Annotated in this window: 42 protein-coding genes, 1 tRNA gene and 1 pseudogene (1 of these 44 running past the window's edge); 31 read left to right on the top strand and 13 right to left on the bottom strand. The window is 58.8% G+C overall.

Annotation, left to right across the window (positions count from 1 at the left end; translation table 11 throughout):
* Positions 1-195: 195 nt before the first annotated feature.
* Together KUL77_RS10620 and KUL77_RS10625 are read right to left on the bottom strand one after the other, a co-directional pair.
* Positions 196-1,209 (bottom strand): hypothetical protein, encoded by a 1,014-nt coding sequence (locus KUL77_RS10620; protein WP_297146818.1) that lies wholly within the window; start codon positions 1,207-1,209, stop codon positions 196-198.
* Between the two features lie 76 nt (positions 1,210-1,285).
* Positions 1,286-2,584 carry a M20/M25/M40 family metallo-hydrolase gene (locus KUL77_RS10625; protein WP_297146819.1) on the bottom strand — a complete coding sequence of 433 codons (1,299 nt, stop codon included), beginning with the start codon at positions 2,582-2,584 and terminating at the stop codon, positions 1,286-1,288.
* A 109-nt stretch (positions 2,585-2,693) separates the two neighbouring features.
* Here KUL77_RS10625 and KUL77_RS10630 point away from each other — a divergent pair, with 109 nt between their 5' ends.
* The gene (locus KUL77_RS10630; RefSeq protein WP_297146822.1) at positions 2,694-5,036 is read left to right on the top strand and encodes a triple tyrosine motif-containing protein; all 2,343 of its coding nucleotides are present in this window, start codon (positions 2,694-2,696) and stop codon (positions 5,034-5,036) included.
* Here KUL77_RS10630 and KUL77_RS10635 read toward each other — a convergent pair.
* A complete protein-coding gene (locus KUL77_RS10635; protein ID WP_297146824.1) occupies positions 5,019-6,113 on the bottom strand; it encodes an ATP-binding protein in 1,095 nt (364 codons plus the stop codon). The two genes, KUL77_RS10630 and KUL77_RS10635, sit on opposite strands and share 18 nt — an antisense overlap.
* 159 nt (positions 6,114-6,272) lie before the next feature.
* Between KUL77_RS10635 and KUL77_RS10640 the strand changes: the two genes are divergently transcribed.
* The 4 genes from KUL77_RS10640 to KUL77_RS10655 all read left to right on the top strand — a co-directional run bounded on the left by KUL77_RS10640 (position 6,273) and on the right by KUL77_RS10655 (position 19,782).
* Positions 6,273-6,989, top strand: coding sequence for a response regulator transcription factor (locus tag KUL77_RS10640; RefSeq protein WP_297146826.1), 717 nt, complete (start codon positions 6,273-6,275; stop codon positions 6,987-6,989).
* Between the two features lie 175 nt (positions 6,990-7,164).
* Positions 7,165-7,734 carry a DUF3617 family protein gene (locus tag KUL77_RS10645; RefSeq protein ID WP_297146829.1) on the top strand — a complete coding sequence of 190 codons (570 nt, stop codon included), beginning with the start codon at positions 7,165-7,167 and terminating at the stop codon, positions 7,732-7,734.
* Between the two features lie 10 nt (positions 7,735-7,744).
* Complete coding sequence (locus tag KUL77_RS10650) at positions 7,745-16,081, top strand: Ig-like domain-containing protein (RefSeq protein WP_297146831.1); 8,337 nt, start codon at positions 7,745-7,747, stop codon at positions 16,079-16,081.
* 23 nt (positions 16,082-16,104) lie between these two features.
* Positions 16,105-19,782 (top strand): hypothetical protein, encoded by a 3,678-nt coding sequence (locus KUL77_RS10655; protein ID WP_297146833.1) that lies wholly within the window; start codon positions 16,105-16,107, stop codon positions 19,780-19,782.
* A 90-nt stretch (positions 19,783-19,872) separates the two neighbouring features.
* On the opposite strand, the gene KUL77_RS10660 is transcribed toward KUL77_RS10655, so the two are convergent.
* Positions 19,873-20,262, bottom strand: coding sequence for a hypothetical protein (locus tag KUL77_RS10660; protein ID WP_297146836.1), 390 nt, complete (start codon positions 20,260-20,262; stop codon positions 19,873-19,875).
* A gap of 163 nt (positions 20,263-20,425) precedes the next feature.
* On the opposite strand from KUL77_RS10660, the gene clpB reads away from it, so the two are divergent.
* Entirely contained in the window at positions 20,426-23,008 is a 2,583-nt protein-coding gene (clpB, locus tag KUL77_RS10665) for an ATP-dependent chaperone ClpB (RefSeq protein ID WP_297146839.1), read from the top strand.
* A 166-nt stretch (positions 23,009-23,174) separates the two neighbouring features.
* Here clpB and KUL77_RS10670 read toward each other — a convergent pair whose 3' ends face one another.
* Entirely contained in the window at positions 23,175-24,446 is a 1,272-nt protein-coding gene (locus tag KUL77_RS10670; protein ID WP_297146842.1) for an O-acetylhomoserine aminocarboxypropyltransferase/cysteine synthase family protein, read from the bottom strand.
* A 196-nt stretch (positions 24,447-24,642) separates the two neighbouring features.
* Here KUL77_RS10670 and KUL77_RS10675 point away from each other — a divergent pair, with 196 nt between their 5' ends.
* On the top strand, positions 24,643-26,922 hold the full coding sequence (locus tag KUL77_RS10675; RefSeq protein ID WP_297146845.1) for a bifunctional diguanylate cyclase/phosphodiesterase: 2,280 nt from the start codon (positions 24,643-24,645) through the stop codon (positions 26,920-26,922).
* On the opposite strand, the gene ybaL is transcribed toward KUL77_RS10675, so the two are convergent.
* Both ybaL and KUL77_RS10685 read right to left on the bottom strand, forming a co-directional pair.
* Entirely contained in the window at positions 26,919-28,589 is a 1,671-nt protein-coding gene (ybaL, locus tag KUL77_RS10680) for a YbaL family putative K(+) efflux transporter (RefSeq protein WP_297146847.1), read from the bottom strand. The two genes, KUL77_RS10675 and ybaL, sit on opposite strands and share 4 nt — an antisense overlap.
* A gap of 113 nt (positions 28,590-28,702) precedes the next feature.
* Positions 28,703-31,096 carry a TonB-dependent receptor gene (locus KUL77_RS10685; RefSeq protein WP_297146850.1) on the bottom strand — a complete coding sequence of 798 codons (2,394 nt, stop codon included), beginning with the start codon at positions 31,094-31,096 and terminating at the stop codon, positions 28,703-28,705.
* A 165-nt stretch (positions 31,097-31,261) separates the two neighbouring features.
* Here KUL77_RS10685 and KUL77_RS10690 point away from each other — a divergent pair, with 165 nt between their 5' ends.
* The 6 genes from KUL77_RS10690 to KUL77_RS10715 all read left to right on the top strand — a co-directional run bounded on the left by KUL77_RS10690 (position 31,262) and on the right by KUL77_RS10715 (position 37,771).
* Complete coding sequence (locus KUL77_RS10690; RefSeq protein ID WP_297146851.1) at positions 31,262-33,121, top strand: ATP-binding cassette domain-containing protein; 1,860 nt, start codon at positions 31,262-31,264, stop codon at positions 33,119-33,121.
* A gap of 40 nt (positions 33,122-33,161) precedes the next feature.
* On the top strand, positions 33,162-34,361 hold the full coding sequence (locus KUL77_RS10695) for a cation:proton antiporter (RefSeq protein ID WP_297146854.1): 1,200 nt from the start codon (positions 33,162-33,164) through the stop codon (positions 34,359-34,361).
* Between the two features lie 21 nt (positions 34,362-34,382).
* Entirely contained in the window at positions 34,383-34,658 is a 276-nt protein-coding gene (locus KUL77_RS10700; protein ID WP_297146857.1) for a zinc ribbon domain-containing protein, read from the top strand.
* 87 nt (positions 34,659-34,745) lie between these two features.
* Positions 34,746-36,506, top strand: coding sequence for an aspartate--tRNA ligase (gene aspS, locus KUL77_RS10705; RefSeq protein WP_297146860.1), 1,761 nt, complete (start codon positions 34,746-34,748; stop codon positions 36,504-36,506).
* Positions 36,507-36,626: 120 nt separating this feature from the next.
* Positions 36,627-37,148, top strand: coding sequence for a GNAT family N-acetyltransferase (locus KUL77_RS10710; protein ID WP_297146863.1), 522 nt, complete (start codon positions 36,627-36,629; stop codon positions 37,146-37,148).
* Positions 37,148-37,771, top strand: a complete 624-nt coding sequence (locus KUL77_RS10715; protein ID WP_297146866.1) for an alpha/beta fold hydrolase — start codon at positions 37,148-37,150, stop codon at positions 37,769-37,771. Before KUL77_RS10710 ends, KUL77_RS10715 begins: the two co-directional genes overlap by 1 nt.
* Positions 37,772-37,777: 6 nt before the next feature.
* Here the strand turns inward: KUL77_RS10715 and KUL77_RS10720 are convergent, their stop codons facing one another.
* Complete coding sequence (locus KUL77_RS10720; protein ID WP_297146869.1) at positions 37,778-38,911, bottom strand: metallophosphoesterase; 1,134 nt, start codon at positions 38,909-38,911, stop codon at positions 37,778-37,780.
* A gap of 97 nt (positions 38,912-39,008) precedes the next feature.
* Between KUL77_RS10720 and KUL77_RS10725 the strand changes: the two genes are divergently transcribed.
* Genes KUL77_RS10725 through KUL77_RS10740 form a run of 4 tightly spaced genes read left to right on the top strand, consistent with a single transcriptional unit; the run spans position 39,009 to position 42,836 of the window.
* On the top strand, positions 39,009-39,728 hold the full coding sequence (locus tag KUL77_RS10725) for a YebC/PmpR family DNA-binding transcriptional regulator (RefSeq protein ID WP_297146872.1): 720 nt from the start codon (positions 39,009-39,011) through the stop codon (positions 39,726-39,728).
* 52 nt (positions 39,729-39,780) lie between these two features.
* Entirely contained in the window at positions 39,781-40,332 is a 552-nt protein-coding gene (gene ruvC, locus KUL77_RS10730; protein ID WP_297146948.1) for a crossover junction endodeoxyribonuclease RuvC, read from the top strand.
* A complete protein-coding gene (ruvA, locus tag KUL77_RS10735) occupies positions 40,329-40,916 on the top strand; it encodes a Holliday junction branch migration protein RuvA (protein WP_297146875.1) in 588 nt (195 codons plus the stop codon). Before ruvC ends, ruvA begins: the two co-directional genes overlap by 4 nt.
* A 9-nt stretch (positions 40,917-40,925) precedes the next feature.
* Positions 40,926-42,836: a potassium transporter Kup gene (locus tag KUL77_RS10740; RefSeq protein ID WP_297146877.1), complete on the top strand. Its 1,911-nt coding sequence runs from the start codon at positions 40,926-40,928 to the stop codon at positions 42,834-42,836.
* On the opposite strand, the gene KUL77_RS10745 is transcribed toward KUL77_RS10740, so the two are convergent.
* Positions 42,833-44,608: a sensor domain-containing diguanylate cyclase gene (locus KUL77_RS10745; protein WP_297146881.1), complete on the bottom strand. Its 1,776-nt coding sequence runs from the start codon at positions 44,606-44,608 to the stop codon at positions 42,833-42,835. The genes KUL77_RS10740 and KUL77_RS10745 overlap by 4 nt on opposite strands.
* 135 nt (positions 44,609-44,743) lie before the next feature.
* On the opposite strand from KUL77_RS10745, the gene ruvB reads away from it, so the two are divergent.
* The 11 genes from ruvB (at position 44,744) to KUL77_RS10800 (ending at position 52,631) form a co-directional block, all read left to right on the top strand.
* Positions 44,744-45,778 (top strand): Holliday junction branch migration DNA helicase RuvB, encoded by a 1,035-nt coding sequence (gene ruvB, locus KUL77_RS10750; protein WP_297146951.1) that lies wholly within the window; start codon positions 44,744-44,746, stop codon positions 45,776-45,778.
* A complete protein-coding gene (ybgC, locus tag KUL77_RS10755; protein WP_297146884.1) occupies positions 45,771-46,187 on the top strand; it encodes a tol-pal system-associated acyl-CoA thioesterase in 417 nt (138 codons plus the stop codon). Before ruvB ends, ybgC begins: the two co-directional genes overlap by 8 nt.
* On the top strand, positions 46,187-46,975 hold the full coding sequence (tolQ, locus tag KUL77_RS10760) for a protein TolQ (RefSeq protein WP_297146887.1): 789 nt from the start codon (positions 46,187-46,189) through the stop codon (positions 46,973-46,975). The genes ybgC and tolQ overlap by 1 nt, the downstream gene beginning before the upstream one ends.
* Positions 46,976-46,980: 5 nt before the next feature.
* The gene (tolR, locus tag KUL77_RS10765) at positions 46,981-47,430 is read left to right on the top strand and encodes a protein TolR (RefSeq protein WP_297146888.1); all 450 of its coding nucleotides are present in this window, start codon (positions 46,981-46,983) and stop codon (positions 47,428-47,430) included.
* Positions 47,431-47,440: 10 nt separating this feature from the next.
* Positions 47,441-48,325 carry a cell envelope integrity protein TolA gene (locus KUL77_RS10770; protein WP_297146891.1) on the top strand — a complete coding sequence of 295 codons (885 nt, stop codon included), beginning with the start codon at positions 47,441-47,443 and terminating at the stop codon, positions 48,323-48,325.
* 107 nt (positions 48,326-48,432) lie between these two features.
* Positions 48,433-49,743 (top strand): Tol-Pal system beta propeller repeat protein TolB, encoded by a 1,311-nt coding sequence (gene tolB, locus KUL77_RS10775; RefSeq protein WP_297146894.1) that lies wholly within the window; start codon positions 48,433-48,435, stop codon positions 49,741-49,743.
* 79 nt (positions 49,744-49,822) lie between these two features.
* A complete protein-coding gene (gene pal, locus KUL77_RS10780) occupies positions 49,823-50,350 on the top strand; it encodes a peptidoglycan-associated lipoprotein Pal (RefSeq protein WP_297146897.1) in 528 nt (175 codons plus the stop codon).
* The gene (ybgF, locus tag KUL77_RS10785; RefSeq protein ID WP_297146900.1) at positions 50,350-51,129 is read left to right on the top strand and encodes a tol-pal system protein YbgF; all 780 of its coding nucleotides are present in this window, start codon (positions 50,350-50,352) and stop codon (positions 51,127-51,129) included. The genes pal and ybgF overlap by 1 nt, the downstream gene beginning before the upstream one ends.
* A gap of 9 nt (positions 51,130-51,138) precedes the next feature.
* On the top strand, positions 51,139-51,825 hold the full coding sequence (gene queE, locus KUL77_RS10790) for a 7-carboxy-7-deazaguanine synthase QueE (RefSeq protein ID WP_297146903.1): 687 nt from the start codon (positions 51,139-51,141) through the stop codon (positions 51,823-51,825).
* On the top strand, positions 51,822-52,517 hold the full coding sequence (gene queC / locus KUL77_RS10795; RefSeq protein WP_297146907.1) for a 7-cyano-7-deazaguanine synthase QueC: 696 nt from the start codon (positions 51,822-51,824) through the stop codon (positions 52,515-52,517). Before queE ends, queC begins: the two co-directional genes overlap by 4 nt.
* A 38-nt stretch (positions 52,518-52,555) precedes the next feature.
* Positions 52,556-52,631: transfer RNA gene (locus tag KUL77_RS10800), tRNA-Lys, on the top strand.
* A 14-nt stretch (positions 52,632-52,645) separates the two neighbouring features.
* Here the strand turns inward: KUL77_RS10800 and aroB are convergent.
* Positions 52,646-53,737 carry a 3-dehydroquinate synthase gene (gene aroB, locus KUL77_RS10805; protein ID WP_297146910.1) on the bottom strand — a complete coding sequence of 364 codons (1,092 nt, stop codon included), beginning with the start codon at positions 53,735-53,737 and terminating at the stop codon, positions 52,646-52,648.
* A complete protein-coding gene (locus KUL77_RS10810) occupies positions 53,734-54,267 on the bottom strand; it encodes a shikimate kinase (protein WP_297146912.1) in 534 nt (177 codons plus the stop codon). Before KUL77_RS10810 ends, aroB begins: the two co-directional genes overlap by 4 nt.
* Before the next feature lie 37 nt (positions 54,268-54,304).
* Here KUL77_RS10810 and pdxH point away from each other — a divergent pair.
* Positions 54,305-54,919 (top strand): annotated as a pseudogene (pdxH, locus tag KUL77_RS10815) (pyridoxamine 5'-phosphate oxidase); the annotation flags it as partial.
* A gap of 3 nt (positions 54,920-54,922) precedes the next feature.
* Here the strand turns inward: pdxH and proC are convergent.
* A complete protein-coding gene (gene proC, locus KUL77_RS10820; protein WP_297146915.1) occupies positions 54,923-55,741 on the bottom strand; it encodes a pyrroline-5-carboxylate reductase in 819 nt (272 codons plus the stop codon).
* A complete protein-coding gene (locus tag KUL77_RS10825; RefSeq protein WP_297146918.1) occupies positions 55,738-56,439 on the bottom strand; it encodes a YggS family pyridoxal phosphate-dependent enzyme in 702 nt (233 codons plus the stop codon). The genes proC and KUL77_RS10825 overlap by 4 nt, the downstream gene beginning before the upstream one ends.
* A 126-nt stretch (positions 56,440-56,565) precedes the next feature.
* On the opposite strand from KUL77_RS10825, the gene KUL77_RS10830 reads away from it, so the two are divergent.
* The gene (locus KUL77_RS10830) at positions 56,566-57,603 is read left to right on the top strand and encodes a type IV pilus twitching motility protein PilT (protein ID WP_297146921.1); all 1,038 of its coding nucleotides are present in this window, start codon (positions 56,566-56,568) and stop codon (positions 57,601-57,603) included.
* Between the two features lie 15 nt (positions 57,604-57,618).
* A protein-coding gene (locus KUL77_RS10835) for a PilT/PilU family type 4a pilus ATPase (RefSeq protein ID WP_297146924.1) crosses the window boundary here: on the top strand, positions 57,619-57,671 show its beginning. The gene runs 1,078 nt beyond the window's last position; only the first 53 of its 1,131 coding nucleotides appear in the window; the start codon lies at positions 57,619-57,621; the stop codon falls past the right edge of the window.

Below are 57,671 nucleotides of genomic sequence, written 5' to 3' on the forward strand. Positions count from 1 at the left end.
TGCTGCCCACCTGCGGCTGCGCTGGTGATGGTGTCGTGCAGCTTTGTCAGCACACGGTGCGCGGACGTGCTGCCATCACCCCGTTGGCCGTAGCTGTTATTCCCCATGCCCCAAAGTTGGTGGTGATGGGTGATGAAAAGGCTGTGCATATCGCCAGCGGAAATCAGCTTAACTGGCATGGCAGACCTCATTGCATCATTGCTTTGCTGGCCAAATAGCATCAACGCAACGCGCTTGCCCTCGCTGCAGTGTGACGCTTTCCACCAGTTGCGCGCTTTGGCCGCAAAAGGCAGGTGGGTAATAGCCCGCTGTTTCAAGGCGGTAGGTGCCGCCGCTGCGCACGATGCGCATCTGCGAGTCGTAATCTTCACCTTCCCATTCAACGTGGGTCACGTCTTTGTCTTGGCGGACTACGGCATTATCGTCAAAGCCTGCGGATGCGCTGCAGCTGAGCTTGCTGGGCATTACGGTAAGCAGGTCAAATTTGCGAATGCTACCGTCAATATTGGGGACGATCCATAACCGTACATAGCCTTGCGGGCTTTCCTGTTTGCACTCGATCGACTCAGGTACTAGCCCATACATGGGGTCATCTGTTTCTTCGGCGTCTAAGGTTTCCTCTAAACGGAAACTGCCATTGGCATCTGTCACCACCAGCGCGCCATCTTTGAACGCAACCTGCGCTGTGTCTTCATCGCCGCTGGAATACGGTAGCCGCGTGATGGAAATGCCACCATCACCGAGATTGCCAATCACCAGCGAACCGCCGCGTTCTTGCGCGAGATTGATCACGAAGATGTGGCCATCGCACACTTGTGCTGCTTTCAAAATATCGTCCTGATCGACAACGACGGCATCAAGTAGTGCTTGGCCCTGATCGAATTCAATTTGCCCAGAACGGGTATGCGCGCCTAGGCGAACATTAAAGTGCATTTGGTAGGGAACAAAAGGCTCGCTATTTGTGCCTTCTTCATCGTCATTTGAGGCTCGCGCGTAATTGTCGCTGAAGGTGAATTCGCGCTCGCCCTTCATCGACCAGTCGTGTAATGAAAGACAGGTACCGGCGCCAAAGAGCGATAGCGTGCTGGCAGAGGGCGCTGCCTGCACAGGTGCGGCGGTTGCTGCGGCTGCGGGTGGCGGTTCAGGCTTGCAGCCACCAAACGCTACGATTGCGAGCAGACATAGGAATAGGCGAAATGGAGTGCGCATGGAATATCCTGCGATGGATATTCACCTATACGCGGGCGTGTGCATATTCCGGACATGACGCTTCGCGGGCCCGCAGTTAGCGCGGGCTTTGCGAGAGGCGGTAGATCATGAGCGCTGCGCGTTTGGCTTGGCGCGGAAGTGCGGTAAGGTCGATGTATTCACCCGCTTCGTGGCTATTGCCACCGGAGGCACCCAGCCCAATCAGCCCATCCACGTCGGTGGCGACAAATGAAATATCGCCCGCACCGCGGCGTAAGGGATCAATCTCGCCCATCTCTGCAAGGCCAAGATCGCGGTTGATGCCGTTGAGCTGCGCCAATAGGGCGCGGTTGCCGGCGGTGGGGGCCATGGGCGGGTAGTGTTCTTCAATCAAAATTTCGGCAGAGGTGCGTGGCAGGTGACGCGCCACAATCTCTTGCATCTTGGTTTTAACGCGTGTGGTTTGCTCGGGCGTGAGCGTGCGGAAGTCGCCACGCGCAATGGCAATAGGCGGCACGATATTGTCTTTGCCGCTGGATTGAATGCGCGAGCGGCTAGCGTCTAGCGTGGCCTGTTCGCCACCACCCAACAGCCCGACATTAAACGTGAGGTTGGGTTCGGGCAGTTCATTGCGAAAGGTGTTCAAAATACGCGCCAGTTCAAACGCCGCGCCATCGCCCATTGCTTCGGAAAAAATACCGGAGCTATGCCCGGTTTCGCCGTGCACGGTGAGTGTCCACACGTTCGACGAACGCCGTGCCACTGCGCCCATTTCGCGGCCGTCCTGATGGGAGAGATTTTCAAAATCGAGCGCAGCATCGGCGCGTTTACCCGCGGCAATCAGGTCGGCACGGGCCAGTGCAACGGGCGTGCCTACTTCTTCTTCATCACCAGTGAGCACGACTTCAATATCCGCATCACGCAGTGCGCCCGCATCGTGCAGGGCGCGCAGCGCCGCAAGAATCACAACAACACCGCCCTTGTCATCGCCCACGCCGGGGCCATAAGCGCGGTTTCCTTCAATACGGAATTCGGTAAATGGATTATCCGGCTCAAAGACCGTATCTAAGTGGCCAATCAGCAGGACGCGCTTGCCCTGCCCGTTACCCTTGTGTGTGGCGATGAGGTGCCCCGCGCGGCCAGTGGCCTGCATCGGCTTCCATTCCACCTTAAACCCAAGGGCTTCAAACTCGGGGCGCAACATATCGGCCACCGCTTTAACGCCTGCAAGGTTGAATGTGCCGCTGTTTTGTTCCACCAGCTTCTGCAGCAAGGCCACTTGAGTGTGTTGCCCGGCATCCACGCCTGCGCTAATGCGTTGTTCAATCGGGCTGATGCCCGCATGAGCCGTCAGTGTGAGCAATAAAGAGCAGGCAAGGATGGTGAGTTTGGGCATGAGCGTATGTTGAAGCCAGAAAACAGCACCATAGCGAAATGTGGATGGGGCAGAAAGGGCCATTCGTATGGTTAGAATCAACAAGTAAACGGGAACCAGGAACGCAGGGATGGGGAAAGTGTTGTGGATGCTGGGGCGGGCTTTACTATGGGGCTGTCTGCTGATGGCCTTGCCTGCTAGTGCGGAGCGCCCTGCGCTCGCATTATCAGAGGCCCCCGTTCTACGCCACTATGGTGTGGCAGATGGTGTACCGCAGGTAACCGTTAATGGGTTGTTGCGCACACAAGATGGGTTTCTTTGGGTGAGCACCTTCGGCGGCTTGGCCCGTTTTGATGGACAGACATTTCGCGTGCTTCGCTCGGATGAAGTCGGGCCCGTTAGTCGACGCATTACCGCGCTGCATGAGGACGCATTGCATCAACTTTGGGTAGGAACCGAGGACGCGGGGCTGGGTGTGTATCGCGAAGGAACATTTCGCACACTGGATATTTGCGAAAAGCGCTGCATCGTGTTTCGGCTGTTCTCGCCGAATGCGCGCGAAGTCTGGGCGATGACTGCAAAGGGCGTTTTTCGTATTGATGCGAAAACATTTCGAACAATCGGCTCGATCCCTATCAATGGGCAATACTCTTTGAGTGCGCGCGTTGCAGGCCAGACTTTATTGGGTGGATTGTCGGGCCTGCAGCAATGGGATAACGGTGCGCTCAAACCATTGGCATTGCCCGATGGACGGCGGCGGGTACACGCGATGGTGGCGCAAGAAGGCATTGTTTGGATGTTGTTGGATGGCGCCTTTTTGTATCGCTACACCGCTAGCAATAGGCAGTGGGAGGCGATTAAAACGCTGCAGGAACGCGAGACACATCTGCTAGAAGATGGCGCTGGGCGCGTGTATCTCGCCGATGCGCGTAATGGCACACGCAGGCTCTTAAACGATGGGCGCGAAGAAACTGTGCCGGGCGCAGAAAAACTCTATGCCATAAGCCTGTTGGTCGATTCGGAAGAAACGCTTTGGATCGGCACGCCGAACGATGGTTTATGGGCCGTGCGCCCCGCGCGCGTAGGCGTACTGCGCTCCGCCGTCGAGCCCGCTGCACCTGGGCGGGTACTTGCCGCAGATGGGCGCGGTGGCATTTGGTTGGCGATGTCTTGCATTTCGCTCTGGCATTTAGATGCCGCAGGTACGCAAACCGAATGGCCGGTCGCTGCGGCGCTAGGTGATGGTTGCATTCATAGCTTGCTGTACGAAAAAGAATCGAATGCCTTATGGATTGGTACGTCGGGTGGCGTGCTGGCGCGCTTGCAGCAAGGGCGCGTGGAGCGTGTTGCGGTTTGGCCGCAGGCGGGGCAGGTGGGTGTTTGGAAGGAGGGTAGCGCGTACTGGGTGGCGAATGCGCAGTTCGTCGGGCGTATGCACCTTGCAGCCGATGGCAGCGTGCAGCGTATCGAAAAAATCCCTGCGCTGGCCGGTATGGAAGTCAAACGCATTACTGCTGCGCGTACGGGCGGCGTGTGGGTGGCGGGGGATCGCGGTGCGTTCCGAATAGACGGCGGCAATATCGCACAGCGCTGGACGCCAGCGCAGCACAAAGGCTTGCGTTTTCTCCGCGCACTCTATGAAGACACGGCTGGCGTGCTGTGGCTTGGTAGCTATGGCAATGGTCTATTTCGAATTGAGCACGGAGACGTGCAGCAATTCACCGAGGCCAATGGGCTGGTGGACGATACCGTTTCCTGCATCTTGCCGGATGATCGCGGGCCACTATGGTTGGCCGGTAATCGCGGGATCAACGTGTTGATGGATCGGCACATTGGCGCAGCAGGCCCTGTGATGCGCAGCCTGACTGAAAAAGACGGCTTGATCACGTCCGAGTTCAACGGCAGCACGGTGCCGCCTTGCGTCGATGACGGTCGCAGCCATCTCTGGTTTGCCATGATGACGGGGTTTGCGCGTGTGTCGCCGATGCAGCTGGATTGGAGCCGAGGGCGCGTGCCTACGGCCTATATTGAGCAAGCCAGTGCGGCGGGGCCGCTTCTGCACCTTTCAGGGTGGAATGAATTGTCAGCCAATACCAATATGCTTTCGGTCCGTTACGGCGCAATTTTTCTTCTAGGGTTAGATCAGGTGCGCTTTCGTTACCGCATTGTGGGGGCGGTGGAGCGCTCCAACGATTGGGTCAATGTCGGGGTCAATCGCAGCGTATTATTCTCGGAACTTCCTTGGGGGTACTTCACCTTTGAAGTGCAGGCGCGCGAACTGGGAGGTGCATGGTCACCCTCGGCCCAATTACAGTTATATCGCCCACAGCCTTGGTATAAGCACCAGTGGGCGTGGTGGGCATTAAGCCTTGCCTGTTTGGTGGCGCTATTGCTGATGCGTGCGCACGAAGAAGACGCTGATGCGGAATTACTCTCGCGCCTGCGTAAGCCAGAATCAGGCCAAGGGCATTGACGCAGGCGCTGCCTGCAAAGGCAGCTGCACAAGAAAGCGCGTGCCTTCTCCAAGTGTACTTGCAACGGCAATTTGCCCGTTTGCATCGGTCATGATGCGGTTCACCATGGCAAGGCCAATCCCCGTGCCACCATGCGTCGGCTTAGTGGTGAAGAAGGGTTCAAAAATTTGCTGAGCCACCTCCGCCGACATGCCGCAACCCGTATCGTGAATTTGCAGCTGCACCTCATTTTCAGTGAGGCGCGTTTCAATACGGAAGACGCCCTCGTGCGCAATCGCATCTCCAGCATTTTTTGCCAGATTCAAAATACTGGCCTCAAACTCGGCGGGGTCGATGTTGACCCAAGCAGGCTGCGCGCAGAGCACCATACGAATATCAATACGTTCACCCAGCATATGGGCCAGCATGGGCTGTAGTTCATTGAGAAGGGTGTTGATATCCACCACTTCACGCGCGGGTGATGTGGCGCGCGCCAGTGTCATGAGTTTCCCCGTAAGTTGTTTGCCACGGCGGGTGGCAACGGTAATGCCGCGCATGCGTTCTTGCAAATGCTCGGCATCATTGCGTTCGGTGGCATAGCCCAAAATTACGCTAAGCAGGTTGTTGAAGTCGTGGGCCACGTTTCCGGCCAATTTACCCAGTGCATCCATGCGCTGCGAATGCACAAGCTGCGCCTGCGAGTGTTCCTTATGTTGAATTTCTTTTTCTAACTGGCGGCAGAGTAAGGCGAGGTCTTGGCTGCGGCGACGGTTGGCGTCTAATTGCACAAGCAAACGGTCTAATACCAGCGCCATGATGAGCCCTTCCATAGAGGGCTGCAGCAAACTGGCGAACGCTGTTTTGAGCGTGATCTCATGTTGCTGATCGACCCAAGTACCAAGCAGCAAGATGCCGAAACAGATAAACGCGCTGACCCAAAGCCCGCGACGGCCAAGCAAAAGCGCCGAAAAAAGCAGTGGCACAATACCCAGCAGAACGCTTTGCTGCGCAGCCAGCCCGTAGTAATAGTGGCTAAGCGCAAGCAGGCTTAAGCCGGTGGCGACGAATGCAATGGCGAGCTGGCGAGACAGTGGCATAGCGGAAGTATCGCGCGCCTGCCCGCGCTGTGCAGCAGCGAGGGGTGCGCCAAGAGTCTGTGCGAAAGACGGGCGGCGGAAGGCAGAGCATAAACGGCAAAGGAAAAGAGTGACTTTTGTCATAGAATGGAGCGGTGAATCACTCTGTCTCGGGTTGGCATGCCTTTAGATAGCAATGGACTGTTCGTCTTAGTGGTGGAAGATGACGATGAACTGCGTGAACGGATTCTCGTCCCCGGCCTGCTGCGGCAAGGGTTTGATGCGGTTGGCGTGAATAGCGCGCTGGGCCTGTATCGAGCGCTGAGCTTGCGGTCTTGCGGCCTGTTTGTGGTAGATATTGGGCTGCCCGATGAAAGCGGGTTTGAGGTGGTGCGTCACTTGCGGAAGCTGGGTGATGTGGGCGTGGTCATGCTCACCGGGCGGTCTGACCCGGGCGATCAAATTCGCGGATTGGAAGAAGGTGCCGACGCCTATTTGGCCAAGCCCGTGGACGTGGCCGTTTTAGCCGCCACCCTGCGCAGCGTGGCGCGCCGCCTTGTGCCTGAAGTTGCGCCCGTAGCTGCAGCGCCTACCGCCGTCATTCAAACCGAGCGCTGGCAATTAACCCAGCAAGGCTGGCTGCTGGTCTCTCCGTCAGGGGAAAGCATCAAACTGTCGGCCAACGAACGCCTGTTGCTCACGGTTGTGATGGACGCGGCGGGTGTCACCGTGGAAAAAGAACGCATCTTGCAGCAGCTCTGCGGCGCAGAGCACGACTTCGACCCGCACCGCCTAGAAATGCTGGTGCACCGGCTGCGGCGCAAAGTGCAAACCGTTACCGGAGACGAGCTGCCGCTACTCACCGTGCGCGGGACGGGATATTTGTTTTTGGCGTAATTTAAATCGCGTATTCATGTAAATCACCGTTACTCACTAAATATTGCATCTTTTGTGAATAAACCGTGATTGATTCCGCATTTATCAAAATTTTATACTGTCAGCCAATCTTAAAAGTGTGATGTGCGTGGGAACTAGGGGCGCGGGGTTGAAAACGGAAATCTCAAAAAGATGGGTGGCCAGCGCTGCCTGTCGTTCCGTGCTGCTTGCGCTGCTGTTTGTTTCTGGTGCTGTGGTTGCAAAGCAGCCGGTGGTTAAGCCAAGCGCCGATCGTGCCAACCTGCCGATGCGCAAGGCTGGGCTTTGGGAAGTGACGATTCAAGGACATGCGGCACCGGGCGCGCGCGGTGTGCGGCAGTCGGCGCAAACAGTTTTGCAATGTACAGATGCCAAAGCCGAACGGGTGATGCTGCTTTCTATCTTGCCCACGCAGGAGAATTGCGGCGCTTTCAATGTGGCGAGCAGCAAGAAGGGCAGCTATGACATCGCTGGGGCATGCAAAGTGCATGACCAGCGCGTGGTGTTGAATATGCAGTTGCGGGGCGATTTAAACGCGATGTATGGCGGGACATACAGCGCGGAATACCCGGGTGCTGCAATGGCCAAGGTAGGGCCAGTTGGGTTTCAGGGGCGCTGGCTGGGGGCGTGTAAGCCGGGGCAACGCCCGGGCGACATGGTGCTGCCGAACGGTGCCAAAGTGAATGTGGTTGATGACGTCGAGCGTGCCGAAGGGCACGCCCATTAAGGATATGTCCATGAAGGTTTCTTTCTCGTCTACGGTTGGTGCAAGCTGGGGTACGCGCATTGCGCAGGCTCTGCGAGGCTTGCACACGGCTATTCGTGGCCACTTTGGTGTTGCTGCCGCTGCGGCGTTGTTGCTGGCCGCGCCAATGGCGCAGGCACAGGTCCAGAACGGCGGGTTTGAAACCGGGGATTTCTCCAGTTGGACGTTGCGCGATTACAACCGCAGCAACTCGACGATCCCGGTCACGAGCAGTTCGCAGCTGGGGCTGACCGCGACGGGCACGGTCTCGAACGGCGGCAATGGCGCCGGCTTCCGCAGCGCGGTGCTGACCACCCCGGGGACGGCGGCCAATACCGGTGGCGTGGTGACGTATCCGTTCTCCGGGAGCGCGTCGGCGCTGATCGGTGGCAATGGCGGCCTCAAGGGCGCCTCGATCGAACAGGTGGCCACCATGGCCCTGTCCGACGTCGATCCGGTGGATGGCAAGGTGCATATCCGCTTCGCGATGGCGCCTGTGCTGAACAACCCGGGCCATCCGGCGAACCAGCAGCCCTTTTTCTATGTCGAGGTGATCAACCAGACCAAGGGCAACAGCACGCTCTTCAATACCTTCAACTATTCGAACCAGCCGGGCATTCCCTGGCAGAGCGTCGGTAGCTACCAGTTCACCAATTGGCAGGGGTTCGATATTTCCCCCGGCAATGGCTTGCTGGACGTGGGCGATCAGGTCTTGCTGAAGATCTACGTCTCCAACTGCGCCCAGGGTGCAGCGGCCCATACTGGGCAAGTCTACGTTGACGTGTTCGGCTCCAAGATGCCGGGTCTGAGTGTCTATGCCACCGGGCCGGCGATCACCAAGCCCAGCGAACAGGTCACCTACACCTACAACTACATCAACAACAGTGGCGTGCTCGCCATCGATACGTGGGTGCGCCTGGCTGCGCCGATTACCGAGGACGGGCTGCACCTCACCTTCGTGCCGGGCTCTTATCCCGCAAGCTGTACTGGGGTTCATGCGGGTACCTCGCCGCGTGCGGATTACATCGATTGCCCTGTGGGTAACCTGAACGATGGCGACGGCGGCAATTTCCAGGTCAGCTTCACGGTTCCGGCCGGTGCAGCCACCACGTCACCCAATAACGTCGTCAACAATGGCGACTATGACATTCGTGCGAACACGGTCAGCCCATTCATTGGGCCACTGGTTAAGACCATCATTCTGCCAAGCGCCACGCCGACGGTGGATCTGGGTATTACCGTCAGCAACGGTGGCGTGCCGTCCTATGCGGTGGGTGGGGCCGTTACTTACACGGTAACCGTTACCAATAACGGCCCAATCGACGTGACAGGGGCCAGTATCACACAAACACTGAGCGGTGTAAGTGGAACAGCGGCGTGGGTCTGTGCGCCTGCCGGTGGCAGCAGTGCGACCTGTGGGGCAGCCAGCGGCGCGGGAGCCATTGCCACAACAGGTAATCTGCCCGTGGGGCAAAGCTTGATCTACACCGTTACGGGGATCGCTGCCACGGCAGCCGGTACGAACGTAGTGACCGTGGTCAATGTTGCGCCACCGGTAGGTACATCGGACAACGTCGCCTCGAACAATACCGATGGCTTGAGCACGCCGGTCAGTGCGGAACAGCACACTTTGACGGTCAATACCACCGGCGCGGGCACCGGGCGCGTCAATGCGGTTCCCACCAGTTTGGCCTGTGCCTCGCCCGGCGGAGCGCCTTGCAACAGCCAGCTTCTCGGCAAGGACCAAGAGGCCTATCTGACGGCGGTGGCCGATCCGGGTTCGATCTTCAAAAACTGGACTGGCGACTGCACCACCATCACCGGCAACCAGTGCTATGTGAAGATGGGTACGGTCGATCTTTCCGTCACGGCGGTGTTCGCCAAGGTGTGGACGGTGACGCCTTCCATCGTGGGCGGCACCATTACTCCCAATACACCGCAGATCGTGGAAGACGGTCAGGGCGCCAGCTTCACCATCACCCCCGGTACGCCGGGCCAGGTGCCGGTGATCACCACGCCCGGCGGCGCGAACACCTGCCCAGGCACGCTGACAGGTCCCGTTGGCGGCAACTACACCTACAGCGTCAGCCCAGTCACCGCAGACTGTGCGTTTAACGTCACTTTTGCTACGCCTGCACCGAAGCTTGAAATTACCAAAAGTGGCCCTGCAACGGCTCATCAAGGTATCGCTTACGATTACACCCTAACCGTGACCAATAGCGGGACGGCGGTAACGAGTGCTCCTGCCACGGTGACCGATACGCTGGCGGCTGCATTAATTGTGAACAGTGCCTCTAGCGGCTGCGTTATCGCCGCGCAGTTGGTGACCTGTACTGTACCTGCCGGTTTGTCGCATGTAGCGCCTGCAAACACGGCAACGTTCACGATCAATGTCACGCCAAACCCTGCCGAGGTGGCTGGGCCGGTGGTTAACAGGGCCTCGATCAGCGGCGGTGGTGATCCGCTGTGCCCAGCCGGTACGCCTTGCGACAGTAACCCTGTCACAACGACGGTGCAGGCCTTGAGCATTGATCCCGTAAATGATTCGGCACAAACACCGTATGGCACGCCGGTTACAACAATAGTCGGTGCCAACGACACTGCCACCAATGGTACGGTTGGCGCTATTACCAGCAAGACCGATGGCAGCAATGGCACGGTAACCTGCACAGGTACCGGTGCGGCGGCGTCTTGCACCTATACGCCTAATACGGGCTTTACCGGTACGGACTCTTACACCTATACCATTTGCCTTGAAGCGCCTTATGCGTCGATCTGCAAGACCGCAACGGTTGATGTAGTCGTTGGGCCGAATGCAGTCAACGACAGCACCAGTACGGTGCAAAACACCCCTGTAACCGACACGGTGGTGACAAACGATACCTATCCTGCTGGGTCCACGTTCGGTGCGGTGACTACGCCCCCGGGTGGATCGGTCGTCGTCAATCCGGATGGCAGCTATACGTTTACACCTGATACCGGTTTCACCGGGACGACCACATTCGACTATCAGGTGTGCTTGCCCGCGCCCAACGGATCTGTGTGCGATGTCGCCACGGTCACCGTGACGGTGGCTGCGCCGCCGAGCATTTCGGTGGTGAAGTCCGTGCTGGCAGGCGGGCCGTACAGCGTCGGCAACATCATTAACTACAGCTTCTTGGTGACCAATACCGGTGGCGTGCAGCTCACAGGCGTCGTTGTGAATGATGCGTTGTTAGACGCCCCAGCGGTGTGTGTGGCCACCACGCTGGCTCCAGGCGCAAGCACCACCTGCACAGGTGGCCATACAGTCACCGCAGCAGAGGTGGCCGCAGGTTATGTGCACAACAGCGCCACGGCCAGCGGCACCCCGCCGACTATTCCTGGCAATCCTGCGCCCGGCCCGGTAACCAGCACGCCGAGCACAACGGATACTGCAACCACGCAAAACCCGGCGATGACGATGGTGAAGTCAGTAACATCCACCGGCCCGTATGCGGCAGGTGATGTGATTGCCTACGCCTTCCTCGTGACCAATACGGGGAATACCAACCTGAGCGGTATTGCGATTACCGACGCTCTGCTGGATGCTCCAGCCGTGTGTCCTGTGACCACGCTGGCGCCGGGTGCTAACACTACCTGTACGGGTAACCATACGGTGACCGCCGCAGACGTGGCTGCAGGTTATGTGCACAACAGCGCCACGGCCAGCGGTAACCCTCCGACTGTGCCGGGTAACCCGCCGCCAGCAGCGATCACCACGCCGCCGAGCACGGTGGATACGCCGACAGTACAAAACCCGGCGATGACGTTGGTGAAATCGGTGACCTCGGCCGGCCCGTATGCGGCAGGCAACGTGATTGCTTATGCCTTCCTCGTAACTAATACGGGGAATACCAACCTGAGCGGTATTGCGATCACCGACGCGCTGCTGGATGCCCCAGCGGTGTGCCCGGTCACCACGCTGGCTCCGGGTGCAAGCACCACCTGCACCGGTGGCCATACAGTCACCGCCGCAGAGGTGGCCGCAGGTTATGTGCAAAATACGGCCACTGCATCGGGCACACCGCCGACCGTGCCGGGTAATCCGCCGCCTGCACCGATCACTACGCCACCGAGCACGGTTATTACTCCGAGCGCGCAAAACCCACAGATGACCATAGTGAAGTCAGTCACTTCAACTGGGCCGTATGTGATGGGTGATGTGATCAGCTATGCCTTCCTTGTAACCAATACGGGTGATGTGACGCTGACCAGCGTTGCAGTAAACGACGCTCTGCTGAATGCCCCAGCGGTGTGCCCGGTCACCACGCTGGCTCCGGGTGCAAGCACCACCTGTACCGGCAGCCACACCGTAACCGCGGCAGAGGTGGCGGTAGGTTATGTGCATAACAGCGCCACTGCTACCGGCACTCCGCCGACCGTACCGGGTGGTCCTGCACCGACACCGATCACCACGCCGCCGAGCAGTGTGGATACAGCCACCGTGCAGAACCCTGCGATGACGGTGGTGAAGTCGGTGACCTCGTCCGGCCCGTATGCGGCAGGTGATGTGATTGCCTACGCCTTCTTTGTGACCAATGCGGGTAACGTCATCCTGAGTGGGATCGTGGTCAATGACGCCCTCCTTGATGCTCCTGCGACCTGCCCGGCCACCACGCTGGCTCCGGGTGCAAGTACCACCTGTACCGGTCAGCACACCGTGACTGCGGCAGACGTGGCCGTAGGCTTTGTGCATAACAGCGCCACTGCAACCGGTAATCCGCCGACTGTCCCGGGCAACCCACCGCCCGCGCCGATCACCACACCACCGAGCAGCGTGGACACAGCCACCGTGCAGAACCCTGCGATGGCGGTGGTGAAGTCGGTGACCTCGACCGGCCCGTATGCGGCGGGCGATGTGATTGACTATGCCTTCCTTGTGAGCAACACGGGTAACGTCACTCTAAGTGGGATCGTGGTCAACGATGTCCTGTTGGATGCCCCAGCGGTGTGCCCGGTCTCCACGTTGGCGCCGGGTGCAAGCACCACCTGCACTGGTAGCCATACCGTGACTGCGGCTGACGTTGCGGCGGGCTATGTGCATAACAGCGCCACTGCTACCGGCACTCCGCCGACCGTGCCGGGCAACCCGCCATCCGCACCGATCACCACGCCGCCGAGCACGGTGGATACACCGACGGCTCAAAATTCGGCAATGACCCTAGTGAAGTCGGTCACATCCTCCGGCCCGTATGCGGCAGGCGATGTGATTACCTATGCCTTCCTTGTCACCAACACGGGTAACGTCACCCTAAGCGGGATTGTGGTCAATGACGCCTTGCTGGACGCTGCGGCCGTGTGTCCGGCGACCACGCTGGCTCCGGGGGCAAGCACCACCTGCACCGGTAGCCACACCGTAACTGCGGCAGACGTTGCGGCGGGCTATGTGCATAACAGCGCAACGGCTAGCGGCACGCCGCCAGCCGTTCCGGGCAATCCGCCGCCCGCGCCGATCACCACGCCGCCAAGCACGGTGGACACGGCAACGGTGCAGAACTCCGCAATGACGATGGTGAAATCGGTGACCTCGACCGGCCCGTATGCGGCAGGTGATGTGATTGTCTACGCCTTCCTTGTGACCAATACGGGGAACACCAACCTGAGCGGTATTACGATCACCGACGCGCTGCTGGATGCCCCAGCGGTGTGCCCGGTAGCCACGCTGGTCCCGGGTGCTAGCACCACCTGCACCGGCAATTACACCGTAACTGCGGCAGACGTTGCGGCGGGCTATGTGCATAACAGCGCAACGGCCAGTGGCACACCGCCAACCGTGCCGGGTAACCCGCCACCTGCGCCGATCACCACGCCGCCGAGCACGGTGGACACGGCAACGGTGCAGACCCCCGCAATGACGGTTGCGAAGTCTGTGACTTCAGTAGGGCCGTACACGGCCGGCAGCATCATTACCTATGCGTTCCTTGTCACCAACACGGGTAACGTCACCCTGAGCGGGATCGTGGTCAATGACGCCCTGCTGGATGCCTCAGCAGTGTGCCCTGTGACCACACTGGCCCCAGGCGCAAGCACTACTTGCACCGGTAGCCATACCGTGACCGCGACTGATGTGGAAGCGGGCAATGTACACAACGTGGCAACCGCAACGGGTACGCCGCCGACAGTGCCGGGTGGCTCGACACCTGATCCGGTGACGAGTGATCCGAGCGAAGTGGATACCGCGATTGCGCAGCATCCGTCGATCTCGGCAGTGAAAACCGCAACACTAACCGTGGATAACGCTACCCCGGGTGCGGCCAATATCGGTGACGTGATTACTTACGCCATCGTGGTGACCAATACGGGTGATGTGACGCTGAATAACTTGAGTGTTGCTGACACGATGGATGGCTATCCCACCACTTCGCTGACCTGTGCCCCGCTGAGCTTGGCGCCTGGTGCAAGTGCGGTATGTGATAGCTATACGCATACGGTCACGGTGGCAGATGCAAATCGCCCGAGTGGGAACCTGAATAACCGTGTCGATGCAACGGCTTGGACGGTTGCGGGCGGTGGCAGCGGCGGTGTGTCGTTCAGTGTGGCCGCAATGGGGAATGCTGTTGTTCTGGTGGAACCCGATCCGGTACAGATCCGTCTGGTGAAGACGGCCACCCCAAGCAAAGTGAAGGTGGGTGATCTGGTGCGTTACACCTTGACGTTGCAAAACACAGGCACGACGCCTTTGGTCAATGGTCGCGTCATGGATACACCGCCTGCTGGTTTCACCTATGTGGCCGGTTCGCTGGCGGTCAACGACCAAGACGGTGTTGGGCAGCTACTGAGCACCTACCCGCTGAGCGTCAGTCAGGTCGACGTGCAGGCAGGTCAAAGCGCAACGATCACCTATCTGCTGCGCGTGGGTGCTGGCGTTCGCGCTGGTGTTCATACCAACAGTGCGTTGATCAATGATGACGGCGGCGAGCGCGTCTCGAACGTGGCCACTGCTGATGTCGAGTTGACCGCTGATGCGCTGCTAGACGAATCGTTGATCGTCGGTACGGTGTTTGATGACCGCGATAGTGATGGTTGGCAAGACAGCGCTGCGCTGAGCAAGGTGCAGGTGCAAGGCGGCTTCTCGCCAAGTGCCTATGTTGCAGGCTCGACGACGGTGGACCGTGGTCAAGGTGCGCAGCCGGAAGCGGATGCAAGTGCGCCGATGCTGCATGGAATTGCAGTGGGTGCTCTACATGGACGTGATTCGGATGCGGATCTTGCAAGCAACCATCGCGTGGTGATCAGTCAAACCTTGAGTGCATTGGATTTCACCGATGACTTCGTACTGACCAGTGCTGAAGGCGTTACGTTGCGCATGGATGCGGACGGCAAGACAACGCTCTCTGCCGAAGGCAAGGCGGCCAAGGGGCTGACCTCTGCCATACCGGCCGTGACCCGCAAGATCAGCCAGGTAGCCAACGGCTATCAGGTGGATTTCATCATCGAAAACCAAGGTGTCGATGAGCGCGGTATCCCGGGCGTGCGTATTGCAACAGTGGAAGGTCTGCTGGTTGAAACCGACCAGTACGGCCGCTACCACTTAACCGGTATCGACGGCGGACGCTGGGAGCGCGGGCGCAACTTCATCATGAAGGTGGACCCCGCCACGCTGCCACCGGGTACGAGCTTCACTACGGAAAATCCGAAGCTGCGCCGCGTGACCCCTGGCCTACCGGTACGCTTCGACTTTGGCGTGAAGTTGCCCAATGGCGTCATCGAAGGCGGTAAGCACGATGTTGAAATGGAGCTGGGTGAAGTGTTGTTTGCGCCTGAAAGTGCGGTGCTGCGTGACGCCTATCTGCCGGTGATCGACAAGATGGCCGAACAGGTGCGCGCCAACGGTGCGGGCGAGGTGGTGATTTCGGCGAACGGTGCTACCCAAGCACTGGCGATGGATCGTGCCAAGGCCGTGCGTGAGGCACTGGTGGCCAAGCTGGATAACGACCTAGCGAAAGCCACAACGGTGACGCTGCGCGCCGATCTTGCCGACCCCAGCAGTACGCTGGTGCGCTTGGGTGAATCACCGGTGCTTGGAACGATCTTGTTCGATACCGACAAGTCCACCATCAAGCCTGAGTTTGTAGCCGTGATCGATAAGATCGCCGCCGACATCGAAGCCCTTGGTGGTGGTGTTGTGGGGGTCACCGGACATGCAGATCGCCGTGGTTCCGACGCGTACAACCTCAAACTTGGTCTGCGCCGTGCAAAGGCGGTGTATGAGGCCATTGCCGCCAAGCTCAGCCCAGAAACCAAGGCCAAGCTGCGGGTAGAAATCAACGATGATCCATCGGCCTCGGTCGGCCTGAAGAGCCGCTGAGGAGAAGGCCAATGAAGATGAAGATGAAACTTCTAGACTGTGCCCTGATGGGCATCCTCGCTACGCTGGCCTCGCAAGGGGCCCTAGCGCAGGAGCAGCAGGCAGAACAAGAGAAAGACGCAGGCAGTGTCTCGTGCGCGGAAGCTAGCTGTGCAGATGCCAATGGCGCGGTCTTGATGCAGGTGCGCACACGCGGCAAGCGTGTACCTGCAACGGCGAATGCGGCTGAAACCACCGAGGCGCTGCAGCCAGATCGACGCGTCACGGTTGAAACCGAGCAGGGCGGCAAGGCTGTTGCACTTGGTAAGTGGTCGGTGCAGCTGCCTAATGGCGGCGTGATTTGGGCCACTGAAGACCCCAACTTAGGACAGCCACAGCTCGACGTGTCGGCAAGCTCGGTTGCTGCGTTTGATGGCAGCCGTATCGTTCGTCCGGTGCAGTTTTATAGCTACAACAACTACAGCGCGTTTATTCAGCGCGCTGAGGTGCTGGTGTTCAAAGCCAGCGACGCCGATCTTGTTACGCCATTAGCCAAAATTCCGCTAGATGTCGCGGCGGTTTCAAATGCGGAATGGGACGGCACGCTACCGGCTGACTTCAAAGCAAAAGCAGGCGATGAGCTGATCTACATCGTGCGCGCATATGGTGAAAACGGCGCGTTCGATGAAACCATGCCGCGTAAAATTCAACTGGTACTGCCAGACGAAGCCGATCGTGCTGGGCAAATGCTGCGTAATTCCACCGAACGTAAACTTGGGGAGAGCCTGAGTACGGGTGAAGCTGAGTCGCGTAGCTTGGTTGAAGGTGTCTTCGGCAACAGCAGTCTGCGCATTCAGAATATCCCGATTTATGGTTCCAAGATCCGCCTGCAAGGGCGCAACCTGCCGGATAACTCCAGCGTCAAGATCAACGGCCGTAGCTTCCCGCTTGATATGGAGCGCAAGCTGGTTGCCGAGTTCTTAGAACCAGTCGGCCAACATCAATTCAATATCGAAGTGAGCGGGGCGGGCATTGCAACGCCGATCAAGCGCACGATTGATGTCGATGTCACCGGTAAATATATGTTTGCCGTTGCGCTGGCGGATTTGACGTTGTCGAACGGGAGTGTTTCCGGTTCGATCGAACCGCTGGCGGGCGATGAGCATTTCGATAAAGACCTTACTGCCGATGGGCGTCTGGCCTTTTATTTGAAGGGCAAGATCAAAGGCAAGTATCTGGTTACCGCGCAGGCGGATACCCGTGAACGCGAGGTTGAAGACCTGTTCAAAGGCTTCTGGAAAGCCGACCCGCAGGACATCTTCCGCCGCCTAGACCCGGACCAGTACTACCCAGTATATGGTGATGACTCCAATACCTACCGCGATGTAGACACGATGGGGCGTCTGTATGTGCGCGTGGACTGGGATAAGAGCCAAGCGCTGTGGGGGAACTTTAATACCGGTATTACCGGCACTGAGTATGGCCAGTATTCGCGCTCGCTGTATGGTGGCGCGCTCAGCTGGCGTAGCCGTGCCAGTACCGCGCAAGGCGACGCGCGCAGTGAATTGAAGCTGTTTGGTTCAGAAGCGCAAACCGCACCTGGGCACAGCGAATTCCTCGGTACTGGTGGTAGCCTGTATTATCTGAAGCACACCGACGTGTTGCCGGGTTCCGAGCGTGTGGTGTTGGAAGTGCGTGACCCTACAACGGGCCGCACAGAAGCGCGTGTTGAGCTACTCGACGGCGCGGATTACCAGATCGATGATATGCAGGGGCGCATTATTCTGACGCGGCCGCTGTCGTTGATCACGCGTGAGAACATGCCCACGTTGACCCGCGATACACCACTCGATGGTCTGCTGCAGGTCTTGTTGGTGGATTACGAATACGTGCCGCAGGGTTTTAATGCGGATGAAGTCACCGCTGGGTTCCGTGGCAAGCAATGGTTTGGCGACCACTTTGCGATTGGCGGTACCTATGTGGATGAAAACCGTGCGGGCGACGACTACACGCTGGCGGGTGTGGATATCACCTTGCAAGCCGGTCGCGGGACTTATTTGAAATTAGAGCAAAGCCATACCGAGGCGACGTCTGCGCCGGTATTCTTCTCCAACAACGGCGGTCTCACCTTCACCCAAATCAACCCGGTGCTTGGGGCGCGTAAAGGCGACGCTCGCGCCGTTGAAGCACGGGCGAACTTCAAAGAACTTGGTTGGACCGAGTTGGATTGGACGGCGGGCGCATGGTGGCGGCAGGTGGATGCCGGTTACTCGATCTCGCGTTTTGACCTTGGCCAAAACATTGAAGAAGTGGGGGCCGAGGTCAGTGGCCAGTTCACACCGAACGTCAGTCTCTACAGCCGCTTCTCGCGCGCCGATCGTGGGCTAGAACGCCTTGAGCAAGGGCAGGTGACGGTTGAGTGGCATATCACCGATTTCGACAACCTAAGCGCTGAGCTGCGGCAGGTAGATGAGCGGCGCTTTAGCGGTAACGCAACGGGCCTGCTGGCGGCATTGCAGTACAAGCACCGCTTTGGCTCAGCGTTAGAGCTTTATGGCACCGCGCAAAAAACGCTGGATAACGATAGCGGCAACTACGCCGACAACGACGCGATCACGCTGGGTGCGAAATACTTGTTTGGTGATCTATCCAGCGTCAATGCCGAAGTGACCCACGGCGACCGTGGCGATGCGGCCTTGATCGGTGCGGAGTACAAGCTCAACCCAACACATTCGCTGTATACCAATTACGCACACAGTACGGATCGCAGCCCGTATGACCCGCTGTTCAATAATCGACGTGATAACGGTTGGACGGTGGGGCAGCGCTGGCGTTTGTCTAACCAGGTCAATCTGTATAGCGAAAGCCAGTGGTTGAAGGCACCGAATCAGTCGGGCTTGGCACACACCTTCGGCATGGATTTCTATCCGGCGCTAGGGTGGAATGTGGGCTTTAGCCTGCAGAAAGCCGACCTCGATACCACCGTAGGCAATGTCGATCGTCGTGCGGTGAGCGTTAATGGTGGGCGTACGTCAAACGCAACGCAGTGGCAGAGCAAGGTGGAATATCGCCGCGACACGGGCGCAGAACAGCGCACGCAGTGGGTAACCACCAATACTCTGACGCATAAGCTGAGCGAGAGCTTTCGCATTGCGGCGCGGTTGAATTATTCACGCACCGAAGATGATTTACTCGCAGCGGCGGGAGCGAAGTTTACCGAGAGCAACTTTGGTTTTGCTTGGCGCCCGTGGAATAGTGAGCGTGTTGCGCTGTTTGGGCGCTATACCTATCTGTATGACGTCTCCGCGCTGCCGCAGGTGGGGATCACCGTGGCGAACTACGATCAGCGCAGCCAAGTGCTATCGCTTGAAGGCGTGTACAAGGCCGATTCACGTTGGGAGTACGCGGGCAAGCTGGCGCGGCGCACGGGTGAAGTGCGCATGGGGCGCTTAACTGGCGCTTGGGCTGACTCCACCGCAAACTTCGCCGCAGGTCAGCTGCGTTACGATGTGGGCGGGCAGTGGCATGCACTAGGTGAGCTGCGTTGGCTGGGTGTGAGCCAGGGCGGCGACCGTTCGGGCGTGCTGGTGGGTTTAGATCGCGATATCGGACGCAATTTCCGCATCGGTGTGGGCTATAACTTCACCGACTTCAGTGACAATCTGACCAATTTCGATTACGACCACCGCGGTTTCTTCTTGAATATCACGGGGCGTTATTGATCCGTACCTAACGCTGAGTGTTCTACGAAAAGGCCACCGTGAAGGTGGCTTTTTCGTGACCGGTTTGGATCTAGATGGGGGACGTCGTCTCTAGCGGATAGTGTCATCGAGAGGGATGACACCATCGAGCTTGCAGACAATCCGGTTGGTTGGATGATGCAATACGCGGATCACCGTGCTGTTGCCAAACCTGCCAAGTGCCTCCTTGGGCACTTCTGTATCAACCGGAACTTTGGTGTGCCCGCCAGAGGGGACGGAGTTGTCGATCAGCACCCATAGCCGCACGGGCACCATATCGGTGGCCGTGGGCGGCCCCAGCGCCTGCACGGACTTCACCACGGCTCTAGCTGAGACCCATGGGCGAGATGTGTCGTTGGCGTCGCGTTTGCGTATTCTGCTGCCATACCACATCAGTAGGCCGATTCCGGCGAATGTTGCGAAGAAAAGTAGCAGGCCGATAGGGATTGGAAAGTTCATCATGCCACCTCGGAGCGGGTATCTAAATGCTTGATGGTTGCTTGGTATTACGTCAGGTTGGGCAAAAACTGGACAGGGAAACGCGGGGAGGCCACGTGTCTGGGGCTTGGAAGTTCCAGATTTGCCCTCATCTTTAATCCAGTTCTCGATCTTCTGAGGTTTCGCTATGCGTATGGATAAATTGACTTCGCGCTTTCAAGAAGCTTTAAGCGATGCGCAGTCGCTGGCCGTGGGGCGTGATCATAATTTGATTGAACCGGCCCATCTGCTGCTGGCGCTGATCGACCAGCGTGGCGGTGGTAGCCGTCCGTTGTTGGCGCAGGCGGGGATCAATGTACCAACGCTGCGTGAGCGGTTGATCGAGCAACTCGACAAACTTCCTAAAGTGTCCGGGCAAGCAGGCAATGTGCAAATGGGTAACGACCTTGCACGCATGCTCAATGTCACCGATAAACTTGCGCAGCAGCGCGGTGATGCCTATATCGCGAGCGAACTTTTTCTACTGGCGGCGTTGGAAGATAGTGGCGCTCTTGGCAAGGCTCTGAAGGCCGCAGGTGGTGACACGCAGCGGCTGGAAGCCGCCGTTGAAAAATTGCGTGGGGGTGAAAAAGTGACCGATGAAAACGCAGAGGAAGCGCGGCAGGCGCTGGAAAAGTACACGATCGACCTGACGGCACGTGCCGAAAACGGCAAGCTTGACCCGGTGGTAGGGCGCGATGAAGAAATCCGCCGCACCGTACAGGTTCTGCAGCGGCGCACCAAAAATAATCCGGTGTTAATCGGTGAGCCTGGCGTGGGTAAAACCGCTATTGCCGAAGGGCTGGCGCAGCGCATCGTGAATAACGAGGTGCCAGAAGGCCTGCGCGGCAAGCGCTTGCTCAGTCTCGATATGGGCGCGCTGATTGCGGGCGCAAAGTTTCGTGGTGAGTTTGAAGAACGCCTCAAAGCGGTGCTGAATGATCTGGCTAAAAATGAAGGCCAAATTATTTTGTTTATCGACGAACTGCACACCATGGTGGGTGCGGGCAAGGCCGAAGGCGCGATGGATGCAGGCAATATGCTCAAACCTGCGCTGGCGCGCGGCGAGCTGCATTGTATTGGCGCGACCACGCTGGACGAATACCGCAAGTACATTGAAAAAGACGCGGCGCTAGAACGGCGCTTTCAAAAAGTCTTTGTTGGTGAGCCTTCGGTGGAAGACACTATCGCTATCTTGCGTGGCCTGAAAGAGCGCTATGCGCTGCATCACGGCGTGGAGATCACCGACCCTGCGATTGTGGCAGCGGCGACGCTGTCGAACCGCTATATCGCCGACCGCCAACTGCCGGATAAAGCCATCGATCTGATGGACGAAGCCGCGTCACGCATCCGCATGGAAATTGATTCCAAGCCGGAAGAGATGGATCGGAAAGAACGCCGTCTTATCCAGCTAAAAATTCAGCGCGAAGCATTGAAGAAAGAAAAAGATGCCGAGTCCAAGCAGCGTCTTGCCGATTTAGAAAGCGAAATCACGGAACTTGAGCGCGACTACAGCGATTTGGAAGAAATCTGGAAGGCCGAAAAAGCCACGCTGCAGGGTGCAACTAAAGTAAAAGAGCAAATCGAGGTTGCTCGTTTGGAGCTGGAGGCCGCACAGCGCAAGCAGGATTACGCCAAAATGAGCGAGATCCAATACGGGCGTATTCCCGCACTAGAGAAACAGCTGCAGGCCGCGCAAGAGGCTGAAACCAAAGGCTTTACGTTGTTGCAGGATAAAGTAACCGCCGAAGAAATTGCGCAAGTGGTGGCGCGTTGGACCGGTATTCCGGTGAGTAAGATGCTGGAAGGCGAGCGCGAAAAATTGCTGCAAATGGAAGACCAGCTGCACACCCGTGTGGTGGGGCAGGAAGAGGCAATTAAAGTCGTAAGTGATGCGGTGCGTCGTTCGCGCGCGGGGCTAAGTGACCCGAACCGCCCCAGTGGCTCGTTCCTGTTTTTAGGCCCTACCGGCGTGGGTAAAACGGAGTTGTGCAAAGCACTGGCTGAATTTCTATTCGACTCTGCCGACGCCATGGTGCGTATCGACATGAGCGAGTTTATGGAGAAGCACGCGGTGAGCCGTATGATCGGTGCGCCTCCGGGCTATGTGGGTTATGAAGAAGGCGGTTATCTCACCGAGGCCGTGCGCCGTCGTCCGTACAGTGTGATCTTGCTGGACGAGGTGGAGAAAGCACATCCCGACGTGTTCAATATCCTGCTGCAAGTGCTCGACGATGGCCGACTCACCGATGGCCAAGGTCGCACAGTAGATTTTCGCAATACCGTGATCGTGATGACCTCCAATCTCGGCAGCCATCAAATTCAAGAGCTGGCCGGAGATGATTCGCCGGAAGCCTATCTACAAATGAAGGCGGCCGTGATGGGCGTAGTGCAGGTGCATTTCCGCCCTGAGTTCATCAATCGCTTGGATGATCTAGTGGTGTTTCATCCACTCAATCAAGCGCAGATTAAGCAAATTGCGCGCATCCAGTTGCGCAGCTTAGAAAAGCGTTTGGCCGAACGTGGCATTCGCATTGAACTCTCGGACGCCGCGTTTGATCTACTGGGTAGTGCGGGCTTTGATCCGGTGTATGGCGCGCGCCCGCTCAAACGCGCGATCCAACAGCAGGTGGAAAACCCACTGGCGTCCAAAATTTTGGCAGGTGCGTTTTCCAGCGGTGATGTGGTGAAGGTGGATGCAGACGGTGGCAAGCTGGTGTTTGCCACATGATGCGCGTCTTTTCACACACCTGCTCAAATACCGAAATCGTTATTGGTATGTGACCCGCGTTCGCCCAAAGTGTTGGTGGAATGGTGGCCGAAGCCGGTAATTGTACCGGCGCGGCAGTCGTGGGTGACCGATATGATTCAGCGCGCCGGTGGCGAAAATCCGTTGCTTAAACCGCGTCCAGTGCTTGGTCGATATCGGCGATTAAGTCGTCGATATGCTCAATGCCAACGCATAGACGCACCAGATCTTTAGTGACGCCAGCGGTTTTGAGTTCTTCATCATCCAGCTGACGGTGGGTGGTTGAGGCTGGGTGGCAGGCCAGCGATTTGGCATCGCCGATATTCACCAAACGCTTCACCACTTGCAGCTTGTCCATAAAGCGCGCGCAGGCGGCTACATCGCCTTTAATGCCAAAGGTAAATAGTGATGAGGGAATGCCACCGTCCATATACTTCTGACTGAGCGCGTGCTCGCTGTCGCCTTCCAGCCCACCAAAATGCACCCAGCCAACCTTCGGATGGTGTTTGAGGTGTTTCGCCAATGCCAAGGCATTTTGGCAGTGCCGCTCCATGCGCAGGGCTAATGTTTCCACCCCCTGCAAAATAAGGAACGCGTTGAACGGTGACAGTGCGCCGCCGGTGTTGCGCAGTGCCACGGTGCGTGCACGCGCAATGTAAGCTGCAGGGCCGAAGGCTTCGGTATACACCACACCATGATAGGCCGGTTCAGGCGTATAGAATTGCTTGAAGCGTGGGTTGCCCTGCCATTGGAATTTTCCGGAATCCACAATAATGCCGCCAATGGAATTGCCGTGGCCGCCAAGGTATTTGGTCATTGCGTGCACGATGATGTCGGCGCCGTGTTCGATCGGGCGGCATAGGATCGGCGTAGGTGCGGTGTTGTCCACCACCAGAGGCAGGCCGTGATCGTGCGCCACCTTGGCCAAGGCGGCAATGTCCACCACATTACCCGCTGGGTTGCCGACGGATTCGCAGTAGATCGCGCGGGTGTTTTCATCAATCGCGGCCGCAAACGCGGCAGGGTCACGGCCATCCACTAGGCGCGCTTCCACGCCTTGAGCTTTCAGCGTGTGTTTGAAGAATGTGTAGGTGCCGCCGTACACCTGACTGGTGGCTACGATGTTGTCGCCCGCTTCCACCAAGGTTTGAATGGCCGCTGTAATCGCCGCCATACCAGACGCAAACGCCAGCGCCGCTACGCCGCCTTCGAGCTGGGCGATACGCTGTTCTAGTACGTCGGTGGTGGGGTTCATGATGCGCGTGTAGATATTGCCCGGCACCTTTAGGTCAAACAGATCCGCGCCGTGCTGGGTGTCGTCAAAGGTGAAGCTGGTGGTTTGATAAATTGGTACAACGACGGAGCGGGTGGTGGGATCGCTGGTAAAGCCGCCGTGGATGGCAATAGTTTCGCGTTTCATGGGTAAAGCTCCTAGCCAACTCTTGGCAATGTAACGTGGAATAAGCGAAGGATATGTGTCGGTGGACGTGCTTTATGGCTATATCCATATGCACGGATGCCGTTTGTGTCTCTAGGTTTGCGGGTAACCGATCTTTGCGTAGCCGAGTTTCGTGCCAGAATGCGTGTTAGAAGGGGGTAGGGGGGCGTCTAGCCGCATGTTTGATTCACGCGCGTTTCCCACGTCATGGCTGCAGAGTCGCTACGACTTGATCGTTGGCTTGGGGGCGCTCTGCGTGTTGTTGCAGCAAATTACGGTGGACTACCAAAGCCAGCTTTCTGGCTTAACTATCAAAGGCTCCTTGATCCATCTGCATATGGCCCTGTTGTTTGCGGTGGCCATGCTGGCGCGCGAGCGTCGTATCTTTACGCTGGTGATGATCATCACCGCCGCCGCGTGGATACTTCCACGCTTCATAAGAGATGGGGCCGATGATTTCTTGATGCTCACATGGAGCGTTGTGATGTGGGCGCTGTCGTGGGCGTGGATATTGTGGTGCGCCCATTTGGCAGGCTGGCCGCGCGCTTCGGGAGACAATCACTTTACCCGGCGTGATCTCGTGCCGTTTGCGTTCTATGGGCTATTTTTATATCCGCTAGGGGCGGCGCTATTAAGCAGCAGCATCGTGTTATTAACCAGCCCTGCGCAGGCGCTGAACTCGGCGTTTCAAGCGTTTTTTGCGAAACAGTTTGGCGTTACTGTGTTGGTGCTTCCATTGGTTGTGGCTTGGGGTGAGCGTGGCCGTCAGCGCTGGCAAAAACCGCTGCAATCGCACGATATCGGCATCTTTGTACTGCTGCTACTCGGCTTGGCACTGAGCCTGTGGGCGACATGGCGTATTCGCGGCGGGTTTGGCATTCAGGCTGGTGGTTTCAGCAGTGTGGTGATGGATTACCGCTTCGCCCTACTCGCAGCACTGCTGTGGTGTGTACTGCGCCTGCCGACTACGGTGGCGATGGTGTTCCTCAGCCTTACATTATTTGCATTGGTGAATGCCAGTGCGGGTGCGGCATCGCAATCGAATACGATGCTGGGCTTTATCAATATGGTGCACATCACATTAGAAACCAGCGTGCTGCTGATGACGATGTGCTACTTGTGGGTGCTTAGCAGGGATCGTAGAGAGTTATCGAGGCGTCTGGCCGCAGAAACGCTACGCGATACCGTGACAGGTTTGCCTAACCTCAAGGCGCTAAGGCGCTATGCCAATGAGCAGCCATTGCAGCGTCACGAGCTTGGGTATCTGCTGCTTGATCAAACCGACACATTGCTAGGTAGTTTCGGGCTAGAAGCGCAGGCGGCTGCGATGCGAACAGTGGCCGCGCAATTGAAGTCGTTGGTGCGTGTGTATTACGTGGGGGCTGGGCATTTTGTTCTACTGCCACATGCCAAAGCAGGTGATGATGTTTGGGATCGCCTTGTGGCGCAGGTCGAGCAGACCGAGCTGCGTGTTGGGGGGCAGACGGTACGGCTGCTGCCCTATTTGGGTGTGGCCGCGCTTCCAGATGGTGCAACGCCGGTGGATACTGCGCTTCTATCTGCATCATCATTGGCCTATGAAGCGCGCCACTTTAGCGAGGTTCGGCCGCGCTACAGCACACAAGACGATGGCTTGGTGCGTGAAGATCGCCGGCAGCAGTTACAAGATGCCGCTGAAGCCTTGGCTTGTTTACGAAACGAACGGGTAGAGTTGTATTTTCAGCCTATTCGGCACTCGAATCACACAGAGACCGCTCGCCGCAGTGTAACGGGCGAAGTGCTGTGCCGACTGCGTAATGAACACGGTGAGCTCTTATCACCGGCGCGGTTCATTCCTGCCATTGAGCAATCGGGGCGCGGCACCGAACTGGATCTGGCGGTGCTGCGGGCATTATTTGCTTTGCTGCGTCGTTATCCGCGTGCGCTTCCGCACTGCCGTCATGTTGCGGTGAATCTAACCGGGCAAAGCTTGGCATCGACTAGTTTTCAGGTAGAGCTCCGCACATTGTTGGCCGACTCGCCACTGCCGCTTTCAGCGCTGTGTTTTGAAATAACCGAGACAGCAGCAATTTCGAGCACGAGCGCAGCCAATCAATTGCTCGAAGACCTGCGTGGCAAGGGCTGCCGTATTGCGATCGACGATTTTGGTGTGGGCATGCAGAGCTTCTCGCGGTTGAAAGAATTGCCGGTTGATATCATCAAGATTGACGGTTCTTTTGTGCGTAATGTCACCCAGCGCGGGCGCGATTACGCGCTGGTGCAAGCCTCGGTTGCCGTGGCAAAAGCATTCGGTACGGAAACCGTTGCGGAGTACGTGGAAAACGAAGCAACGGCAAATTGCCTGCGTGGGATGGGTGTGGATTGGTTGCAGAGCTATCTGTATTCACCACCGGTACCGTTCGTGCAGGTGTTGGCAGGTGCTTCTGAGCGTTCTGGAATGGTGGCAAGTATCCATTAGCGGCGTGCGCGATACGGCGGTGTGGCCATCACCATTTCGGTGAGTGAATACGCGAGCTCACGTTCGGCAAGTACAGCGGCGTCGGCGCCGTGTTCCAGTAGATGCTTCACCTGTGTCTCGCTATGCGCACGCGCCAATACGCTGATCGTCGGGTTGATTGCTTTTAACCGTTCGATAGTTTCACCTGCTTCCAGCGCTTGAGGCATTGCGAAGACGGCAAGTTTGGCGCGCTGTGGTGCAGCCTCTAGCATGACACGCTCGTTGGCGACGTTGCCGCGTACCGTTGTGAGGCCGCTGTCTCGTGCGGCTTTGACGCGGTCTGCATCGCTTTCCACAACAACCACAGGGACGCCGCGCGCTTGCAGCAGGTGCGCCAACTGGCGCCCGACGCGGCCATAGCCAACAACGATGGTGTGATCGCTGCAGGTAACGGGGTCAGAGTCAGGCTCTGCTTCACGTTTGGCAATAATCTTGGCATCTTGCTTGGCCTGCCAGCGGTCTAGAACCATAAACAGGACGGGATTGAGCATGATCGTAATGAGCGCACCCGCCAAGACGAGATCGTGTCCATCTTTCGGCAGGATATTGAGCGACAGCCCCAGCCCGGCAATGATGAAGGCAAATTCACCGATCTGCGCCAAACTGGTGGAGATCGTTAGTGCAGTGGTGTTGGGATGGCCGAATAATCGCACGATGGCATAAGCTGCGATCGATTTCCCAAATAAAATAATCAGCGTGGTGGCGAGCAGCTGCAAGGGATGGTTGACCACGATGCTGGGGTCAAACAGCATGCCGACGGAGACGAAGAACAGCACCGCAAACGCATCGCGCATGGGGAGTGAATCATTCGCAGCTTGATGGCTGAACTCAGATTCGTTAAGTAGCATGCCAGCGAAGAACGCGCCCAGTGCAAAGCTAACGCCGAATAGTTCGGCGGAAGTGAACGCGACGCCCATTGCAATAGAGAGTACGGCTAGGGTAAATAATTCGCGTGACCCCGTCCCGGCAATGCGCTCGAGTACCCACGGGATGGCCTTGCGACCAATGATGAGCATGAACGCGACAAAGGCCGCCACTTTTCCGAAGGTCAGCGCCAGTGCTTTGATGACTGTCGTACTGCTTACAGATTCAGCATTGCCGCCAAGCGCACCTGCGAGTGCGGGAATGAGAACAAGGGCTACGACGCAGGCGAGGTCTTCAACGATCAGCCAGCCCACCGCAATTTTCCCGCGACGAGTGTCCAGTAGGCGGCGCTCTTCCATTGCTCGCAGAAGTACAACGGTGCTGGCGGTGGCCAGTGAGAACCCAAAAATGATCCCTTCAATATGTCGCCATCCCATGAGCTCGGCCAATCCCCAGCCCAATAACGTCGCAACGGCGGTTTGAGCGATGGCTCCGGGAATCGCAATGTTTTTAACCGACATCAAATCGCGTAGGGAAAAGTGCAGCCCAACGCCGAACATCAGCAAGATCACACCGATCTCAGCTAGCTGCGGAGCAAGCTCAGGGTCACCAACAAAGCCTGGCGTGTATGGGCCGGCAACAATCCCTGCGACCAAATACCCGACTAGCGGTGATAGTCGCAAGCGATTGGCAAGAGCACCAAACGCAAATGCAAGCACAAAACCGTAGACGAGGATGGCAATGAGGGAGGTGTGATGGGGCATGGAGGCCTTACGCTTGGGCTGGTTGGATCATCGTATGGGAATCATGCGCTCGTTGAGCAAAAACGCCTCGGGGTGAGCCGAGGCGTTGGAGGTGCAGGATAGCCTTATTTACATTACCACTTGAAGCTCACGCGACCATAGTAGTACGCGCCGTTAAAGCCAAATGGAGACTGCAGACTGTAAGGCATCATGCCAAACGTGGAGTTCGGGTAGATGGTCTTTTCTGGATATTGATCCAGCGCGTTGTCGGCACCTACCGTGATTGCCCAACCCGCCGCCGGGCGGAAGCTGGCAGAGACATCCAGCGTCCACTTCGCGCCGAAGACTTGGTCTTGTGCCGGGTTGCTGGCGTGGCGGGTGGTGAACTCACCGTAGCGGGTGGCGCCGACGTTGAAGTCCCAACGATCCAGCGTCCACGCGGCGGTGAAGGCGAGCTTGTCGCGCGGGAAGCCTTCTTCAATACGGCCACGCTCATCGCGGCCCATACGCTCCAAATTGGCTCCAAGGGCATCGAGTGCCGCCGGGTTGGGGGCGATACGGGTCACATCGGTCTTGTTGTAGTTGTAGCTCGCCGTGAGGTTGAGGTTGCTGGCCTGCAGCGGCACGTTCCACGTACCCACGATATCAACGCCCTGCGTGCGGGTGTCGATGGCGTTATTGAAGTAACGCACGCTGGTGACGCCGGTGATGCCAAGGCTAGCCAACAGTGCCTGCGCTGCCGCGTTGTTGGTGATGTTCATATTCGACGACAGCACGATGCGGTCATCGATATTGATTTGATACGCATCTACGGTGATATACACGCGTTCTGCGGGTTGCAGCACAAGGCCTAAGCTGTACGACAGCGAAGTTTCTGCCTGTAGCGGATCAGCACCCAGCGCTTGTGCCGCTGCGCCTGCGGCCGGGAAGGTACCTGCCTCGGTGGCCACACCATTGTTGATGTTGGTGGTGACCGCTTGATAATGCTGCTGCGCCAACGACGGTGCACGGAAACCACTAGAGACGGTACCACGCAGGGCGACGGTATCGGTGAACGCATAGCGGCCAGATAGCTTGCCGGAGAATTGGTTGCCGAAGTCCGAGTAGTCTTCGTAACGGCCAGCAATACCGCCGGAGAATTTATCGGTGAGGTCGGCTTCTAGCCCAGCGTAGAGCGCGTAGTTGTGGCGATCGTAGCTACCGGCGTTGCGCGGTGTAAAGCCCGCAAAGCCCTGCGCACCCGAGCCAAAATACGAGTTGGGTTCACCCGCGCCTTGCTTCCACGTTTCTTGACGATATTCCGCGCCTACCGAGAACGTGGCGGGGTATTCCAGCCCAATATTGACGGGCTTGGAGAAGTCGGCGTTGAACACCTGTTGGGTGTATTCCAGCGAGCCGTCGTAGAAGCTGGTGGGGCTGGTGGCACCTAGCGCGTAGTTGATGGTGTTCTGGGTGCGGAAATCCAGCGTGTTATTGCCGTAGTCGTAGCTGATGTCCCAGCTCCAATCACCTGCGCTGGTGCCCTTTGCGCCCAGCACGAAGCTGCGATCACGCGAGTATTGGTTGATTTCCGGAACATAACCATTCGGATAGATCTGCGCCAGCAGCGCGCCTTGGCCTCTGTGGTTTTTGGAGCGATAGAACGCGAACGAATCAATGTCGCGATTGCTGCCAATGAACGTGGCATAGAGCTGCGCGTTATCGGCAATTTTGAAACTGGCGTTGGCCGATAACGCGGTGGCATCGACATTGGGGTCGCCCAGAATAAATGCCTTTTCGCCCACGCCGGGGAAGTTGTCGGTATTCGGTGCGCTGCCTTGGTAAGCACCCGAGCGGTTGGTGATGTCTTGGTGGCCTACCTGCGCCGCAAGGTGCACGCTGCCCGCATCGCCACCGAAGGACAGGCCTGCATCACCCGCTAGCTGCCATTGCGCACCGTCGCCTGCGTCGTATTGGCCCGCGCTTGCGGCAATGCTGCCGCCGCTGCCGGAGCCCTTCAGCACAAGGTTGACCACGCCAGCAATCGCGTCTGAGCCGTATTGTGCGGAAGCGCCGTCGCGCAGCACTTCTACGCGTTCAATCGCGTTGACGGGAATGGTATTGAGGTCCACCGCCGACGAGCCACGGCCAATGGTGCCGTTGACGTTAACCAACGCGGAAATGTGCTGGCGTTTGCCATTGACCAAGATCAACACTTGATCCGGTGCAAGCCCGCGCAGCTGCGCGGGGCGCACGCCGCTGGTGCCATCGGCCATCGCCGGGCGCGGGAAGTTGAGCGAAGGCAGGGCGCGCGCCAGCGCAGTGGCCAGCTCAGTGGTGCCAGTGGCTTCGAGGACGTCTGGGGTAATGATGTCGATCGGCGACTGTGATTCGGCCACGGTGCGGTCGGCCACGCGGGTGCCGGTCACAATAAGCGTATCCAGTGTGCGGGCTTCTTTATCCGCCGGCTTGTCGGCTTGTTGGGCAAGCACGTGGGGGCTGGCGAGTAGCGCGGCGAGAGCAAAAGCCAGTGGGGAGAGCTTGGGCATCGCGTTATCCTCTTGTTTTAGTAATGATTTTCACTATATTTAACACGAAGTTAACTGCATAACAATCGCTGGAAAGGCATGGCAACATGCGTTACGGTATGTTCTTTGTGCGAATCAGCCATCATTTGGACGTGGTTCGAGCGCTTGCCGTAGAATGCACGCCTCATGATTTCCTTCCGCAATTTCGCCCTCCGCCGCGGCGAACGTCTCCTGCTGTCCAATGTCGATCTGGCGCTGCACGCCGGTTATCGCGTGGGCGTGATCGGCCGCAATGGCGCCGGCAAGTCTTCCTTGTTCGCCGCGCTGATGGGCGAAGTCGAGCCCGACAAGGGCGACATTGATTTGCCCGGCAAGGCGCGCATCGCCAGCGTCGCTCAGGAAACCCCGCACCTGCCCGATCCCGCCATCGACTTCGTGTTGTCCGGCGACGCCGCCGTGCACGCGGCGATCCAGATGGAGGCCAATGCCTTCGCCGCCGAGGACTGGGAAGCGGTGGCCGAGGCCCACCAGAAACTGGAAGAGGTGAACGGCTACGACGGCACCGCCCGCGCCGGCCGCCTGCTGCACGGGCTGGGCTTCCCTGCCGAAGTGCATGAAAAAGCCGTCGCCGATTTCTCCGGCGGCTGGCGGGTGCGGCTGAACGTGGCGCGCGCGCTGATGACGCCGTCGGATCTGCTGCTGCTGGACGAACCCACCAACCACTTGGATTTGGATGCGGTGGTGTGGCTGGAGGAATGGCTGAAGCGCTACGACGGCACCCTGTTGGTGATTTCGCACGACCGCGAATTCCTCGACAACGTCACCACCCACATCCTGCACCTGCACGACGGCACCGCCAAGCTGTACGTCGGCAACTACACCGCGTTCGAGCGCCAGCGCGCCGAGCACCTGCGCCAGCAGCAGATCGCGCACGACAAGGAACAGGCCGAGCGCGCCCACCTGCAGAGCTTCATCGACCGCTTCAAGGCCAAGGCCAGCAAGGCGCGCCAGGCACAGAGCCGCATGAAGCGGCTGGCCAAGCTGTCCGGCACCGAGGCGGTGCGGGTCGAACGCGGCATCAGCATCCAGCTGCCGGCGCCGCTGCGGCTGCCGAACTCGTTGCTGTCGCTGCGCGATGCCGACTGCGGCTACGGCGCGGATGCCACCATCCTGCGCAGCGTCGGCTTCGGGCTGGAAGCCGGCGACCGCATCGGTCTGCTCGGCGTCAACGGCGCCGGTAAATCGACCCTGGTGAAAACGTTGGTGGGCGAGCTGGCGCCGCTGTCCGGCGAGCGCATGGCGCATCCGGACCTGCGCATCGGCTATTTCGCCCAGCACACGGTGGAGTCACTGGTGGCCGGTACCTCGCCGATCGACCACCTGAAGGAGCTTGCGCCGAACACCGCCACCCAGGAGTTCCGCAATTTCCTTGGCGGCTGGCAGTTCCCCGGCGATCGCGCGTTCGAAGTGATCGACAATTTCTCCGGTGGCGAGAAGGCGCGGCTGGCGCTGGCGCTGCTGGCCTGGAACAAGCCCAACCTGCTGCTGCTGGATGAGCCCACCAACCACCTCGATCTGGAAATGCGCGAGGCGCTGGCCGAGGCGCTGTCCGATTTCGATGGTGCGATCGTGATGGTTAGCCACGACCGTCATTTGATCGGCTTGGTTTGCGATGAGTACTGGCGCGTGCACGACGGCGTCGTTGAGCCGTTCGATGGTGATCTCGACGACTACGCCGCTTGGTTGCGTTCGCGCCCAGGTAGCGACAACCCCAAGACCCCTGTGCCGAAGAAAGCGTTGGAAGTCGAAAAGCCCGCACCCGCGCCTACTGTGGTCAAGCCCAAAATCAATCCGCACAAGCTGCAGAAGGCAGAAGAGCGCGTTGCGCGGCTGGAAGGCAAGTTGGCGGAGTACAATACGCAGATGACTGATCCAGCGGTGTACTCCGACGCCGGCAAGGTGGCCGATCTTGGTCGCCAACAGTTGCAGTTGCGCACGGAGCTGGAACAGGCAGAAGCGGAATTGTTGGCGCTGTACGAAGGCTAAAAGCTCGCCTATGTGGGGCAGGTTCGAGTAGGCTGCACCGATGAGCCGAGAACTCGTCTATCTGTTGCTGATTTTTGGTCTCCTAGTGATTCCGCGTGCGCTGCAGCGGTTCAATATTCCTGCACCCATTACCTGCCTGCTCTTTGGCTTGGTGGCGATGTTGGGGCTAGGGGGCAAGGTGCATGACCCTGTCATTACGATGCTGTCGATGCTGGGGATTTCCTCGCTATTTTTATTTGCTGGGTTAGAGGTGGATCTGCGCGTGCTGCGCAAACACCTGCATCCACTTGTAGTTCACCTGCTGATTCGCCTTTTTAATTTGATCTGGGTGGGCTATGCCGGGTGGTATTTCTTTGGCCTTGGTTGGCAGGCGGCGGCGCTCTTGGCGTTGGCGTTGCTAACACCTTCAACCGGTTTTATTTTAGATACGTTGGAGCGCTTGGGGTTGAGCGAGCACGAGCGGTTTTGGGTGACCAATAAAGCCATTGCCGGGGAACTGTTGGCGCTGGTGGCGCTGTTCTTCGTGCTGCAAGCAGGAGATCCGTTGCTGCTGGTTGTTTCATCTGCGGAAATGCTGGCGCTGATGACACTGCTGCCACTGCTCTACCTTGCGTTTGGTCGCTGGGTGGTGCCACACGCGCCGGGATCGGAGTTCTCACTACTGGTGATGGTGGGGTTTGTGGCGGCGTTTGTGACGTACAAGCTTGGCGTGTATTACTTGGTCGGGGCGTTTATCGCGGGGCTTGTTGCGCGCTTATTGCGCGAGCGTCTTCCGAAGATGGCGTCAGAAACCAATATCCATGCGTTGCGGCTGTTTGCCACGTTTTTCGTGCCGTTTTATTTCTTCCATGCGGGCACACAAATTTCACGTGATGCACTTAGTCTGAAAGCGCTCGGGCTTGGGTTGCTGCTCACTCTGATCATGGTGCCGCTGCGCCTTGGCATGGAATGGTTGCAGCGCCGTGTGCTGTTTCCGCAGGAGCAAAAGCAGAGTACGTTCCGCGTCTCGCTCGCAATGACCCCAACACTGGTATTCACGCTGGTGCTGGCAGAGATCATGCATTCCCGTTTTGGGGTGTCTGGGGTGCTGGCCGGGGCGCTAGTGCTTTACACCACGCTCAATACGCTGCTGCCGTCGTTTGTGTTGCGCGTTCCGTTTGATGTGGCCGATGCGGGCGATGCGCATACTGAAAAGGGGCATATTGAAAACGCTGAAACCGCCCCCAAATTGCAACCATAGCGCTCACTTATTCGTACTGCCATGCCGATTTACGCTTTCGCCTGCACTGCTTGTGGGCATCATTTCGATCGCTTGCAAAAGCTCGCTGCGGCCGACCCGGACACGTGCCCGAACTGCGGCAAGCAAGGGTGTGTACACCGCCAACTCACCGCGCCGCAATTCCGCCTAGCCGGTGGCGGCTGGTACGAGACCGACTTCAAAAAAGACGGTGAAAAGAAGCACAACCTTGCGGGTGATGCGGCGAAACCCGCGGCACCGGCCTCCGCTCCCGAGAGTAAGCCTGCCACGAGCGAGTGACGCCTGCGAACCGAGGCTTGCATCGGCTAAAATAAGCTTTCCACCGGCGTTGCGCCGGTTTTGCCTTGCATCGCTTTCGGAGTGTTCATGCGTACCCATTTTTGCGGCCTGATCGACGAGTCTTTGATCGGCCAAACTGTCACCCTCTGCGGCTGGGCCGATGTCGCCCGCAACATGGGCCATTTCGTGTTCATCGACCTGCGCGACCACGAAGGCATCGTGCAGGTGGTGGCCGAGCCGGTCGACGCGGCGGGCAATGCCGAGGTCATGGCCAGCGCTGCCAAGGTGGGCTACGAGGACTGCCTGCGGATCACCGGTACGGTGCGCGCGCGGCAGTCGGTGAACGACAAGATCCCGACCGGCAAGGTCGAGATCGTGGCCGAGAAGATCGAGCTGCTCAACAAGGCCGAGCCGCTGCCGTTCCACCACCACGAAAACCCGGGTGAAGACGTCCGCCTGAAGTACCGCTATCTGGACCTGCGCAGCCCGGACATGCAGCGCAAGATGCGCACCCGCACCAAGCTGGTGAGCGCGCTGCGGCATTATCTGGATGCACGCGGATTCCAGGACATCGAAACCCCGATCCTGACCAAGGCCACCCCGGAAGGCGCACGCGACTTCCTGGTCCCGGCGCGCATGCACCCGGGCGAGTTCTACGCCCTGCCGCAGAGCCCGCAGCTGTTCAAGCAGATCCTGATGATGGCGGGCTTCGACCGCTATTACCAAATCGCGCGCTGCTTCCGCGACGAGGCCCTACGCGCCGACCGCCAGCTGGAATTCACCCAGCTCGACATGGAATTCGCGTGGGTGGAAGAGCGCGATGTGCAGGACCTCACCGAAGACATGGTGCGCCATGTGTTCCGCGAGGTGGTCGGGGTCGAATTGGCCGCCGAGTTCCCGCGCATGCCCTATGCCGAGGCGATGCGTCGCTTTGGCTCCGACAAGCCGGACCTGCGCATCGCGCTAGAACTGGTGGACGTGGCTGAGCTGGTCAAGGACTGCGAATTCGCGGTGTTTTCCGCTGCGGCCAATGACGCCGACGGCCGCGTGGCCGCGCTGCGCATCCCCGGCGGCGCTGCGTTGTCGCGTAAGCAGATCGACGAGTACGCTGCGCACGCTGCCAAGTTCGGCGCCAAGGGCCTGGCCTACGCCAAGCTCGACGAGACCGGTGCGGTCAACTCGCCGGTGGCCAAGTTCTTCAGCGAAGCCACCTTCGCCGCATTGCTGGGGCACGTTGGCGCTGAAAACGGCGACATCGTGTTCTTCGGCGCCGGTGCCTACAACAAGGTGTCCGACTTCATGGGCGCGGTGCGGCTGAAGGCCGGCAAGGATTTCAACCTGATCAGCGAGGGCTGGGCGCCGCTGTGGGTGACCGACTTCCCGATGTTCGAATGGGATGCGGAAGAAGGCCGCTTTGTCGCCCTGCATCACCCCTTCACCGCGCCGGCGGTGGATTCCATCGACGACCTGCGCGCGCATGCCAAGACGGCGGTCAGCCGCGGCTACGACATGGTGCTCAACGGTAATGAAATTGGCGGCGGTTCGATCCGCATCCACAATTCGCAGATGCAGTCGGCGGTGTTCGAGCTGCTGGGCATCGGCGAGGAAGAGCAGCGCGGCAAGTTCGGCTTCCTGCTGGACGCGCTGAAGTACGGCGCGCCGCCGCACGGCGGCATCGCCTTCGGCATCGACCGCATCGCTGCGCTGATGGCCGGCACCGAGTCGATCCGCGACGTCATCGCCTTCCCCAAGACCACCAGCGCGCAGTGCCTGATGACCGATGCGCCGTCGCCGATCGCCGACGCGCAGCTGGCGGAAGTGCATGTGCAGGTGCGGGCCAAGGACTGATGGCTGCCGCCGGGGACTGCTACCCGACGCGTGCGAACATCCTGTTCGACGCGTCGCCGCAGGCCATCCATGGCCTGCTTTCCGCAGTGCCCCGACGCCATCCATCGTGGGAGTGATGGGGTGAAAGCAAACATCCGTCGCGCCACACCTACCGATGCCGCTACGCTGGCAGAGCTTGGCGCGACCACGTTTATTGAGTCATTCGGGCATCTCTATATCGCCCAAGATTTGCAGACGTTTTTAGAGGAACATCACAGCGAAGCGGCGTATGCCAAGGCGTTGGAAAACCCCAGCTACGCGCTGTGGCTCGCAGAACAAAACGGGCGGGCGATTGGTTACGCGCAGGCAGCCGAGCAGTGCACGTTGCCGCATGCTGATATACAGCAAGGGGATGGCGAGATTAAGCGGCTTTACTTGCGCGCCGATGCACAAAACAGCGGAGTGGGGCGCGCATTGATGGACATTGCAATGGCGTGGCTACTGCAGCATGGGCCGCGCACGTTGTGGGTAAGCGTGTACTCAGAAAATGTAGGTGCGCAAAGGTTTTATCAGCGCTATGGGTTTGCATTCGCGGGCGAGTACCACTTCATTGTGGGCGATCAACACGATCGCGAATTTATTTACAGGCGCAGCGCATCTTAATGGGCAAAGTGCAGCCGGATGTATTGTTGGTACACGGCCTGCTCAATGCCAGTTGGTGGCTATGGCCGATGGCGCGGCTACTGCGTCAGCAGGGCTTCACGCCACAGCTATTTGGCTACTCCAGTATCTTTGAGAATCCAAACGTCGCGGTTGCTCAGCTTCAGCAACAGCTAGAAAAAACGCCGGTGCGCTATGTATTGGGGCATAGCCTTGGTGGGCTAATTGCACTGGAGGCGCTGCGGCAAAAACCGACGTTACCCGCAGAGCGCGTGGTATGCCTTGGCTCGCCACTGCGAGGAAGTCGCACGGCCGCTGCGTTGGCCACTCATCCTGTGTTGAAATCGGCCTTGGGGTGCAGCGCGCACTTGCTTAAAGAAGGTGTGGCAAGTTGGAGCGGTGCAGCGAGTGTGGGGGTGGTGGCAGGCGATTTAGCGCGCGGGATGGGGCGCGTGTTCGCTGACTTTTCGGAAGCCTCAGATGGAACGGTCGCTGTTTCAGAAACACAGCTACCTGGAATTGCCGATCACTGTTTGGTACACGCAAGCCATACCGGTCTGGTGCTTTCACAAGCAGCAGCAAACCAAGCAGCGCATTTTATGCGCCACGGGCAATTTGAAAGGTGAAATGAATTAGTCGTTGTCTTCTGGAATATCGTGAAGCGCAGGAAGCGGCTCGCGACTGCCGTCCATCATGCCGCGACTCAGCTTGTCGCCTTCAATAAAGAGCAATTGCCCGGCCTTGCCGCGCTTGATGCCGCTGTCGATAGCGATCACCTTGCCGTCGTGAAAACTGGCCACTTCACCCATCGTGGTATGGCCCACCACAATGCGCGATAGGCCTAGTTTTTTCACCAGCGCTTGAACATCTTCGGTACTTAGATCGCCGTTGAAATAGCCGCGATACCAAATTGGGCTGCGCTTTCCATCATATAGGCGGCGGGTTTTGGTGCCTTCTTTCACCTGTTTTTTAGGTAGCCCAATCGACGCATCGTAAGCCGCATTGGTTGCATCGAGCTTGGTAACAAGGTCTAGGTTTTCTGGTGCAATGCCGCCATGAAGAAAAAGCGTATCGCCAATTTTGAGCATCACCGGGCGGGTGCGCAGCCAGCGGCCTAATACTGTGTTTTTTCCGTAGAGCGCGGCATAGGGCATGCCCAGTTGCTTGGCCACGGTGATGTATTTGTCGTTCACGTAGCGAGTGTCTTCGTACAGCACCATCGTTTCATGGTTGCCGAGCAGGAACTGCACGGCGCCACCGGCGGCGCTGGCTTCCTGTTGCAGCTGGAATAACTGCCAAAATGTCTCTGTTACTTGCGGGCCGCGATCAAAAACATCGCCGGTAATCACCAGTGTGTCGTGGCCTGCATTCCAATGCCCATCGGGGGTGATAATTTTATTTGCGCGCAGTAGCGTCATCATCACGCCGTATTGGCCGTGGATATCAGAGAGCGCGATGATGCGTGCACCGGAAGCTAGCCGTGCCTGCGAGGCTAAAAACCGTTTAGGCGGGGCGCTAGGAAGATGGATAGGCGCTTGAAATCCGCAGATCGGCGCAACCGTTACTGGCTTGGAAATAGAGAACTCACGGCGCACCGTTTTGCCATCGCAGACCCAGACGGCTTCTAGATTGGCGTTGTGAAGGAAGATATAGGGGCCGTCATCGACTGCAGCAGTGTCTTGCAAAGAAAGCGATGCCGCAGGAGCTGGGCCGAAGCAAGCAAGCGCAGCAACTAGAGCGCCGATGCGGATGAAAAGGTGCGACATGGTCGTTACTCCGTAAATTCCGGCATGCGGTACTTGGAAAGCGTATTCTAAAGAGTCGCCGTATAATTGGCGCTTCGAATTTTCCCCGGATAATCCTATGGGACGTGGCCCCTCCATTGCCGCCCGCAAGGGCGCACAAGATGCACAGCGCGGTAAAATTTTTACCAAAGTCATTCGCGAAATTTCGGTAGCGGCACGCGCCGGTGGAGGCGACCCGCATAGCAATCCGCGTCTGCGTTCGGCCATTGATAAAGGCCTGTCGGCCAATATGACCAAAGACGTGATCGAGCGCGCCATCAAGAAGGCCACGGGCGAACTGGAAGGCGTGGTGTATGAAGAAATTCGTTACGAGGGCTACGGTGCGGGTGGTGTGGCGGTGATCGTGGATTGCCTTACCGATAACCGCGTGCGCACCGTGTCGGACGTGCGTCATGCGTTCACCAAATTCCACGGCAACCTAGGCACCGAAGGCTCGGTGGCGTTTATGTTCAAGAAGCTCGGTGTGCTGAGCTACGACGCCGGAGCCAATGAAGACGCCATCACTGAAGCCGCGATCGAAGCTGGTGCCGATGACGTGGTGGTGTATCCCGAAGACGGCGCAATCGATGTGTTAACCACGCCCGACACCTTTGCCGAAGTCAAAGCCGCACTGGAAGCCGCCGGCCTTGCGCCGGGCTTTGCCGAAATCACCATGCGCGCCGATAACGACAGCAAGGTAGAGGGGGAAGTGGCTGAGCAGGTGCAGAAGTTGCTGCACTGGCTGGAAGATATGGATGACGTGCAAAACGTCTACTCCAACGCCGAAGGACTGGGCTGATCTCGGTCGATCGAGAGCAGGCCGCGCCATGACGCAGCCCATTATTGCCACCATGCAGAAGTCTGCGCCGATTCGGGTGCTGGGGATCGACCCCGGCTCCCAGCGTACCGGTGTGGGCATTATTGACGTATTGGCCGACGGGCGCACGCAGCATGTTCATCACCAGCCGCTGGTGTTGTTGGGGGAGGAAAGCTTCCCACTGCGCCTGCGCAAATTGCTCGATGGGCTGTGGGCGTTGATCGAGCAATATCAGCCGGATGAAGTGGCCGTGGAGCAGGTGTTCTTATCCAATAATGCGATGAGCGCGCTCAAACTTGGGCAGGCCCGTGGCGCTGCGGTAGCGGCCTGCGTGGCACGTGATTTACCCGTGAGTGAATATGCCGCCAAAGAGATCAAACTGGCCTTGGTGGGCAGTGGCGGTGCAGATAAAGCGCAAGTGCAGCATATGGTTGGCGCAATGCTGGGGCTTTCTGGCAAGCTGCAAGCCGATGCTGCCGACGCGTTAGCGGTGGCCATTACCCATGCGCACGTACGCGCCAGCGCGCAGCGCTTGGGTGTGGCTGAGCGCTTGGCCTGGGGGCGAAAAGGTAGGGGGCGGAGATGATTGGGCGTTTGAAAGGTGTGCTGATCCACAAGGCGCCACCGTGGTTGGTAGTGGATGTGCATGGCGTGGGTTATGAGTTGGAAGCGCCGATGAGCACGTTTTACGACCTGCCCGAACTTGGGCGGGAAGTATTCCTGTTTACTCACTACACGCAAAAAGAAGATTCCGTCGCGCTGTATGGCTTCCTACGTGAAGCCGAGCGCCGCTTGTTTCGCGATGTGCAAAAAGTATCAGGCATTGGCGCCAAAATCGCGTTGGCGGTTCTATCGGGTGTTAGCGTCGATGAGTTTGCGCGTTTGCTGCAAACCTCAGATATCACCGCACTAACGCGTATTCCCGGGATCGGTAAAAAAACCGCGGAGCGCATGGTGGTGGAACTGCGTGACCGCGCCGCTACATTGGGTAGTGGGGCTGTATCAGGCGCGGTAGCACTACCCGGTGATCCTGTTTCAGAAGCCATTACCGCCCTGCAGGCGCTGGGCTACAAGCCTGCAGAAGCCGAGCGGATGGCAAAAAAAGCGGCCAGCGATGGCGACGACGTGCCCACCATTATTCGCAAAGCGCTACAGTCTGCGCTGCGCTAAGAGTTGCCTATGAAAAATGACAGTACCACCGTGGCCGCACACAGCCATGCCAGTCATCCTGCCGGCTTGGCTTTGGTCATCGGTGCCATTGGCGTAGTGTTTGGTGACATCGGTACCAGCCCGCTCTACACCTTGAAAGAAGCGTTCTCGCCGCACTACGGCTTGCAAAACGACCATAACACTGTGCTTGGCGTGCTGTCGCTGGCATTTTGGGCGCTGAATATCGTGGTGACACTTAAATACGTCACGATCATCATGCGCGCCGATAACGATGGTGAAGGCGGCATCATGGCGTTGATGGCGCTGGTGCAGCGCACCCTGCGCAATGGTTCACGCTCGGCCTATATCGTGGGGATTTTAGGAATCTTTGGCGCATCGCTATTTTTTGGCGACGGTGTCATTACCCCGGCGATCACCGTGATGGGCGCGGTGGAAGGGCTGGAGGTTGCTGCGCCCGGGCTCGACGCATTTATCGTGCCAATTACCCTTGTTGTGCTCGCTGCGCTATTTGCGGCGCAGCGGTTTGGTACGGCGCGGGTAGGTAAAGTGTTTGGCCCGGTGATGTGCTTGTGGTTTATCGCGCTGGCGGCCATTGGTGCGTGGAATGTGATCGAAGCGCCTGAGGTGTTGAAAGCGCTCAATCCGTGGTGGGGAATGCGTTTCTTCACCGAACACGGCTGGCACGGCATTTTCATTTTTGGTGCGGTGGTGCTGGCGGTGACCGGTGGTGAAGCTCTGTATGCCGATATGGGGCATTTCGGCGCGCCACCGATCCGGCACGGTTGGTACTTCTTCGTGCTGCCCTGTTTGATGTTGAACTATCTTGGTCAAGGTGCGGTGGTGTTGTTGCGCCCGGATGCCGTGGCAAACCCATTCTTTGAAGCGGTTCCCGGTTGGGCGCTGTATCCCATGATCGTGCTGGCCACGATGGCGGCGGTCATTGCTTCGCAATCGGTAATTACCGGGGCCTATTCGGTATCGCGTCAGGCCATGCAGCTGGGCTATATCCCGCGGATGCGGATCAAGCACACCTCACACGACACCATCGGGCAAATCTATATTCCTGCCATCAACTGGGGGTTGGCGGCTTTGGTATTTGGGTTGGTTCTGGCCTTCCGAAGCTCGTCGAACTTGGCCGTTGCCTATGGCATTTCAGTATCCGCCACGATGTTGATCGACACCTTGCTGCTGGCCCTGATCGCACGCACTCTGTGGCCGCGTATGCGTTACTGGATTCTGGCACTTTGCGCTGTTTTCTTGGTGCTGGATATTTGTTTTGTGGTGGCCAATGGCACCAAGCTCATGCAAGGGGCATGGTTCCCGGTGGCACTGGGAATTGTGTTGTTTACCATGATGCGCACTTGGCGGCGCGGCCGCGAGTTGCTGCGTGAAGAAACCAGTAAGGAAGGTATCAAGCTGGACGTGTTCTTGCCCGGCTTGATGCTGGCCCCGCCAGTGCGGGTGCCGGGCACCGCTGTGTTCCTAACGGCCAGCCCAAGCGTTACCCCGCATGCGCTGCTGCATAACCTGAAACACAATAAAGTGCTGCACGAACGCAATGTGTTTTTGACGGTAGAAACGCTGAATATCCCATATGCGCCAGTAGAGCGTCGGTTGAAAATAGAGTCGATCGGAGGAGACGACTTTTACCGTGCCACGGTGCGCTATGGGTTTATGGAAACGCCCGATGTGCCAGTGGCATTGATGCGCAGCTGTGATCAGTGCGACCTCACCTTCAACCCGATGGATACCACCTATTTCGTAAGCCGCGAAAGCATTGTGGCGGGCCGCCGTCGCGGCATGCCGATTTGGCGCGACAAATTATTCGCCTTCATGCACCGCAACGCGGCGACGGCAACCAATTTTTTCCGCATCCCCGGCAATCGCTTGGTTGAATTGGGTGCGCAGGTAGAAATTTAATCCTGCGGCGCTTCTGTCAAGCGCCAGGTACCGCGGCCAGCGGCCTTGGCCTGATAAAGTGCGCCATCGGCAAGCTGTAGTAGCAGCTCCGCATCGGCACTGCCAATGGCGTTTCTGCCAATGCCAATACTGGTGCTGATCTTGAATGTGACCTCCCTGAAGGTCACAGGTTCGGTCATGGTAGTGATGAGTTTTTGTGCAATAACTTCCAAGTTATGCGAGGAGGTGATGTCTTCGACAAGAATGGCGAACTCATCCCCGCCCAGCCGAACGGTTAAATCCACCGCGCGCGTACACTGGCGCATGCGCTGGGCAAAAATTTGCAGTGCGTAGTCGCCGGCGGCGTGGCCGTAGCTATCGTTGATGTTCTTGAAAAAATCCACATCGCAATACAGCAGGCCAACACTGCTGCGGTTGCGTTTGGCGCGCGCAAGTGCAAGTGTCATGCGCTCTTCAAAGAGCAGCCGGTTGGCTAGGCCCGTGAGTGGATCGCGGCGCGCCTGTTGCTCCAAGGCTTGCTCGGCTTCGATACGTGAGGTGACGTCGCGCCCCGAGTACACCACGGCAAAATGCCCGTTTTCTTCAGGCACACTTTGAAGATTGGCGGCCAGCCAGACGTAGTGACCTTGCTTATGGCGGCAGCGATACACGGCGCTCGCTGCGCCGCCGTGCGCGTAAAGAGGGGAGATGGCGTCTTGCAAAACCGCGACATCTTCCGGGTGAACCAGCTCCCAGCGGATACGTTCAAATTCCTCAGCACTCCAGCCCAGCATCTCGGTGACGGAAGGGGAGATGTAGTCGAGTGAGCGCGCAGGCCCGATGCGAAGGATAAGGTCACGGGAGTGCTCGGCAAGCATGCGGTACTGCTGCTCGCTGCGCTTGAGTGCATGGTTCAAAATGCGGCGCTGAGTCAACACCGATGCGGCGGGGAAGGCCACCATGCAGCACGATAAAAGATAAAGCTGCAGGGTATGCGTGCGCGATACTTCGCTGGTGACATTAAGCCCGTGCGCAAACGGACCTTGGCCTGCAGCAGTGGCGGTGGTGGCAATCAACGCGATAAGCGCAATGGCAGGAACAAAGCCACTAAATCGATGGCGCAGCACGCTCACTATCAATAAAGGGAGGAGTGCAAATGAGATAGGGAGAGGGAGTTTGAAAAAAACCAGCCATGTGCAAAGTGCAATCAATAGTTGAGTGACCACCAACTCTGCGCGCCGCTTGGGCGGGCCAAAGATGCGCCAGCCTTCAATTCTTGAAACGACAGTAAGGGTGCTGAAGATGATTAGCCCGATGACATGGGAGGCGTACCACGTCTCAAAGAGAATCCAAAACGAAGTTGGGCTTGATAAAAACAGATGCCGCGCAGATGCGGCAATAAGGGCGGGCGCTAGGCAGGCAAGGAAGGTTGCACCAGCAGCGATTCGTATTGTCCGTTTGATCGATGCAAGCTGCGCAACATCTGGTGCGTACTTGGTAATGAAGTAAGCCGCGCACCACGCATCCAAAAGATTACAAAGGCTAAAGAGTAGACTGACGGCAGCCCCTCGCTGCAGGTAGGTGTTGACGGCAAAAAAAGCAACGAATGCGCAAGCGAGAAAAATTGGCCATTGCTTCTTCGGTGCGGTGAGCAGTGCGCCCAGTAAAATGCCGCCGGGTACCCAGAGCATTGAGAATTCAGCAGGGCCAGCTGCAAAACGAATCGACCACCAGCCACTCACTGCGATAAGTAGAGTAAACGCGGCTAATGCTGGAAGCTGTAGTTGCCTCACTTCCTCGATTTTGCTTGCAGTCCCCATTCTGTTACTCGCGCTGGCCGCTAGGTTTCACAATAGAGCTTTGTTGATCAAAAGAAAATGCAGGCCGCAAGTTGTGGCGTTCGTGTGGCAGTGGGTGATAATGACACGATGACCGACTCCCGCCTCATTGCCCCCGCTGAAACCCGTGACGACGCCGCGCTGGAAGCCAGCATTCGCCCGAAGTCGTTGTCCGAATACCTCGGCCAACAGCCGGTGCGCGAGCAGATGCAGATCTACATCGAGGCCGCCAAGGGCCGCGGCGAGGCGCTGGATCATGTGCTGATCTTCGGCCCGCCGGGCCTCGGCAAGACCACGCTGTCGCACGTCATCGCCAACGAGCTGGGGGTCAACCTGCGGGTGACGTCCGGGCCGGTAATCGAGAAAGCAGGCGATCTTGCCGCGCTGCTCACCAACCTGCAGCCGCATGACGTGCTGTTTGTCGATGAGATCCATCGGCTGTCGCCGGTGGTGGAGGAAATCCTCTACCCGGCGATGGAAGATTGTCAGATCGATATCATGATCGGCGAAGGCCCGGCCGCGCGCTCGATCAAGCTCGACCTGCCGCCGTTCACTCTGATCGGCGCCACCACCCGCGCCGGTCTGCTCACCGCGCCGCTACGCGATCGCTTCGGCATCGTGCAGCGGCTGGAGTTCTATTCGGCCGAGGAACTGGCCCGCATCGTGCGGCGCTCGGCGCAGATCCTCGGCATTGCCTGCGACGCCGACGGCGCGGCCGAGCTGGCGCGGCGTTCGCGCGGCACCCCGCGCATCGCCAACCGGCTGCTGCGGCGGGTGCGCGACTACGCGCAAGTGAAGGGCAATGGCACGATCGATGCGGGCATCGCGCGTGCGGCGATGGACATGCTGAAGGTCGATCCAGAAGGCTTCGATGAGCTGGACCGGCGCATGCTGGGCATTATCATCGACGCCTTCGATGGTGGCCCGGTCGGGGTGGAATCACTCGCAGCGGCACTCTCAGAAGAGCGCGGTACGCTGGAAGACGTGATCGAACCCTATCTGATCCAGCAAGGCTTCCTAGTGCGCACCGCGCGCGGGCGCATGGCCACGTCTAAAGCGTACCGTCACCTTGGCTTCAAGCCCAAAGCAGGCCCGGGTCCATTGTTCGAGAACGCAGATGGCTGACTGTTTTTCACTTCCCGTACGCATCTATTGGGAAGATACCGACGCCGGTGGCGTGGTTTATCATGCGCAGTACCTTGCCTTCATGGAGCGCGCGCGCACCGAATGGCTGCGCGGATTGGGCCTGCATCAAGAAGCCTTGAAGCATGAGGCCGACCTCGTTTTCGTGGTGCGGGCCATGGAAGTGGATTTCCGCAGCCCGGCGCGGCTGGACGATCAGCTTTCGGTCAGCGTGCGCCTGCTTGAATGTCGAGGGGCTAGCCTGCTACTGACACAGCGGGTTGAACGCAACGGTGTGTTACTGGTTGAAGCGAACGTAAAAATTGCGGCTCTGCGCGCTTCCAATTTTCGCCCACGTGCGTTACCTGAATTTTTACTGCCACAACTTAAATCTCTGGTGGAGACTGTTTGATGTTTGTTTCAACCCTGCTGCAATCCTTGCCAGAGGCGCTGCCTGAAAGTGGCACCGCGACAACCGTTGAACTGGCCAATAACGCGGCGCCGGCGGCGGCCGTTCATGGCGACCAAGGCCTCAATATTCTGCAGCTCGTGCTGCACGCCAGTTTGCCGGTGCAATTGGTGATGAGCCTGTTACTGCTGGCTTCGCTGGCGTCGTGGGTCATTATTCTGCGCAAAAAGCGGGTGTTAGACCGCGCCGAGCAAGAGGCCGATCGTTTCGAAGAAGCGTTTTGGTCGGGCACCGAACTTTCCAAGCTGTATGCTGCGGCCACCGAGCGCAACCGTCAGGTGGAAGGGCTAGAGGCGATTTTTGAAGCCGGGATGCGCGAGTTCAACCGCCTGCGCCAGCGCCGCGGGGTGGACGCGCGTATGCCGCTGGAAGGCGCGCAGCGCGGCATGCGTGCGGCAGGCTCGCGTGAGCTGGACGGGCTGGAACGCAACCTCGAATTTCTTGCCAACGTCGGTTCGATCAGCCCCTATGTGGGTCTGTTTGGCACCGTCTGGGGCATCATGATTTCCTTCCAAGGCCTTGCCAGCATGAAGGAAGCCACCATCGCCACGGTGGCGCCGGGCATCTCGGAGGCGCTGGTGGCCACGGCTATGGGCCTGTTCGCGGCGATCCCGGCGGTGTGGGCGTATAACCGCTTCGCCACCCGCGCCGAGCGTATGGCGGTGCGTTATGAAACCTTCGGCGAAGAGTTCTCCTCTATCCTGCAGCGCCAAACCAGCGGCGACGAGTAAGCCAGATGGCCACTCTTTCCGTACGCAGGCGGCGTAAACGCAAGCTGCAGTCCGACATCAACGTGGTGCCCTACATCGACGTGATGCTGGTGCTGCTCATCATCTTTATGGTCACCGCGCCGCTACTCAACGTGGGCGTGGACGTCAACCTGCCACAAGCCGATGCCAAGTCGCTGGAGCAAAATAAAAAGCAGCCGGTGGTGGTGCAGGTGAATAAAGACGGCGCGCTGGCGATCACCTACGAAGGCGTAGATCGCCCGCAGCGCGTGAACGAAGCCGAGCTGGTGGCCAAGGTGCGCGCCTTTGTCGAGGCCGACCCCAATGTGCCGGTCTATGTGGCAGGCGACCGCGACGTGAGCTATCAAACTGTTTATGCCGTGCTTTCACTGCTGCAGCGTGATGCCAAAGTACCGCGTGCGGGTTTGATGGGCGCGCCGGTACAGTCCGGGCAGTAATGGGGCGCTTGTGAGGCAGACCCGTACCGATACCTCGATCGCCATCGTGCAGGCCGTGCTCCTGCACGCGTTGCTGTTTGCCCTGATGTTTGCGGGGTTGCAGTGGTCGCGCAGCAGCGTACCGCTGTCGGCGGAAGGTGAGCCGGTTGAAGCCGATCTGGTGACGATGTCGGACTTAAGCGCCTCCATGCAGCGCGCATTAAAACGCCCGGTGAAGGAAGAAGCTCCTGCGCCAACACCTAAGCCCGAGCCGAAGCCCCTCCCCGAGCCGCTGCCTGAAGAAGTGCCCGCGCCGAAAGAACTGCCGCCACCCGTGCCCGAGCCCGCGCCGGTGGAACAAGAGCGCGTGCAGCGCAATGCCGAGGCGCCACCAGTAAAGAAGGTGACGAAAGAGCAAGAAGAAAAGCGCAAACAGCCGCCGCAAGTAGAGCTCAACGCAAAAAACAAGCAAAGCGCGCTGGAACGGCAAAAACAGCAGCAGCTGGAAGAAATTCGCAAGCTGCGCGAGCAGGCCAGCAAAGACCGCAGCATGGCCGAGCAGCGCGCCCAACAGCAGGTCGATGCGCGCGGCACCAAACAGACGCCCTCGCCGGGGAATCGCGGCACCGACCCAAGCCTTTCCGCCAAATATGCCGCCGCCTTGCAGCAAGCCATCTTGCGGCAATGGACGCGCCCGGAAACCGTACCCCTAGGGCAGCGCTGCCGCATCTCTATTCGGCAAATCCCCGGCGGTGAAGTCACCGACGTGGATATTTCGCCCACCTGCCCATTTGATGCACTGGGACGGCGGTCGGTAGAGGCGGCCGTATTGAAGGCCTCGCCGCTGCCTTACGCGGGTTTTGAAAATGTATTTAATCGCAACCTTGAGCTGAATTTCGTAGCAGAAGACCGATAATCCCGGTTTCTAGAGGCTTTTTAGCCCCTTAGTCCGCTGGCGTTCATGCATTCTTCACCAATTTCGCGCATCCTGTTCATCTTGCTGTCGAGAAAACGCCGGATCTTATGAATTCAATCCGTTGTCGCACTGCGTCGCTAGCCCTATTGCTTGCCGCCCTGCTGCCCGTGGCGGCGTTTGCGCAGTCTAAAGGGCTCGAAATCGACATCGTAGGCGGCAATGCAGCAGCGCTTCCTATTGCTGTGGTGCCGTTTGGCGGCAATTGCGGGGATACCGATGTAGGCGATGTGGTGCGCGCCGATCTCGCGCGCTCCGGCCAATTTCGTTCCCCCGAACCGGCCAGCCTGCCGGAGCGCCCGGTGCAGGGCAGCGAAGTGGCTTACCCCACCTGGCGCATGCTCAAACAAGATTTCTTGCTGATTGGCCGCTGCATTGCAAGCGGCGATAGTTACCGCACCGAATACGAACTCTTTGATGTAGCCAAACAGGAGCGCTTACTGGGCTTTGCGCTCTCCGCGCCGGGCAGTGCCATGCGCGATGTGGCGCACCAGATCAGCGATGCCGTGTATGAGAAAATTCTTGGCGTGCCGGGTGCGTTCTGGACGCGCATTGCTTATGTCACCTCCAGCGGGCTGGGGCGTGACACCAAATATGCACTGATGGTGGCCGATTCCGATGGTTTTAACCCGCGCGCTGTGGTCAATTCACGCGAGCCGCTGCTGTCACCTTCATGGAGCCCGGACGGGCGCAAGCTCACTTACGTGAGTTTTGAGGGCGGTAATTCGGGTATCTGGGTTCAAGACATTGCCAGCGGCAGCCGCAACCGCATCACCAGCTTCCGCGGCATCAATGGCGCGCCCAGCTTTTCACCCGATGGTTCAAAGCTGGCGATGAGCCTGTCGAAAGGCGGCAACCCCGATATTTACGTGATGGACTTGGGCAGCAAGCACCTTACCCAGGTGACCAATCATTTCGGGATCGATACCGAGCCGGTGTGGACCCCCGACGGTGCTAGCCTGTATTTCACCTCAGACCGCGGCGGCCGCCCGCAGATTTACCAAGTGTCTTCCAGCGGCGGCAGCGCCAGCCGGGTGACGTTTGAAGGCAACTATAACGCCAGCCCGTCGCTTTCATTCGACGGCAAAAAGCTCGCCACGGCGCAAGGTGCAGGCAATGTCTATCGCGTCGCGCTGATGGACCGCAGTACCGGAAGCCCGCGCTGGAGCATGCTCTCGCCCGGCTCGATGGACGAATCACCTAGCTTTGCGCCCAATGGCGCGATGCTGCTCTACGCCGCGCGTGAAGGGCGCCGTGGCGTGCTGTATGCCGTATCTGCCGATGGCCGTGTTCGCCAGCGGCTTATGTTGGCCGAAGGTGATGTGCGCGAACCGGCATGGTCCCCCTACCGGAAGCGTTAGTCTCACGCCCTAAAGACATCTGAACCGGCTAGACTGGCCGGATTCAGCTTTTTTGTAATACCACGACGAGGAATTACCCATGGCTGTTTCCATCCCCAATGTTGCACGTGTGTTGACGCTGGCCGTTCTGGCCTCGGCAGTCGCTGTTGGCTGCTCGAAGAAAGTCAAAGAAACCCCCCCGGCTCCGCAGGTTGAAGCCCCGGCTGCTGCGCCCCAAGAAGCACCGAAGTCCGGCGTGTACACCCCGGCCGACCTCGACAGCGATGCCTGCTTGATCCAGCGCACGATCTACTTCGATCTGGACAAAGACCTGGTGAAGCCGGAGTTTGCCGCGATCATGAACTGCCACGCCAAGTACCTGCGTGACCGTCCGAGCGCCCGCCTGCGTCTGGAAGGCAATGCCGACGAGCGCGGTAGCCGTGAATACAACCTTGGCCTCGGCGAGCGCCGTGGCAATGCGGTGAACTCCGCACTGCAGGCCAACGGTGGTTCGCCGTCGCAGCTGACCGTGATCAGCTACGGTGAAGAACGCCCGGTGTGCAACGATTCCAACGAAGCGTGCTGGTCGAAGAACCGCCGCGTTGAACTGATCTACACCGAGAAGTGATGCGCCGTTCGGCCATCCTTTGTGTGGCAGCGGCGGTGCTTTTAGCACCGTCGCTCGCCTCTGCGCAGCGCGTCAGCCTAGCCGACCGGGTAGCCGCTCTTGAAACGCGCGCAGCAGGAGACCAAAGCGGTACCGAGTTGGTCAACCAAATGACCCAGCTACGGCAAGAGGTGCAAGACCTACGCGGCCAGTTGGAAGAACTGCAGCAGCAGTTGGAAAAGAACAAGCAAAGCCAGCGTGCGCAATACCTCGATCTAAGCGGGCGCTTGGATCGCCTAGAAGGGGGTACTCCCGCACCCGCGCAAGCGTCGGTGCCAGTGTCAGAAACCCCTGCTCCAGCCGTTGCAGCGCCTACCGTATCTGCAGCCGCCTCTTCAGCACCTGCCGCAAAAGACGAGCAAAGTGCGTATAACCACGCATTCGAAGCACTGAAGTCGGGCGACTACGTCGAGTCGGCGCGGCGTCTGCACGCGTTCTTGGACTCGTTTCCCAGTGGCCAATTGGCCGCCAATGCGCTGTATTGGCTGGGTGAAAGTTATTACGTGACGCAGAACTATGCGTTGGCCGCCGATCAGTTCAAAGCACTGCTTGGCCGCTACCCCACCCACGATAAAGCCCCCGGCGCGTTGCTCAAATTGGGCCTTTCGCAGCAGGGCTTGCGGCACACCGATGCAGCCGTGGCCACGCTTCGGCAAGTCATTCAGCGCTACCCTAATTCCGATGTGGCACGCATCGCCGATGAACGGCTGCGTTCGATTCAGTTCACAAGCAGCCGTTAAACTAAGCCAATGAACGCTGATGAACATACGGCCACCATTGCGGCCGAGAGCCCGCGTGAGCGCCTAAAACTCACCGAAATTTTTCTTTCTCTACAGGGCGAAGCACGCGATGCGGGCTGGCCTACGGTCTTTGTGCGCCTCACTGGTTGCCCCCTGCGCTGCCAGTATTGCGATACCACCTATGCATTTTACGGCGGCAACTGGTGGGAGATCGACGCCATTTTAGAAGAAGTGGCCAAATACGGTGCGCGGCATGTCTGCGTCACCGGCGGCGAGCCGTTGGCGCAAAAGCGCTGCGTGCATCTGCTGGAAAAACTCTGCGATGCCGGTTATATCGTGTCGCTGGAAACATCCGGGGCGATGGATATTGGCAACGTGGATGCGCGCGTGTCGCGGGTGATGGATATCAAAACACCGGGCTCGGGCGAAGTGGCGCGCAACCATTGGGCCAATATTCCGCTGCTCACCACGCACGATCAGGTGAAGTTCGTCATTTGCTCGCGCGAAGATTTCGACTGGGCGAAAGACATCGTGGCGCAATACCAGTTGCACACCGTCTGCGATGTGCTGTTTTCACCCAGTGCTGGCCAAGTGCAGGCGCGCGAATTGGCCGATTGGATCGTGACTGAAAAAGTACCAGTGCGCTTTCAGATGCAGCTGCACAAAATTCTTTGGGGCGAGGAGCCGGGCCGATGAAAAAGGCAGTTGTTTTGGTATCGGGCGGCATGGACTCGGCCGTGGTCTTGGCCATGGCGCGTGAGCAGGGCTTCGAAACCTATGCGCTCAGCGTGCGCTACGGCCAGCGGCACACTTCAGAATTAGACGCCGCCGCGCGTGTGGCGAAAATGCTGGGTGCAAGCGAACACAAAACCGTGCATGTCGATCTGCGCAGCATTGGTGGCTCGGCGCTCACCGACGATATCGCCGTGCCCACTGAGGCCGATGGGCATGTGATCGGGCAGGGGATTCCTTCCACCTATGTGCCTGCGCGCAATACCATCATGCTGTCGGTGGCACTGGGCTGGGCCGAAGTGCTTGGCTCCACGGATTTGTTCTGCGGCGTCAACGCGGTGGACTATTCCGGTTATCCCGACTGCCGTCCGGAGTTCGTGGCAGGTTTCGAGCAGCTCGCCAATTTGGCCACCAAAGCCGGTGTGGAAGGCAGCCGTTTTCGCGTCCATGCACCGCTCATGGCGCTGTCCAAGGCCGATATTGCGAAGGAAGGAATCCGCCTAGGTGTGGACTTCGCGCAGACGGTAAGCTGCTACCAAGCCGATGAAGATGGGCTGGCGTGCGGCCACTGCGATGCCTGCCGTTTACGTGCGCAAGGGTTTGAAGATGCAAAAATTTCAGACCCAACCCGATACATTGGGGCAAACATAGGTTAAGATATGCACCCCCGGCGCAATGCCGGGATGCTTTTTGTGGGTCGTTAGCTCAGTCGGTAGAGCATCGGACTTTTAATCCGCTGGTCGATGGTTCGAATCCATCACGACCCACCATCTCATCGCGCACTTCAGCGCAGCACCTCAAGCACTTTATCCGCGGCCACATTCGCCACAATCTTGGCGTGGCCGGGCGCACTCCATAGAATGAATCGAAGACCGCTTGCTTGGGCTTTTTTGTCAAGGTACATGCGCGCCAGCAGCGCGTCTGCGCAGAGTCCGTTCGGAATGGCGGTAGGTAGCTGGAAGCGATGCAGCAGGGCCTGCAGCGCGTCGGCGTCGCTTGCGCTGGCAAGGCCAAGTGCGGCCGATAGGCGGGCGGCCAGCACCATGCCAACGGCCACCGCTTCACCATGATTCAGGCCTTCGCCATAGCCTTGTTCGGCCTCGATCGTGTGGCCGAAGGTGTGGCCGAAGTTGAGCAGGGCGCGCTCGCCGTGTTCAAACGGATCGCGTTCGGTAATCGCGGCTTTGTGGGCACAGCTGCGCGCAATGGCTTCGCTTAGTGCGGCATCGTCACCACTAAGGAGCGCGTCGCAGTGTGCGCTAAGCCAGTGCAAAAACGGGGCGTCGATAATCGCACCATATTTAATGACTTCAGCTAGGCCAGCGCGCAATTCTCGCGGTGGCAGCGTGTGCAGGACGCGGGTATCGGCGATCACCGCGCGCGGGGTATGAAACGCACCAACGAGGTTTTTTCCCCGCGGAATATCTACTGCCGTTTTTCCACCCACGGAGGAATCCACCATCGCCAAGAGGCTGGTGGGGAGCTGTACTACGTCAATTCCGCGCATCCAGCACGCCGCAGCAAAGCCCGCCATATCGCCAATGACGCCGCCGCCCAAAGCAATGACGCAGGCGTCGCGGGTTGCGCCAAGTGCGGCCAGCGCTTCAATGACGCCCCCAAAGTTGTTTAGCGTTTTTTCTGCCTCACCCGCAGGGATCACATGTTGGGCAATGAGTAATTCGGGCCTAGCGGCCAGTAGGGCAGCTTCCACCTGTGCGGCATAAAGCGGTGCAACGTGGCTATCGCTCACAATCAGCACGTGGCGGCCGCGCAGCGTGGCGCTTAATAGCGCGCCGTCTTGCACTAAGCCGGGGCCGATATGGATGTCGTAGGGGGCACTGCCTGCAACGGTGACGGTGTGACGTGGAGAGTTCATGCGTGTTGGGCCTTGAACGATGCGATTTGCGCGGCCAGCGTGGCGGCTGCGGCCTGCGGGTCAAGTGTGGAGGTGTCGAAGTAAAGCTGCGCGCTGCTGCGATACAGCGGCTCGCGCTGTGCCTGTAGATCGGCAAGGCGCTGCGCGGGGTTGTCGGTGTGCAGGAGGGGGCGGTTGGCGTCTCCAGCAATGCGCTGCAACTGAATATCGGGCGCTACTTGCAGATACACCACGATGCCCGCAGCACGCATGATGCGACGGTTTTTTTCGCGCAGCACCGCGCCACCGCCGGTGGCGATCACTGCTGCTGGGGCGTTGATGAGGTCACGCAGGGCCTGGGTTTCGCGCTCACGAAACCCCGCTTCGCCTTCCTCTTCAAAAATAACGGGGATAGGCTTGCCCGCCGTCATCACGATCTGCGCATCCACATCCAAAAGTGTGCGCCCAAGCAGCGCGGCCAGAGCCAGACCCAGCGTACTTTTGCCCGCGCCCATGGGGCCGATAAGGAGGATGTGATCGTGATTTTGCATCGCAGCATGCTAACAGGCAGATGCGCGCAGGGCGCGCGCAGGTGACAATAGCGCCATGAAAATCTTATCTGACGAAATTCTGTCTCAGTTCGATACCCTGTTTGCCGAGGCGTTGGCTGCAGGTGAACCCGACCGCACGGCCATGACGCTGGCCACGGTGGGGGGCGAGGGGCAGCCATCTGCGCGTATCGTGCTACTGAAAGAGCACGACGCCCAAGGCTTCGTGTTCTACACCCATCTCGATGGGCGCAAAGGGCGCGAGCTGCAAGCCACCGCCAAGGCGGCGCTGCTGTTCTATTGGCCGCGCGTGCGCGAAGGTGTGCAGGTGCGTATCGAAGGCGCGGTGGAAGTGGTTTCTGAAGCCGAGGCCGATGCGTATTTCGCCAGCCGCCCGCGCGGCAGCCAATTAGGGGCTTGGGCTTCACATCAGTCGGAAACGCTGGATGCGCGCGAAACCTTCGATGCGCGCCTTGCTCACTATGCGGAAGAGTTCGATGGCCGCGACGTGCCGCGCCCGCCGCGTTGGACCGGGTTTCGTGTGATTCCCCACGCAGTGGAGTTTTGGTACGCCGCCCAGTACCGCCTGCACGAGCGCTGGTTGTACGAGTGCGATGCGCAAGGCCAATGGGCCAAGCGCATGCTGTACCCGTAAGCCTTAGTCGTTCGCGGCTGAAAGCTCTACACCGCGTACGCGCGCGGCGTGGATGGCCTCGTCCACAAGGCTGCGGAAGCCGCCCGCTTCAAAGGTTTCGATTGCTGCTTGCGTGGTGCCATTGGGCGAGGTTACCCGGCGGCGCAGCTCAGCGGCATCGACATTGGACTCGGTGAGCATGCGCGCCGCACCGAGTACCGTTTGTAGGGCCAGTGTGCGCGCTGCGGGCTCGGACAGACCTTCTTGAACGCCCGCGTGGATCATGGCTTCGGCCAGTAAAAACACATAGGCCGGGCCGCTGCCGGAAACGGCCGTCACGGCGTCCATCTGCGCTTCATCTGCAATCCAAACCGTTTTGCCCGCAGCAGAGAGCAGCGTTTCGGTGAGTTGCTTGCCCGCTGCGTCCACCGCTGCGGTGGCAAATAACCCGGTAACACCAGCGCCAAGCAGGGCAGGGGTGTTGGGCATAGTGCGCACCACCGGCAACCGCCCGCCCAGCCAGCGTTCGAGCTGGGTGGCGGTAATGCCGGCGGCAATGGAAATAACCAGTGGTTTGCCAGACTGCGCGGCACTGGCCAGCCCTTCGCACACTGGGCGCATCACTTGTGGTTTGACCGCAAACACCCACGTGTCGGCCCCGGTCACCGCTTCTTCGGCGTGCTCGAACACGGCAACGCCAAAATCGCGCTGCAGCGCCTCACGTAGCGGAGGTACGGGTTCGGCTACGCGAATCGATGCGGGGGGGCGGCCCTGTGCAATAAGGCCACCAATCAGGCTACGCGCCATATTGCCGCCGCCGATAAATGCGATGCTGGTATTCATACTGAAGATTCCAATTTAGGGGGGCGGGGGCCGAATAGGGCGCTGCCGATGCGCACCATGGTCGCACCTTCTTCAATCGCGGCAACAAAGTCTTCACTCATGCCCATTGAGAGCGTGTCGATCTGCGGAAAGGTCGCGCTGAGGGTGTCGAATAATGCCGACATCGCCCGGAATGCGGCGTGACGGCGCTGCATATCGGGGTCTGGGGATGGAATCGCCATCAGTCCACGTAACTTTAGATTGGGATGGGCCGCAACCGCCGCGGCAAGCTCGGCCACCGCTTCAGGGGCGCAGCCGCTTTTGCTGGCTTCATCGTCGATATTGACCTGAATGAGCAAGTTGAGTGGGGGGCGATCGATGGGCCGATGCTTGGCCAGTGCTTCCACCAGCTTGCGCCGATCAACGGTTTGTACCCAGTCGAAGGCCCGCGCGGCGACGTCGGCTTTGTTTGACTGCAGGTGGCCAATCATGTGCCACTCCAGCCCTTGTGCGCGTAGTGCCTCGATTTTGGGTAGGGCTTCTTGCACATAATTTTCACCGAACGCGCGCTGGCCAGCGGCGGCCATGGCCGCGATGTCGGCGGCCTCTCGGGTTTTGGAAACGGCCAGTAAACGCGGCTCTGGCCGGTTTGGCCATGCCTTCGCGTTATGAATAGAGGTTAGGGCGGCTTGCAGGGAAGCGGCAAGTGGGGTGGTCATTGTCTGTGTCACGGGAGTTGAACGCGGCGAGTCTGACGCTCATACTGCCAGCGGGGTGCGGCCGGTGCCAGCCGTTGGTCGCCTTTTCAGGGAACGCTCACGAAATAACGACGTAGAGGGGCAAGCATGGATATCGCCGAACTTCTGGCATTTTCCGTAAAAAATAAAGCATCGGACCTGCACCTTTCCGCAGGCCTGCCGCCAATGATCCGTGTGGACGGCGACGTGCGCCGTATCAACATTCCTGCACTGGATCACAAGCAAGTCCACGCGCTGGTGTACGACATCATGTCGGACAAGCAGCGCCGCGATTACGAAGAATTTTTGGAAGTGGACTTCAGCTTCGAAATTCCCAGTCTTGCGCGTTTTCGTGTCAACGCCTTCAACCAAAACCGAGGCGCGGGTGCGGTGTTCCGTACCATTCCCTCGGAAGTGCTGACCCTAGAAGACCTTGGCTGCCCGCGCATCTTCAAGGACTTGATCGAGCAGCCGCAGGGCTTGATCTTGGTCACCGGGCCTACTGGTTCGGGTAAGTCCACCACGCTGGCGGCGATGATCGATCACATCAACAAAAACGAGTACGGCCATATTCTGTCGGTGGAAGACCCGATCGAATTCGTGCACACCTCGCAAAAATGCTTGATCAACCAACGCGAAGTGCACCGCGATACCCACGGCTTCAACGAGGCGCTGCGCTCGGCATTGCGTGAAGACCCGGACATCATCTTAGTGGGCGAATTGCGCGACCTTGAAACCATCCGCTTAGCGCTTACCGCGGCCGAAACCGGCCACTTGGTGTTCGCCACCTTGCATACCAGTTCGGCGGCCAAAACCATCGACCGTATCATCGACGTGTTCCCGGCGGGCGAAAAGCCGATGGTGCGTTCGATGCTGTCGGAATCGCTGCGCGCCGTGATCGCGCAGGCGCTGCTGAAGAAAGTGGGCGGCGGTCGTACTGCGGCATGGGAAATCATGGTGGGCACCCCCGCCATTCGTAACCTGATCCGCGAAGACAAAGTGGCGCAGATGTACTCGTCCATTCAAACCGGGCAGAACGCGGGCATGCAGACCTTGGATCAGCATTTGCAAGAGCTGGTCAAGCGCGGCATGGTCAGCCGCCAGCAGGCGCGCGAATATGCCAAGGACAAGCGGTTATTCGAATAAGGCCTGGAGCCCGCCATGAGCAGCATTGATTTCACCTCGTTTCTTAAATTGATGGCGCACCAAAAGGC

The sequence above is a fragment of the Thermomonas sp. genome (assembly GCF_019104945.1).
In the GTDB taxonomy this organism is placed as follows: domain Bacteria; phylum Pseudomonadota; class Gammaproteobacteria; order Xanthomonadales; family Xanthomonadaceae; genus Thermomonas.

What these genes read in the sequence shown, in the direction of transcription:
- KUL77_RS10620 (WP_297146818.1), bottom strand. Translation starts at nt 1,209, where the DNA reads ATGCGCACTCCATTTCGCCTATTCCTATGTCTGCTCGCAATCGTAGCG.
- KUL77_RS10625 (WP_297146819.1), bottom strand. Translation starts at nt 2,584, where the DNA reads ATGCCCAAACTCACCATCCTTGCCTGCTCTTTATTGCTCACACTGACG.
- KUL77_RS10630 (WP_297146822.1), top strand. Translation starts at nt 2,694, where the DNA reads ATGGGGAAAGTGTTGTGGATGCTGGGGCGGGCTTTACTATGGGGCTGT.
- KUL77_RS10635 (WP_297146824.1), bottom strand. Translation starts at nt 6,113, where the DNA reads ATGCCACTGTCTCGCCAGCTCGCCATTGCATTCGTCGCCACCGGCTTA.
- KUL77_RS10640 (WP_297146826.1), top strand. Translation starts at nt 6,273, where the DNA reads ATGCCTTTAGATAGCAATGGACTGTTCGTCTTAGTGGTGGAAGATGAC.
- KUL77_RS10650 (WP_297146831.1), top strand. Translation starts at nt 7,745, where the DNA reads ATGAAGGTTTCTTTCTCGTCTACGGTTGGTGCAAGCTGGGGTACGCGC.
- KUL77_RS10655 (WP_297146833.1), top strand. Translation starts at nt 16,105, where the DNA reads ATGAAACTTCTAGACTGTGCCCTGATGGGCATCCTCGCTACGCTGGCC.
- KUL77_RS10660 (WP_297146836.1), bottom strand. Translation starts at nt 20,262, where the DNA reads ATGATGAACTTTCCAATCCCTATCGGCCTGCTACTTTTCTTCGCAACA.
- clpB (WP_297146839.1), top strand. Translation starts at nt 20,426, where the DNA reads ATGCGTATGGATAAATTGACTTCGCGCTTTCAAGAAGCTTTAAGCGAT.
- KUL77_RS10670 (WP_297146842.1), bottom strand. Translation starts at nt 24,446, where the DNA reads ATGAAACGCGAAACTATTGCCATCCACGGCGGCTTTACCAGCGATCCC.
- KUL77_RS10675 (WP_297146845.1), top strand. Translation starts at nt 24,643, where the DNA reads ATGTTTGATTCACGCGCGTTTCCCACGTCATGGCTGCAGAGTCGCTAC.
- ybaL (WP_297146847.1), bottom strand. Translation starts at nt 28,589, where the DNA reads ATGCCCCATCACACCTCCCTCATTGCCATCCTCGTCTACGGTTTTGTG.
- KUL77_RS10685 (WP_297146850.1), bottom strand. Translation starts at nt 31,096, where the DNA reads ATGCCCAAGCTCTCCCCACTGGCTTTTGCTCTCGCCGCGCTACTCGCC.
- KUL77_RS10690 (WP_297146851.1), top strand. Translation starts at nt 31,262, where the DNA reads ATGATTTCCTTCCGCAATTTCGCCCTCCGCCGCGGCGAACGTCTCCTG.
- KUL77_RS10695 (WP_297146854.1), top strand. Translation starts at nt 33,162, where the DNA reads ATGAGCCGAGAACTCGTCTATCTGTTGCTGATTTTTGGTCTCCTAGTG.
- KUL77_RS10700 (WP_297146857.1), top strand. Translation starts at nt 34,383, where the DNA reads ATGCCGATTTACGCTTTCGCCTGCACTGCTTGTGGGCATCATTTCGAT.
- aspS (WP_297146860.1), top strand. Translation starts at nt 34,746, where the DNA reads ATGCGTACCCATTTTTGCGGCCTGATCGACGAGTCTTTGATCGGCCAA.
- KUL77_RS10715 (WP_297146866.1), top strand. Translation starts at nt 37,148, where the DNA reads ATGGGCAAAGTGCAGCCGGATGTATTGTTGGTACACGGCCTGCTCAAT.
- KUL77_RS10720 (WP_297146869.1), bottom strand. Translation starts at nt 38,911, where the DNA reads ATGTCGCACCTTTTCATCCGCATCGGCGCTCTAGTTGCTGCGCTTGCT.
- KUL77_RS10725 (WP_297146872.1), top strand. Translation starts at nt 39,009, where the DNA reads ATGGGACGTGGCCCCTCCATTGCCGCCCGCAAGGGCGCACAAGATGCA.
- ruvC (WP_297146948.1), top strand. Translation starts at nt 39,781, where the DNA reads ATGCAGAAGTCTGCGCCGATTCGGGTGCTGGGGATCGACCCCGGCTCC.
- ruvA (WP_297146875.1), top strand. Translation starts at nt 40,329, where the DNA reads ATGATTGGGCGTTTGAAAGGTGTGCTGATCCACAAGGCGCCACCGTGG.
- KUL77_RS10740 (WP_297146877.1), top strand. Translation starts at nt 40,926, where the DNA reads ATGAAAAATGACAGTACCACCGTGGCCGCACACAGCCATGCCAGTCAT.
- ruvB (WP_297146951.1), top strand. Translation starts at nt 44,744, where the DNA reads ATGACCGACTCCCGCCTCATTGCCCCCGCTGAAACCCGTGACGACGCC.
- ybgC (WP_297146884.1), top strand. Translation starts at nt 45,771, where the DNA reads ATGGCTGACTGTTTTTCACTTCCCGTACGCATCTATTGGGAAGATACC.
- tolQ (WP_297146887.1), top strand. Translation starts at nt 46,187, where the DNA reads ATGTTTGTTTCAACCCTGCTGCAATCCTTGCCAGAGGCGCTGCCTGAA.
- tolR (WP_297146888.1), top strand. Translation starts at nt 46,981, where the DNA reads ATGGCCACTCTTTCCGTACGCAGGCGGCGTAAACGCAAGCTGCAGTCC.
- tolB (WP_297146894.1), top strand. Translation starts at nt 48,433, where the DNA reads ATGAATTCAATCCGTTGTCGCACTGCGTCGCTAGCCCTATTGCTTGCC.
- pal (WP_297146897.1), top strand. Translation starts at nt 49,823, where the DNA reads ATGGCTGTTTCCATCCCCAATGTTGCACGTGTGTTGACGCTGGCCGTT.
- ybgF (WP_297146900.1), top strand. Translation starts at nt 50,350, where the DNA reads ATGCGCCGTTCGGCCATCCTTTGTGTGGCAGCGGCGGTGCTTTTAGCA.
- queE (WP_297146903.1), top strand. Translation starts at nt 51,139, where the DNA reads ATGAACGCTGATGAACATACGGCCACCATTGCGGCCGAGAGCCCGCGT.
- queC (WP_297146907.1), top strand. Translation starts at nt 51,822, where the DNA reads ATGAAAAAGGCAGTTGTTTTGGTATCGGGCGGCATGGACTCGGCCGTG.
- aroB (WP_297146910.1), bottom strand. Translation starts at nt 53,737, where the DNA reads ATGAACTCTCCACGTCACACCGTCACCGTTGCAGGCAGTGCCCCCTAC.
- KUL77_RS10810 (WP_297146912.1), bottom strand. Translation starts at nt 54,267, where the DNA reads ATGCAAAATCACGATCACATCCTCCTTATCGGCCCCATGGGCGCGGGC.
- proC (WP_297146915.1), bottom strand. Translation starts at nt 55,741, where the DNA reads ATGAATACCAGCATCGCATTTATCGGCGGCGGCAATATGGCGCGTAGC.
- KUL77_RS10825 (WP_297146918.1), bottom strand. Translation starts at nt 56,439, where the DNA reads ATGACCACCCCACTTGCCGCTTCCCTGCAAGCCGCCCTAACCTCTATT.
- KUL77_RS10830 (WP_297146921.1), top strand. Translation starts at nt 56,566, where the DNA reads ATGGATATCGCCGAACTTCTGGCATTTTCCGTAAAAAATAAAGCATCG.